Raw genomic sequence first — 57,671 nt, forward strand, 5'->3', positions numbered from 1 at the left:
TCAAGCTGCGTGAACAAGTGTTGAAAGTGGCGGCCACGTTCACAGTAAAAGCCCGCCAAATCCGCATGCGCTTGAGTGGTGCGGCCAACAAGTGGTGGCCTCGATTACTCCCAGGCATCCGACGACTACAACCACTTCCCGACTGACATCGGCGGCTTCAACGGCGTAAACATCATCATCGGCCAAGGGCTGAGAGCACACCGTGGGCAAATGGCGGCTACCTATGCAAAAACGCGATAGAAACGGGACACTAAAGGCCTATCTCGCATAACTATCGCGTCGGTAAGACGTTAAATAGCCTCAACGCATCCACCATGCAGACGTAAAGCGCTCAATAATGGCGCTACCACCGCCGCGATGAATGAGGCGGGTTCAGGGATTTTTTCCGCTGAGTCATACCATTTTTTATCTTGGCTTGGACAAAAATATGGTTGAGTGAATACTTCTTGGAAGCAAAGTAATTGAACACCCTGTTCTGCTGCCTCATCGATCATCGGCAAATGTGCTTCGATCATTTTGTCGCGGATCTCATCCGTGCTCATTGAGGTGTCACCCTTCAGCGACATCTGAATCAACCCACACTTCACTTTATTGTTCATTTCTTTCGACATATCGCGACCTCTTTATTGTGTTTTTGAATTTCCTGAAATATAGCGAAGATTTTCGCCTTTATTTAGGCACAAAGGTGCCTGTTTGCTTAACAATTATATTTGCCAAGCATCATTGCCTAATGAGGCATAAAAAATTTTGATCCTAGGGAAGGTCACTCATCTCAGACCGAATGCAGCGGTACCGATAGATAGACCAATCCCGTCAAGCCATTAAATATTTGAATTCCATGTGTTTTTTTCACCCCTAGGTTGTTCGATGTTGTAATTATTTTTTTTACCTTTTGGTAAAGGTAAAAGCAACTACGCGGATGGTCAAGGAGTTTTTTGCTATTTTTCAGGGGTATTACTACTGCCCTTTAATGGAACGCGACCTTTCTATATGCACCATCAAAGTGCGGTTATAAAATCGATAAAATGCTGTATTTATTACTGAAAGAGATGGGGGCGGAGGTATGAAAATTATTGCTATAGGGTTTTTTTAAGGGACTTAGTTAAGTCTTTGAAGGGTGTTAAATATTATTTTTGATTTTTCTTAATTAACTGATTAAGTTCTGCCAGATAGCTTTCTAGCACCAAGTTGGGTAGCCCACCCTTGCGTGTAATGGCACTATATCGTGTTAAATAGTGCCATTTTTGGGGGGCAACCGCTTTTATTTGGCCATTACGAACCCACCTCTCAGCGTAATGGGTAGGGAGGTAGCCGATATAACGGCCAGAGAGAATTAAAAAAGCGACTCCCTCACGATCAGTGGCTGAGGCGGAGGCTTTAAGTGGCTCGTGTACTGCTTTGATTTCCGGAGTTTGGGCATAGGCAGGAACAACCGCGTCATAGCTAGCTAGTATGACTCTGGTGATATTTTTTACTTCCAATAGCGGATGATTGGCTGCGCAATAGAGCTGCGATGCTTCCTCATAAAGCGCGAGGTAATCGAGTCCGGGCAGGGTTTTGAGATCGGGTGTCACTCCGGTGTGAAGGCGTCCATCGAGTACTGCCAGCTCAATATCACTGGGTGGAATCATGCGGATATTGATGCGTACATCAGGTCCGCGTTCTTTGAGCGCACTGAGAGCATGCGTAATGTGCATCTCGGGCATAGTTACTAGATTGTCAGTAATGCCAATATTGAGCTCACCTTTAAGTTGTGCGTGTAACCCATTGACTTGCGTACGGAAACCCTCCGTTGCAGCCAGCAACTGTAACGCCAATTCATATACCTCGGCACCCTCGCTGGTCAGTGCAAAACCACTTCGTCCTCGCTGACAGAGGCGAAGACCAAGGCGTGTTTCTAGATCGCTCATCGCCATGCTTATAGCTGCTCGGCTTATTCCTAATTCTACCTCGGCCGCTGAGAAGCCACCACACTCCACAACTTTACGATAGATTCTCAATAAACGGAGGTCGGAGTCGCCGGGCTGACCCATTGGTGTGGCTTTACGGTATGTCATGGGTATCTCCACTATTTTCCCTTTAGATTTCGTATTTCTGCCAGATTCTGTTTGCAGGTTAAAGTTAACCAAATGCTTACATGAAATTAAACAACTTTTTATTTAACTGATTGAAAGTCAGATCTAACCTTGAACTAGAAGCCTTTATCAATGGTAAGAACAATAAGGAGTAACCCAATGTCAGCTCAAGAATTTCCCTATGCTGCCGGGCTCAGTTCTGAGCAGCTTGATGCATACTGGATGCCTTACACCGGCAATCGCCAGTTTAAAAGAGATCCTCGGATTATCGTTGGGGCTAAGGGCAGCTATTTGACTGATTCTGAAGGTCGGCAAATTTTTGATGGTCTCTCAGGGCTTTGGACCTGTGGGGCAGGGCACTCCCGACCCGAGATAGCCGATGCAGTTAGCAGGCAGCTGCGCGAACTCGATTACGCACCTGCTTTTCAGTTCGGGCACCCCAAGGCATTCGAGCTTGCTCACCGCTTGCGTGAGCTTACACCGGAAGGCCTGGATTACACCTTCTTCACTGGTTCCGGTTCCGAAAGTGCCGATACCTCTTTGAAAATTGCTCGTGCCTACTGGCGAAAAAAGGGCAAGCCCTCCAAGACCAAGCTGATCGGTCGTGCCAAAGGCTATCACGGTGTTAATTTCGGTGGCTTCAGCGTAGGCGGTATCGGTGCCAACCGAGCTTTATATGGGCAAGGTGTCGACGCTGATCATCTTCCACATACGCTTATCCCAGAGAATGCCTTTACTAAGGGCATGCCGGAGAATGGCGCCGAACGTGCGAATGAGCTGCTAGAACTGATCGCCTTACATGACGCTTCTAATATCGCTGCTGTGATTGTTGAGCCACTGGCCGGTTCTGCAGGTGTTATTCCACCGCCCAAAGGCTATTTAAAGCGGCTGCGCGAGATCTGCGATCAACACGATATCCTATTGATCTTTGATGAGGTCATCACTGCTTTTGGGCGCATGGGATCCATGACCGGAGCCGAAGAATTTGGCGTTACCCCAGATATTATGAATTTCGCCAAGCAACTGACAAATGGTGCAGTACCTATGGGGGGAGTGATTGTTAAAAACGAGATCTATCACACCTTCATGGAGCAGGGGGGAGCGGACTACATGCTTGAGTTGCCTCATGGTTATACCTATTCAGGGCACCCGGTCGCTTGTGTTGCAGCTTTGGCCACCTTGGACATACTTGAGCAGGAGCGCCTCATCGATCGAGTGCGTGATATGAGCCCAATTTTCGAAGAAGCACTTCATAGCTTAAAAGGCACTCGCTATATCAACGATATACGCAACTATGGACTTGCCGGTGCCCTACAGATTGAACCCTATCCCGGTGAACCGGCCCGCAGGCCCTACGAGGTCGCCATGAAATGCTGGGAGAAAGGCTTCTACGTACGCTATGGCGGCGACACTATCCAGCTTGGTTTGCCTTTCATTGTTGAGCGCGAGGAAATTGATAGCGTCATCAATGTGATTGGCGATGCCATCAGTGAAATGAACTAAAAACAATTACCCCAAAAAATAAAACGAGAGGTAACTAATGAAAACACTTGGTCATCTTATTAACGGTATGCGTGTTGACCGCGCAGAGCGTACTCAAGAAATCTTTAACCCGTCTGTAGGCGAAGCTGCCGGTCAAGTGAGCTTGGCTAGTAAAGCCACCGTCGAGGAAGCCGTTGCCGCCGCTCAGGCCGCCTATCCGGCCTGGCGTGATACGCCGCCCGCCAAGCGCGCCCGGATCATGTTCCGCTTCAAACAGCTGCTGGAGGATCATGCCGACGAGATTGCCCGGTTGATCGGCCAGGAACACGGTAAGATCGTGCATGATGCACGGGGCGAGCTAGCCCGTGGTATCGAGAACGTGGAGTATGCCTGCTACGCCCCGGAACTGCTTAAGGGCGAGCACAGCAAGAATACTGGCCCCAGCATCGACTCCTGGAGCGAGTTCCAGTCCCTAGGCGTAGTGGCAGGCATCACGCCGTTCAATTTCCCCGCTATGGTGCCGCTGTGGATGTATCCCATGGCCATCGTCTGCGGCAACACTTTTGTTCTCAAACCCTCCGAGCGTGACCCCACCTCCGCCCTCTACATCGCTGAACTGGCCCAGGAAGCCGGTCTACCCGCCGGTGTGCTCAATGTGGTCAATGGTGACAAGGAAGCCGTTGACACTCTACTCGACGACCCGTGCGTGCAGGCCGTCAGCTTCGTCGGCTCTACCCCGATCGCCGAATACATTTATTCCCGGGCAAGTGCTAATGGCAAGCGCTGCCAGGCTCTGGGCGGCGCCAAGAATCACGCCATCGTCATGCCGGATGCCGATATGGACAATGTAGTCAACTCCCTGAATGGGGCGGCTTTCGGCTCGTCGGGTGAACGCTGTATGGCACTCTCCGTGGCAGTGGCCGTGGGTGACGAGGCCGCCGACACTTTGATCGCCAAAATGCAGGAACAGATGAAGTCGCTCAAGGTCGGTCCCTTCTCCGATAAGAATAATGACTTCGGCCCGGTGATCACCAAGGCACACCAGGAGAAGGTCTGCGGCTATATCGACAGTGCCGAACAGCAGGGCGCCCAGATCGTGGTCGATGGGCGCGGTATTCAAGTGCCCGGACATGATAATGGTTTCTATGTGGGCGGTACCCTGATCGACCAAGTAACCCCTGAGATGACCTGTTACCAAGAAGAGATCTTTGGCCCGGTGCTATTAGTCGTACGCGCAGGCTCCATGGATGAGGCTATGAAGTTGATCGACGATCACGAATACGGCAACGGCACCTGCATCTATACACGTGACGGGGAAGCGGCGCGTTATTTCAGCGACCGTATCCAAGTGGGGATGGTAGGCATTAACGTACCGCTTCCGGTGCCGGTTTCCTACCATAGTTTTGGTGGCTGGAAGCGCTCGCTGTTTGGCGATCTATCCGCTTATGGTCCTGATGCGGTGCGTTTTTATACGCGGCGCAAGACGATTACTCAGCGTTGGCCGTCTGCGGGGGTACGTGAAGGGGCACAATTCTCTTTCCCGTCCTAGACATCCCGAGACCATCAATAAAAGTGCATGACCTTTGTGTCATGCACTGAATACCCTAACAAGAGACAATGTCATGCAGATTGCTATTCCTAAGGAAATCAAGAACCACGAGTATCGTGTTGCCCTAACACCTACCGGTGCTCGCGAGCTGGTTAGCCGTGGTCATACGGTCAATGTGCAAGCTGGCGCTGGGGAGGGAGCTGGTTTTGTTGACGCCGCGTATGAAGCCTCCGGTGCTCGTATTGAGGCGGACGTGGCTAAATTATGGGATACGGCTGAATTAATCCTTAAAGTTAAAGAGCCGCAACCCGAAGAGGTTGATCGCCTTAAATCAGGCCAAACCATTTTTACTTACCTCCACTTAGCGGCTGAGGAGACTCTGACTCAAGGTCTTATAAATAGTGGTGCCACCTGTATTGCTTATGAAACGATCACCGATCGCCAGGGTGGTTTACCGCTTTTAGCACCAATGAGTACTGTTGCTGGGCGAATGGCCATTCAAGCAGGTGCACACAGCCTGGAGAAGGCTCAAGGCGGTTCCGGTGTACTGTTACCAGGAGTTCCAGGTGTTGCTCCAGCAAAAGTTGCTGTGATTGGCGGTGGTGTAGTGGGCGAAAATGCTGCTCGCATGGCGCTTGGTTTGGGCGCTGAGGTGACTGTACTAGATAGGTCTATTTCACGATTGGAAGTGCTTGATGACCGTTATCAGGGAAGGATGAAAACGGTTTACTCGACTGCTGATGCAATTGATGATGCAGTGCGTGAATCTGACCTCATCGTAGGTGCTGTTCTTATTCCTGGTGCTGCTGCACCTAAGCTTATCACTCGTCGGATGCTTGCTGACATGAAGCCGGGCAGCGTACTAGTCGATGTGGCTATTGACCAAGGTGGTTGTTTCGAGACTAGCAAGCCGACTACCCATGCTTCCCCAACTTACATAGTCGATGAAGTCGTTCACTACTGCGTGGCTAATATGCCTGGCGCAGTGGCACGCACTTCTACTCAAGCGCTGACTAACGCAACTCTTCCATACATTATTGCACTGGCCGACAAAGGATGGCAGAAAGCATTAGCCGATGACCATCACTTCTTGCCTGGACTCAACGTCCATGATGGTCAGATTGCCTATCAAGCTGTAGCTGATGCTTTTAGCCTGGAAAGCGTTAACCCGACTAGCTTATTAAAGTAATTCCCACCCTAAAGTAGGTGCCTTGCCCTACCGGTAACTAGTCTTACCTGGTAGGGCTACTCGTGCTATTAAACGGCGGCTTGCTGCGGTATTGCTGTCGAACCCTGCGTCTCGCAAGACATTCAGCCCTTACTGGCGCGCCTTCCGTTGACCCAGGCTTGCCGCGCCCTGGGTTATCAACCGTAGCACGGTATATGCCTGGCGACAGCGGCGCCATGAGCGCACAGCGAGCCCTATCGGGATCAGCCGGTTTATGAGATCTACCACGACCTGTTGCAGCAAGGGATCTATCTCGGTTCGCTCAGCACCTGGTATCGGCAGCTGCGAGACGCCAAGGAAAGCGGTGACCGTCGCCCTCAGCGTGCGCCTCAACACCATGCGGTGCCACGTACCACGGCAACGACCGCCGATGAAGCTTGGACATGGGGCATCAACACATTCATAGGCGGCCGCGGGTCAGTAATGACAACCCCTTCAGCGAAAGCCAGTTCAAGACCATCAAGTACCAGCCTGATTACCCTAAGCGCTTTGAGATCATTACCCATGCCTGGCAGTGGTACAACGCCTATGTTGACTGGTACAACCGGCAGCGCCATAAAAGCGGGCTGGCTGGCTTCACGCCGGAGCAGGGCTTTACCGGCCGTTATCGCGAGCTTGCGGAGCTCCGCCAATAAGCGCTTGATAACAGCTTCGAGGCGCACCCTGAGGGGGTCATGCGCGGCCGCCCCGTGGTGGCGATGCCACCGGGGACAGTGTCTCGATCAATCCGGTACAGCCTGATGACGACGACCCGGCCCCCGACAGCGTGGTGAATTTCCCAACGCTGTCGGGGGCAAGCGATACCGCCACTAAATCGACATTAATTTTTAAAGATCTATCCGAATCAGGTTGACAGGTTCCGCTAGCTTGAGGGTTTTGGTTAACTAATTACTTACGTAGGGTTAATATATTTTATATTTATTTATTAAGATTTTTAACATAAGTTGAAAAATTAAAGAAGTTGGACTGGGTGTTATTTTAATAATTAAAATAATTAATTATCCTTTTAAGTTTAAGAAGTACTCATCCATATAACATAAACAATAAGGAAAATTTATGAAAACTACAGACTATCCTCTTAGCGAAGTTCCTTGGGATTCGCGTAAAGGGTTACTGTCAACATCAGTTGTTCTCTTAGGTTTCACATTTTTTACGGCCACTATGTGGGCAGGTGGCAGCCTTGGTATTGCCTTTGAATTGCAAGATTTATTATGGATAATCTTGGTCGGCAATATTCTATTAGGTAGCTATGCTTCAGCCTTGGCTTATATTGCCTGTAAGAGTGGCCTTAACTCTGTGCTCATGGGTCGCTTTTGTTTTGGAGAGGTTGGCAGCAAACTTTCAGACATGTTGTTGGGCTTCACCCAGATTGGCTGGTACGCATGGGGTACTGCTACTATTGCAATTGTGCTTGTCAAGACAACTGGCCTGCCTGCTTGGTCAGAGACCCCTCTGATGGTGTTCTTTGGGATTGCTTTTTGTCTTACTGCCATGGTGGGGTATCGAGGTCTCGATTGGCTCTCACGTTTCGCTGTACCTGCTATGTTGTTATTTATCCTAATAAGTCTTTTTACTGGTCTATCTGATGTTGGTGGTTTGTCTGGTTTGATAGGCCAGTCTCCCACTGAGGAGATGACCTTTGCTGCAGCGGTCACCGTAATTATTGGTACCTTTGTAAGCGGTGGGACACAAGCCACCAATTGGAGTCGTTTCGCACACTCTCCTCGTGTCGCTGTTATCGCTACCATGCTAGCTTTCTTTGTAGGCAACGGTTTGATGGTAATTACTGGAGCCTTAGGGGCTCTAATATATCAACAGGCTGACATCGTAGATATCATGCTAGCCCAAGGGTTCGTGGTGTTGGCAGTGTTGATGCTATTTCTCAATATCTGGACCACTCAAGATAATACCATATATAACTTCGCGGTAGCCGGCTGCAACTTAGTCAGAACTCGTCGGCGGCGTTTGGTAACTCTTATCGGTGCTGCCATCGGTACTTTTCTAGCAGTCTTTGGTATGTATAACATGCTAATTCCCTTTTTAGTATTGCTTGGCACCTTCATTCCACCTTTCGGCGGCGTAATAATGGCAGACTTTTGGATTTTCCACCGAGGCAAATATCCAGCTATGGCTAATGTACGGTTGCCAAACTTTAACTGGTTGGGTTTGACAGCTTATTTTTTGGGTTCGGTCGCAGCTTATCTGTCGCCAGTCTTGCCCCCGTTAGTTGGCATCGGTGTCGCGGTGCTAAGCTACGCTCTCTTGATCGCATGTTTTCGCAGTACTGTCATTGAAGTGGCGGAAGTAAATAAAGCTGATTAAATCGCAAGCCACACGCTGGTGAGTTATTTTTCCACCTATGTACCAAGTAGTGAGAAGTCTTTATGAAAATTGTAAACGCTAGGCTGCGTAATCAGCCAGGCCTCCATTCAGTGCATATCAAAAATGAATTTTTTGTTGATATTAATATTCAGGCTGGTCGCGAGATGGTTGGAGATGATGAGATTGATGCGGAGGGTCACCTTCTGTGCACCCCCTTCATAGAACCGCATATCCATCTCGATGCCGCCATGACTGCAGGGGAGCCGCGCTGGAACGAGAGCGGTACTTTGTTCGAAGGGATTGAGTGCTGGGCTGAACGCAAGTCCATGCTTAACCAAGAAGATATTAAAGGTCGAGCATTAGCAACGTTGGAGTTACTTGTCAGCAACGGAGTGCAGCATGTACGTACCCATGCTGACGTCAGCGACCCCAGCTTAATTGGTCTTAAGACTCTGTGCGAGCTACGAGACGAGCTGAGCGACAAATTACAGATTCAGGTAGTAGCTTTCCCTCAGGAGGGCATTCTTTCATATCCCAATGGATTGGCGTTAATGGAAGAGGCAATTGAGGTAGGAGCAGATGTAATAGGAGCAATTCCTCACTTCGAGTATACCCGTGAAATGGGGGATTCCTCTCTCAAGAAAGTGATCCACCTAGCAAGAACACATGATCGCTTAGTGGATGTTCACTGCGATGAAATCGACGACCCTAATTCGCGCTTTCTGGAGGTGCTGGCTGCAGAAGCACTTTTCGCGGACATGGGAAGTCGAGTGACCGCCAGCCATACCACAGCAATGCACTCATACGACAACGCTTATTGCTCAAAACTATTTCGGCTTTTGAAAGCTTCTGATATCAATTTCATTTCCTGTCCTACGGAAAGTATCCACCTACAAGGGCGTTTCGATACCTACCCTAAGCGACGCGGTCTCACTCGAGTTAAAGAGTTGGACGCTGCGGGCATCAATGTTTGTTTCGCTGAAGACTCGGTCAACGATCCTTGGTACTCCTTGGGAAATGGAAGACTCTTGAGAACTTTAGATTTCGGCTTACATATATGTCAGATGATGGGGTATGCCGATTTTAGTCGATCCTTGGACTTTCTCACTGATCATTCTGCCCGCACCCTGGGTATTGAGAATGATTACGGCATAGCTGTTGGGAAACCAGCCAATTGTATTCTCCTGGATGGGGAGGATGACTATGAGGTACTACGCCGTCAGGGTGATGTACTACTTTCCATTCGCTATGGGCGAGTGATCTGCCGCCGTGAACCAGCACAAATTATCACCCCCTCCTATTTACGCTAACCAACAAAAAATACAGACCTGTTGGAAACCGGACTGTCGAGCTGGGCTAATTGATGCTAAGTCCAGAAGCACGCATCCAGTCAGTTTAGCTCGACCCTAGAAATGGAAGCAACGCTGAACGTCTTCTTTGACATCCTCTTCCACCTTCAACACTAACGTGCTTGTAGAGGGGGATTTCCAGGTTGTCGCCTCCCAGGTTCCTGCTTCGTTGTCCGTAGCCTCAATGCCTTGGCGTCGCCAGTCTTACACAAACATCCCAGGCATACATTTTGCTGTAAAGAAGAGCCCCTCAGTATTACCTCAACTCTCGGCACCGACCAACAGCGCGGTACCGGCTTGTAAAATGTTGCGAGCGGCGTTCACATCCCGGTCAATGCATCGGGTGCAGCAGTCCGGGCAATCTCAGGTGCGAACATCTAGTGGCAAGGGTTCGACCACAAAGCCGCAGCCATGACAGCGTTTCGAGCTGGGGTACCAGGTCGATCTGGACGAATTGCCGTCTTGCCCATTCGTTCTTGTAATCAAGTTGGCTCACCAACTCACTCTAGTCCAGGTCGTGAGCTTTCGACAGATGCCGACCATAGCCTCACATGGCCTTCAATGTCAGCCTTCACCAGCTTTACCCGAACAGGTTTCCACCCTGGTTCGGCCCTATATGGACCCAGCCTGGGTAACCCTGGAGATTACGGAAAGCGTTTTAATGACAGACCCGATCGAGATGGAAACACTGTTGAAAAGACTCCACGAGCAAAACTTCCAGATCGCTATTGATGACTTCGGTACGGGCTTCTCGTCCCTCAGTCGCTTTCAGTATCTGCCTCCCTAGTCGCTCAATATAGACCGTAGTTTTGTCAACGAGCTCAATCCTGGGGGCAAGGGAGCCTGGGCTGCCTGACCGTAACCTTGCCTTTAGTGCGTGGTGACCAGCATCACCACGCTGAGAGCCGCCGAGACCCACATGGCCGGCTTGATCTCCTGGATGTTGCCGGTGAAGAGCTTAATCAGCACGAAGCTGAGGAAACCAAAGGCGATACCCAGGGTGATCGAGTAGGTCAGCGGCATCAGGATGATGGCCAGAAAAGCCGGGAAGGCTTGGTCGAATTTCGTCCACTCGATCTTGCTGATCGGCGCCAGCATGAACAGTCCCACCAGCACCAGCGCCGGTGCGGTGGCGATACCCGGCACCAGCGAGAGCAGCGGCGACAGGAATAGGAAGGGTAGAAACAGCAGGGCGATGGTCACCGCCACCAAGCCGGTCCGCCCGCCCTGGGCAACGCCGGCGCCGGATTCGATAAAGGTCTGGGCCGCACTGGTACCCAATGGCGCCGCGATCATCGAGGCAAAGGCATCGACGGTCATTGAGCGCTTGAGGTTGCGGGGGTTGCCGTCCTTGTCCTTGAGGTCGGCCGACTCGGAGAGCGCCATGAAGCACGACAAGGCATCGAAGAAGTTGGTGAACAGCATCACGAAGATGAACGGCAGATAGGCGACCGTCAGCGCTCCCCAGATGTCTACCTGCATCACCGCGCTGAAGTCCGGCCAGGCCGCCAGGCCGCTCCATTCCACGACTACGTCACCACCCCATAGCCGCCCCATGGGCGTTGCCAGCAGGGTGGTCAGGGCGATACCCAGGATCAGTGCCCCGTTGAAGCGCAGGATGACCATGATTGCCGTTGCCATCATGCCGATGAAGAAGGTCACCATGCTGGCATCCATATTGCCCAGCGTGACCAGGGTGGCGTCGCTGCCGATGATGAAGCCGGCATTCTTGAAGCCGATGAAGGTGATGAACAGGCCAATGCCGCAGGTGATCGCATAGCGCAGCGAGGGGGGAATGGCCTCGATGATTGCCTTGCGGACGTTGAACATAGCCAGGATGGCGAACAGCACCCCGGACCAGAACACGCAGCCTAGCGCCACTTCCCAAGAGAGCCCCGCGCCCTGTACCAGGGTATAGGTGAACAGGGCGTTCATGCCCATGCCCGGGGCGACCAGGATCGGGTTACGGGCATAGAGCCCCATGGCCAGGCTGCTCATGAAACTGATCAGCACCGTGGCCGATAGGGCGGCGGAGAAGGGAATGCCAGCATCGCTGAGAATCGCCGGGTTGACCACGATGATGTACATGGAGGCCAGGAAGGTGGCGATCCCGGCGAGGATTTCAATGCGCAGCGACGAGCCGCGCCGCGTTACGCCGAAATAGTGGTCCAGCCAGTTGGCGGGCGGGGCGGCCTGTTCATCAGGCCGTGCGGTGCTCTTGTCGGCAAGGGAGGAGGAGTTCGGTTCCATATCGATGATCCTATTGTTGTTGGAGATCGTTGTTGGAGATCGTTGTAGAGAATCGTGGTTGGCCGCCTAGTTGGCCAAGTGGTCAGTCCCGGGTGTGCTGACGTCTGCCACCCGCCCAAGTTTCGAGGACGCTGCGGTCATCGCCGAGCATCATCAGCGCGAACAGACGCTCGCCAAGGGTGCGGCAGCGTGCATGACGTCGTGACAGCAGCGGTGTGGCATCAGGGTCGAGTACCACGAAGTCGGCCTCCATACCGGGCGCCAGGCGGCCGATCTCGCTATCCAGCGACAAGGCACGCGCATTGCCGAGTGTCAGGCCGTAAAACCCTTGCCAAGCCGTCAGCGGCTGACCACGCAGTTGCCCAACTTGGTAGGCGGCCTTGAGGGTCGCCAGCCCCGAAAGGTCGGTGCCACCGCCGATGTCGCTGGCATAGGTCACGTTGAGACCGACGTCGCGTGCGGCGTGGCGGTCGAACAGGCCGCTGCCGAGGAACAGGTTGGAGCTGGGACAGAAGGCCAGGTTGGCGCCCCGCTCAGCCAGTCGGCGGCGCATCCCCTGGTCAAGATGAATGCCGTGGGCAAAGGTGCTGCGTGGCCCCACTAGCCCGGACTGCTCGTAGACTTCCAGGTAGTCGCGGCTCTCGGGGAATAGCGCGGCCACCCAGTCCAGCTCGCCGGTGTTTTCAGACAGGTGGGTCTGCAGCCACAAACTCGGGTCATTGCGCAACAGTCCGCCCGTCGCGTCGAGCTGCTCTCGGGTCGAGGTGGGGGCGAAGCGCGGCGTCAGGCTGTAGCCGAGCCGGCGCGTGCCGTGCCAGTCGCTGATCAGCCGCTCGGCGTCGCGGATGCCGCCCTGGGTGTCATCGCAGAGCGCCTCGGGGGCGTGGCGATTCATGTGAACCTTTCCAGCCAGCATGCGTAAATCGCGCTTGCGGCTGGCGGTGAAGAAGGCATCCACGGAAGCGGGGTGGCTGGAGCAGAACACCTGGGCCGTGGTGGTGCCGACCCGCAGCATCTCATCGAGAAAAGCATCAGAGAGTGCCAGGGCATGCTCGTACTGGGCGAAACGACACTCTTCAGGAAAGGTGTAGTCGTTGAGCCAGTCGAGCAACTGGCGCCCGTAGGAGGCCATGATCTCGAGCTGGACGTAATGCACGTGGCTGTCGATGAAGCCGGGCATCAGCAGCTTGCCACGGTGGTCGATGACATTGATGCCCGTGGGCAGGCTGGGTTCGAGTCGCGCATAGTCATCGATGGCGCGGATGCGGCCATCTTCGATCCACAGGGCAGCGTCTTTAATATGGCGAACACTGCCCTCTGCTGGGCTATCGCCCTCGCCGGGGTCGGCATCGAAGCTCAGCAGTTCGGCGCGAATCACGCGCGAGTCGTTAGTCGTCATGATAGGGCTCTTCTTTTTCAGTAGTACGACGCATGTTTATAAAGGGCTACGGCGTATGCTTATGAAGGGTGCTGGCCAAATAGGGCACGGAGTTCGCCTGGATCGAGGCCGCGCCGGTCGGCGCGCTCGGCGCTTCCCATAAGCGGCAGCAGCTCGGCCATGGCGGCAAGCGCTATGGCATAGGGCGTCTTGTCGCCGCCTGTGCCTCCGCTGGCCATGCCGATGGGGCAGCGCACCCTGGTTAGCGCCGCTTCGTCATGCCCGGCATCGCTCAGTCGCGAACGAAAGCTGGCCCATTTGCTGTGTGATCCGATCAGGCCGATTGAGGCCATGTCGTTACGGTGCAGCAGGGCATCCACCAGTTCGCGGTCTTCGGCGTGGTCGTGAGTCAGCACCAGCGCGTGGCTATTCGCAGGCAGGGCGGCCACGGCGGCTCTAAGGCCAGCTGTGTGGCGACAGGTTAGGCGCGGCTGCGCCTCAGCCCAGTCGGGAAATACGCCTTGGCGGCTGTCGTGCCATAGCACCTGCCAGGGCAATGGGGCGGCCAGACGGACGATCTCGCTACCCACGTGGCCGGCGCCGAAGAGGGCTAACGTCGCCGCACTGCCGGGGAAGATCTCTAGCAATACGTTGACGAAGCCGCCGCAGCATTGCCCGCTGCGCCCGCCCAGGGCAAAGGCTTCGAGACTCATGCCAAGCTCTCCGCTCGCTAGTCGCTCCCGGGCCGCGTCGATGACCTGGAATTCGAAGGTGCCGCCGCCCAGGGTGTCGCAGACGGCGTCCGCCGTGATCACCATGCGAGCGCCTGGCTCTCGGGGCGTGGAGCCAGCACTGGTCACCACGGTCGCCAGCGCATGGGGCAAGCCGTCCCGCTGCAAGCGGTGCAGGGCTTCATGCCAGCTTTCGGGGCGCTGAGTTTTCATCACTCGCCACCTTTTTCCAGCGGACGCGTATCGTGCCAGGCATCGTGCTGGGAACCGTATTGGGCACGTAGGGCCTCAGCTGCCATTAGCACGCGTTCCGGGGTAGCCGGTGTATCGAGTCGCGGTGCCTCGGCGTAGTCGGCAAGACTCGCCAGGGCGTCGCGCAGCGCGGACCACACCGCCATGCCGAGCATGAAAGGAGGTTCGCCCACGGCCTTGGAGCGATAGATGCTGGCCATGGAGTTGGGGTGGCCCTCCAGCAGCTTGACGTTGAACACCGGTGGCAGGTCGCCGTAGGTGGGAATCTTGTAGGTAGCCGGGCCGTCGGAGATCAGCCGCCCGGCATCGTTCCACTTTAGCTCTTCGCTGGTTAGCCAGCCCATCCCCTGGATGAAGCCGCCCTCCACTTGGCCAATGTCGATGGCCGGATTCAGCGAGTCGCCGACATCGTGAAGTATGTCCACACGGTCGACCTGATACTCACCGCTGAGCGTGTCGACGCTGACTTCCGCCACGGCGGCGCCGTAGGCAAAGTAATAGAAGGGGCGGCCCTGACCGACGTTGCGATCGTAGTGGATCAGCGGCGTGGCGTAGAAGCCCTTCTCCGAAAGTGAGGTGCGATTCAGGTAGGCAGCCTGGATCAGCTCGCCCCAGGGGATGCGGCGCTCGCTCTCGCCGTACCCTGCCACCAGGTGCCCAGCCTCCAGGCGCATGTCTTCACGGTCGAGCCCTTGATCCTGATAGAGATGCTCATGGGCAAAATCGAACAGCCGCTGCTTAAGCTTCATGCAGGCGTCACGTGCTGCCTGGCCATTGAGGTCGGCGCCACTGGAAGCCGCGGTGGGCGAGGTGTTGGGCACCTTGTCGGTGCGCGTGGCGGTAATGCGGACTTCTTCGGTATCCAGGCCCAGCTCACGGGCGGCCACCTGACAGATCTTGGTGTGCAGGCCCTGGCCCATCTCGGTGCCGCCGTGGTTGATCATCACGCTGCCGTCGGTATAGACATGCAACAGCGCGCCGGCCTGATTGAGGTGCTTGGCGGTAAAGGAAATACCGAACTTCACCGGCGTCAGCGCCAGGCCTCTCTTGATGATGGGACTCTCGGCGTTGAATTCGGTGATCGCACGGCGCCGCTCCCAGTAATCGCTGCTGGTCTCAAGTTGTTCGACCAGATCATGCAACAGGCCGATCTGGTCCACCTGCTGGCCATAGTGAGTGATATCACGGCGGGTCGTTTGGTGGTCGGTGCGGTAGAAGTTGCGCTTGCGTACCGTCAGCGGGTCCTCGCCGATGCGCCGGGCGATGTCGTCCATGGCTGCCTCAATCACCATCATGCCCTGGGGGCCGCCGAAGCCGCGAAAGGCGGTGTTCGATGCGGTATGGGTGCGAGCCCGGTGGCCGGTCACCCGGGCATCGCCCAGCGAATAGGCGTTGTCGCTGTGGAACATGGCGCGGTCGACGATGGCGTCCGAGAGATCCGGCGAGTAGCCGCAGTCGCCGATCACGGTGATCTCGCCGCCCTGAATCACGCCCTGTTCGTCGACACCCAGCCGGTAGCGGTTATGGAAGGGGTGGCGCTTGCCGGTGGCACGCATGTCGTCGCCACGCGGCAGACGCACGCGGGTGGCGCGGCCGGTGCGCCGGGCGAAAAGTGCGGCGATGCAGGCCCAGGGCGAAGCCTGGGTTTCCTTGCCGCCGAAGCCGCCGCCCATGCGGCGCACTTCTACGGTCACCGCATGAAATGGGATGCCCAGTACCTCGGCTACCAGTTTCTGGGTTTCGCTGGGGTGCTGATTGGAGGTAAAGACCACCACGCCCTCGTCTTCCGTGGGCTGCACCAGGCAGGCCTGGCCTTCCAGGTAGAAATGCTCCTGGCCGCCGACGAACTGCTCGTCTTCCACGACAAACGAGGCGTCCTTCAGCGCTTGCTCCCAGTCACCGCTCTGCTGAACATGGCTGGGGCGCACGAACTCTTCCCGCTCGGCGGCGGCGACTGGATCAAGGCATGCAGGCTGCTCGTCGATCTCCACGACTGCCGCCTGTACGGCTTCCCGCGCGGCGCGATGATTCTCGGCAGCCACGGCGAAGATAACCTGACCGACGTAGCTGATCTCTTCTTCGACGAAGATGGGGTCGCCGGGAAAGACCGGGCCGATATCGGTATGGCCGGGCACATCGCCCACGGCGATGACATCCACGACTCCGGGCATGGTGCGGACTTTGTCCAGGTCGAGGCGAGTCAGGCGGCCATGGGCGACGGGAGAGAGGCCCAGGGCCACGTGCAGCGTGTTAGCCGGGGCGCTCAGGTCGTCGATGTAGGCGGCCCGGCCGGTGACATGCTTGACCGCGCTCTCATGAGCCTGGGAGTGCGGGTGAGTAGGAGTATAAGGAAGCGTGTCGCGCGCCAAGGGGCCGTCGCCCTTGATGCGACCATCGAGTTCGTGACGGGCCGTCGTCGACTCGGCGCTTACGTCGGCGGTGGCTTCTTGGTTGGATGCTGGCGCGGTTTCAGGCGTGGCATCGGGCGCCTTGGAAAGCGGCGCCTTAGAAAGCTTAGTGAGCGTACGCATGGAGCATCACCTCCCGAGGGCTGTCTGTGGCGTCCTGGGCCTGACTTTCAATCATCAGCACCAGGCGCAGGCGTTCGAGCAAGTTGGCGGCGGAAATCTGGCGATAATGGGCGCTGCCGCGCACATCCGACATCGGCTGGAAATCCTGAGACAACGCCAGCCGTGCGGTCTGGAAGGCAGCCGATGAGGGCGTTTTACCCTCAAGCGCCGCTTCGGCCTGGGCTGCACGCTTGGGAATGCCAGCCATGCCGCCAAAGGCCAGGCGCACGTCGCGTAGGATTCCATCCTCCAGGCGCCAGGCGAAGGCCCCGAGCACGGCGGAAATATCGTCCTCACGTCGTTTGGACAGCTTCCATACCTTGAGTGTTTCTCCCTCGACGGGGTGGGGCAGAAACACAGCGCGAATCGCTTCACCTTGTTGCAGGGCGGTACGTTTGTAGTCGAGGAAGAACTCGCTTAGCGGTAGTTCGCGTTCACCTTTAGGGCCAACCAAGCGCAAACGCGAACCCAGCGCCAGCAGTACCGGCGGGGTGTCGCCGATGGGCGAGGCATTGGCCACGTTGCCGCCCAGGGTGCCCCGGTTGCGAATCTGGGAGGAACCCAGCCGGTGCAGCAGATGCGCGAAGGCGTCAAAATGTTCTTCGAGCAGCGGCTCTATCTGGCTATACGTTACGGCCGCGCCGATCCACCAGCCGCTGCGGCCGTCTTCGAGAGTGGTTTCCTCGATGACGTTCAACTCGGCGACGCGCGTGACATCAATCAGTCGCTCGAAGCGCACCAGCCGCTGAGTGCTTTCCAGCCAAAGGTCGGTGGCCCCGGCAACCAGCCGCGCCTCGGGGTGGCGTTCCAGGCACTCGACCAATTCGGCGAGCGTAGTCGGCTGGGCAAAAAGGCTTTCACCCGCGGTCGGCCCGGTTCTCGGCACAGGAGCGGCGGCATCCATCCACAGCGGGCGATGCTCGGGGTGCTCGTTCATGCTCAGCGCAGCGTCGCGGATCGGGCGGTAGCCGGTACAGCGGCAGAGGTTTCCCCCCAAGGCGGCCTCAAGGTGCTGCGGCGTCAGCGGTACCAGGGTTTTGTCTTGCTCCTTACGTTGCTGTTCGTGAAGGGTGAACAGCGACATGACGATGCCCGGGGTGCAAAAGCCGCACTGGCTGCCATGGCATTCGACCATGGCAGCCTGGGCGGGGTGTAAATCGTTGCCATCGGCGAGGCCATCCACGGTCACTAAGTGGCGTCCATGCAACTGATGGGCTGGGGTAATACAGGCATTGGCACTATGGTAGTGAAGCTCGCCGTCGGGGGCCGTCTCGCCAATAGCCACGGTGCAAGCGCCACAGTCGCCGGAGGCGCAACCCTCCTTGGTACCTGTGTTGCCAAGGGTTTCGCGCAGTAGTTCGAGCACACTGGTTTCGGGATTCGCCTCGCAATGGCGGGGCTGCCCGTTGAGCAGGAAGTCGATCATCGCCGTGTCTCTTGTTGATCTTGTTAAAGGAGCATTGGCTGCAGTTGGCTGACCGATTGGTCAGGATATTTCCAGCATGTGCCAGGATGTTGCACTTTGCAAGACCTAAAGCAGACTTTGTGTGACCAAGTGGTGGCTTAAAAGGCGGGCTGTAGGTGTTGGGGAAACACGGGGCTAATACTGTCGTAGCTGCCTGGGCACCAGATCAAGAAGAAAGTTACCCGCCGGGAGCGGGGGCGGTCTTCTATTGGTCTGGCGCGTATGTCTAGAATTTTCAAAGCGATTTAGTGATGGCAATCGACGAAAGCAAACTGAAGGTGGTGAACAATAGAGGTCGCCACTTTTTTTTCTTGAAACATACCAAACCCAATAGGTTTTTTATCTATTATCAGAATTATTTGCAGAAAATCAGTCAGTTGTTAGTTTCTGGATGGGAACGAGTTAAACCGGCTCGCCGCGATAGTAGTGCCAAAGAAACAGCGAACCCACGCTGCGCCAGGGTGCCCAGTGTTCGACCAACTGACGGGCCTGCTTAGGCGTGGGTTTGTCGTCCATGCCTTTTAGGCGGCCCAGCGCAACCCGCAAGGCAAGGTCGTCGGCGGGAAAAATGTCCGCGCGTTGCAGCGAAAACATCAGGTAGATTTCGGCACTCCATCGGCCAAAGCCACGTAGCTGAGTAATCGCCGCGATGGCTTCGTTATCGCTTAGCTGTTCAAGTTCATTAGCACTAAAGGTGCCAGCGAGTTCTGCGTCGGCAAGCCCCTTGGCGTACTCGATCTTGCGCCAGGAAAGCCCTGCATCGCGCAGCGCTTGGCCTTCGATGTCTATCACTGCTTTGGCATGCAATTCGGGCAGCAATGCATTGACGCGGCCCATGATCGCGCGGGCGGCCTCGGTGGAAAGTTGCTGGCTGACGATGGTGGAGAAAAACGTCGCAAAGCCTTTATTCCGCTTGCGAGGCGAAGGCGCGCCCACTAGTGGGTAAGCGCGGGCGATATCCGGGTCAGCGTTGGTCAGTGCCTGCATGGCCTGTTCGATGGTATCGGACGTCATGGCGACCTCGTGGTGCTTAATTGAGCCGTATTGTGCGCAGACACGTCGTTAAAGCTCAAACAGTGTCCAGGTTTCTCACTATACGGCGCCTCGTTGTCTCCCGGTAAGGCGAAACGCTACAGTCGGGGCAGTGGGTGTGCGATACTGCGGCTTTTCCATACACTGTTTTGATCGCACCAGTTTACTTCGCCAACAAGGGAAGCGCGTATGTCCCAAGGTACACTTTTTGTTGTTTCTGCGCCGTCTGGGGCAGGTAAAACCAGCTTGGTTCGGGAGCTAATCGAGAGCCTGGATGGCATTCAGGTCTCGGTATCGCACACCACCCGTGCTAAGCGCGACGGTGAGGTCGATGGCGTCAACTACCACTTTACCGATGCGGCTGACTTTGAGGCGATGATCGCACGGGGTGAGTTTTTTGAGCATGCCAAGGTGTTCGATAACTATTATGGCACCTCGCGTAAGGCCGTGCAGACGCTACTCGACGTGGGGCAAGACGTGATCCTGGAAATCGACTGGCAGGGTGCCCGCCAGGTGCGCGAGCAGATGCCCGACGCGGTGTCGGTTTTTATCCTGCCACCCTCACGCAGTGAACTAGAACGTCGCTTAGCAAGTCGAGGCACCGATGAACACGCGGTCATTGCGCGGCGCATGCACGATGCGGTCAGTGAAATGTCGCACTATGACGAGTACGGCTATCTCGTGATCAACGACGATTTCACCACGGCCCTCGAAGAGCTTAAATCGCTGGTCATTAGCCGCCGTATTACGCTGGCTTCCATGCGTGAACACCACGCGCCGCTACTGGATGCGCTCTTGTCACAGGCGCCTAGCGTCGAGTAATCTATCAGGTTCTGGAAATTCTCTTTTTTGCCGGGTCGGCGCCGTTAGCGAATCTCGACGGCGTCGGCCCGATGCCGTCATTATAGGAAGGCCCCCATGGCTCGCGTTACCATCGAAGATTGCCTAGACCACGTTGAAAACCGTTTCAAGCTCGTGATGATATCCACTCACCGTTCGCGCCAGCTTGCGCGTGGTTCGCGTGATGCCCTGCTGCCTTGGGAAAACGATAAGCCCACCGTCATGGCGCTGCGCGAAATCGCCGCTGGCCTGGTCGACCACACCGTGCTGGATGAGCCAGTGGAAGCGCCGGTACGCGTGCGCCCGGTAGCCGCAAGCCTCCCGGTAGACGACTGATAAGCGAACCTTACAGCGATAGAGGCGCGTAAATGTTTACCATTGATGACCTAGCGGATCGACTTGGCGGCTATCTTCCTCCGGATGAGATTCAGCAGGTTAAACGCGCTTTCTATTACGCTGAGCAAGCCCACGATGGACAGCGCCGCCGTTCCGGTGAGCCCTATGTGACCCACCCGTTGGCGGTGGCCAATATCTTGGCCAATATGCACATGGACCATCAGAGCCTGATGGCAGCGATGCTGCACGATGTGATTGAAGATACCAGCGTGGCGAAACCCGCGCTGGAAACGCAGTTTGGCAAGCCTGTCGCCGAGCTTGTCGATGGCGTCTCTAAGCTCACCCAGATCACCTTCGAAGATAAAGCCGTCGCCCAAGCGGAAAACTTCCAGAAAATGGTGCTGGCGATGTCGCAGGATATCCGCGTGATTATCGTCAAACTGGCGGATCGCCTGCACAACATGCGCACGTTAGGCGCCCTTCGGCCGGATAAAAAACGCCGGATTGCCCGCGAAACCCTGGAAATTTATGCGCGTATTGCCGGGCGTTTAGGCATTAATACCATTCGCGTCGAGCTTGAAGACCTATCGTTTCAGGCCATTTACCCCATGCGCGCCGAGCGCATCAAGCGGGCGGTGACTAGTGCGCGCGGCAACCGGCGTAGCGCTATGCGCGAGATTCAAGCGTCGCTGCAGCAGAGCCTGGATGACGAAGGGCTCAACGGTACGGTGATGGGGCGCCAAAAGCACCTGTTGTCGATTTACCGCAAAATGCGCGATCAGCGTAAGCCCTTCGCCGAGATCATGGACGTTTTTGGCTTTCGTATCGTCACCGAAGACGTCGCCAGTTGTTACCGCATGTTAGGCGTGGTGCATAACCTTTATAAGCCCGTGCCTGGGCGTTTTAAGGACTATATCGCGATCCCTAAGGCCAACGGCTATCAAAGCTTGCACACAACGCTTTTTGGTTTTCGCGGGATGCCCATTGAAGTGCAGATACGCACCCGCGAAATGGAGGCGATGGCCAACAACGGCATTGCCGCCCACTGGCTGTATAAGGCGGGTCAAACCGAGCATCCCATTGCCGAGGGCAGTCGCGCCCGTGCCCGCGCTTGGGTGAAAGGCCTTTTGGAAATGCAGCGCCACGCTGGCGACTCGCTGGAATTTATCGAACACGTTAAAAACGATCTTTTTCCCGACGATATCTACGTGTTCACGCCTAAAGGCGACATCATGGAGCTTCCCCAGGGCGCAACCGTGATTGATTTTGCCTATACCGTGCACACCGATATTGGCAACAACTGCATCGCCTGCCGGATTGACCGTCAGCTGGCACCGCTCTCTACCCGGCTGGAAAGCGGGCAGACGCTGGAAATCATCACCGCACCGGCGGCGCGCCCCAATGTTGCTTGGCTCAATTTTGTCACCACAGCGAAAGCGCGTTCGGCGATTCGTCACGCGCTTAAACACCAACAGGAGGCCGAGGCAATTCAGCTGGGCCGTCGGCTTTTGAATAAATCACTGTCGGTTTTTGAAACCAGCCTGGAAGAGCTGGGTGCTGCGGTTATTGAGCGCGCGTTAAAAGAGCTTGATGTAAGAGACCAAGAGGCTCTATTGGAATCGATTGGCCTTGGCACGCGGGTCGCGCACGCAGTGGCAAGACGGATGGTCGACTTATCCGATGGTCATGCCGCGCCAGCGCAATCGGATAGCAGTCAGCCAATGGTTATCAGCGGTAGTGAAGGCATGGTGACAAGCTTTGCCCGCTGCTGCCATCCGCTGCCCGGCGATGCCGTGGTGGGGCATCTCTCAGTCGGTAAAGGGCTAGTGGTTCACCGCGCAGAGTGCAACAACGTGGTGGGTAAAACCGACGCGGAAAAGCTTTTCGCGTTGGAATGGTCAGACGATACCGACGCTGACTTCCCTGTTGCGCTGCGCATCGAAATTGAAAGTCGTCGTGGTCTGGTGGCAGAGCTTGCTGGTTTGGTGACCGATGCCGATGCCAATATTGAGCGTATTGGTATTGAGGAGCGCGACGCTCGTCTCTCGACGGTCAATGTCACCTTGGCGGTGAAAGGCCGCGTCCACCTCGCGCGCATTATCAAGCGACTTCGCAACCTCCCCAACGTGGGCAAAATCACCCGCTTGGGTAAGTGATCTCTTTTACACCCTCTTATCTTTTATCCATAAGGAGTGCTCACTATGAGTAACAAGGCTGTTATTAATACCGAGAAAGCCCCGGCTGCCATCGGCCCGTATTCCCAGGCGGTGAAAGCGGGTAATACCGTGTATATGTCAGGTCAGATTCCGCTCGACCCGGCCACCATGGAACTCGTTTCGGACGACTTTGAAACGCAGGCGCGCCAGGTGTTTACCAATCTGCAGGCGGTGTGCGAAGAAGCGGCGGGGTCGCTTGGTGATGTCGTTAAGCTTAACCTCTACCTGGTGGATCTGGATAACTTCGCCATCGTGAACCGCGTGATGGAGGCGTTCTTCGCCTCGCCTTATCCTGCCCGCGCCGCCGTCGGCGTGAAAGCGTTGCCCAAAGGCGCTCAGGTCGAAGCCGAAGCCGTCATGGTGCTGGGTGACTAAGCGTCCTGGTTACATTGGGATAATAAACACCCGTATTACGCCTTTTGTGCGGTTAAAAAGCCGCCGACTTTAAGCACCTGTGCATACCCTTCGCGGTAGCTGGGGTAGCGAAAGGTGTAACCGGTGCCCAGCAAGCGTGTGTTATCGCAGCGCTTGCTGGTGCGGCGGCGCAGCGGTGACTGCATGGTCTGAGTGGCCTCGACCTTGAGCTGTGAAGCAAGCCACATCATGACGTTATGCAACGCGGCCGGTTCGCAGTCGCTGGCAAGGTAAAGCGCCTCCAGCGGCTGGTTGTGCTCTTGGCAATTGATAAAGTAAGTCAAAATGCCCACACAGTCGTCGCGATGAATCCGGTTGGAGTAAACCGTCGGTGTAATGGCGGCTACCCGACCTTCCACCACTTGGTGGATCAACCGGTCGCGGCCCGGCCCGTAAATCCCTGAAAAGCGCACCACCGTACCGGGAATGGGGTGGTCAACCAGCGCTTGTTCCGCCTCGCGCATCAATACCCCGGAGAAACTGGTAGATTTCGTCGGGCTCTCTTCGTTGACGAGTTCGCCCTCTTGTTGGCCGTAAACGCTGGTAGACGAGACAAAAAACACGCGCTTAGGCGCGGTTTTGTGCTGTTCAAGCACCTTAAGGACGTTTTTGAGCCCGGCGGGGTAGGCGCTGCGGTAGGCGCTTTCTTCAAAGTGGTCGGCGCTAACGGTGTAAATCACGTAGTCCGCCTGGGGGAGTGTGTTGGCGTCAGCGCCATCAAGCGTGTCGAGATCCAACGCCAATGGCGCAATGCCGGTGCCTTCTAGCGCTTCAACGTGGCGGCGCACGCCAATCACGCGGTGGCCTTGGTCTAGCAGCTCGCGCCCTAAGGTAATGCCGATATCGCCACAGCCGATAATCAGTACGGTTAATGCCATGTTGCTCTCCTCGCAATAAATAATCCCTATTAGCGGCCGCCTCCCTCCTTTAAAATGCACAAAAAGGTTGAAGCGTCGGCAGGCGTTGGGCCAGCCAAACCCAGTCGTCTGGGTGACAACGATACACCGGTGACTAACAGAGGATGCTACGGCGCCGCTATGACTTTAACAGAACTGCGCTATATCGTAACCCTTGCTCAAGAGCGCCACTTTGGCCGCGCCGCAGAGCGATGCCATGTTTCTCAGCCTACGCTTTCGGTGGCGGTGAAAAAACTCGAAGAAGAGCTAGAAACCGCGCTGTTTGAGCGCTCAAAATCGACCGTCCAGGTCACGCCGCTGGGAGAGAAAATCGTCGCCCAGGCGCAGCGCGTGCTAGAGCAGAGCAGCCAGATTTATGCCACGGCAAGCGAAGGCAAAGACCAGCTCGCGAACCCACTGCGCATTGGCGCGATCTACACCATCGGGCCGTATCTGTTTCCGGATTTGATCCCGGCGCTTGCCAACGCGGCACCGCAAATGCCGCTATATATTGAAGAAGGAATGACCGCAAACCTGCGCGGCAAGCTACGTAGCGGTGAGCTGGATGTGGTTATCGTGGCGTTGCCATTCACCGAGACCGACGTGGTAACCAAGTCGATTTACGAGGAGCACTTTGAAGTGTTAATGCCCGCCAGCCATCGGTGGGTGGGGCGCGACGCCATTCATAAAGAAGATTTGCTCGAAGAGCGCTTGCTGCTGCTCGGGGAAGGCCACTGCTTCCGTGACCAGATTCTTGAAGCCTGCCCGGCGATCACGCAAAAGCTTAATAGCCCGCACAACACGCTGATTGCTGAAGGCGGCTCGTTAGAGACCATTCGCCATATGGTGGCCTCCAAACTGGGGATTACCGTGCTACCCCAGTCGGCGCTAGGTACCGATGCGTATGAAAACGCCATGCTGGTCAGCCGCCCCTTCGCGGGGCCGGCGCCATCACGCACCGTGGCGATTGCCTGGCGGGCGAGCTTTCCGCGGCCCAAAGCCATTGAGGCGCTGATTCAGGCGATTTCTCAATGCCGCCAGCCGGTGCATGGTCAGCCCATCGATGAGGAAAGCGACGTCTCATGAGCACGCTTAACGCCCCGATCACGGCGCTAAAAGGCGTCGGTGAAGCGCTGGCGTTAAAGCTTTCGCGCCTGGGGATTGAGCAGGTCAGCGACATTCTCTTTCACTTGCCGCTGCGCTACCAAGATCGCACCCATCTCACGCCGATGGGCACGCTGCGCGCCGGGCAAGAGGCGGTGGTCGAAGGCGAGGTCACCGCCTCTGAGGTGGTCAAAGGACGCCGCCGTAGCCTACTTGTGCGTCTGCGCGACGCCAGTGGCATTATCAGCCTGCGCTTTTTTTACTTCTCGCCCGCTCAGCAACAGCAGCTTCGCCCCGGCGTTACCGTGCGCGCCTTTGGCGAGGCCCGCGCGGGGGCGACGGGCTTGGAGCTTTACCACCCGGAATACCGCTTGACGACCCCAGGTGCCGCGCCGGTGGAGGAATATTTCACGCCGGTGTACCCGACCACCGAGGGCTTGAACCAAACGCGTCTGCGCGCGTTGGCAGAACAAGCGCTCGGCCTTCTTGATAGCGACCCCCAGGCGCTGCCGGATGTGATTCCCGAGGCGCTACTGGCGCGCTATCGCCTACCCGGTTTGCACGTAAGCCTGCATCTACTGCACCAGCCCCCGCCCGATGTCAATATTGCGCAGCTGACCCACGGCCAGCACCCAGTCACGCGGCGGCTGGCGCTGGAAGAGCTGTTGGCGCATCAGCTCAGCCTGCGCGAGGTGCGGCTGCGCATTCAATCCGACGGCGCCCCTGAGTTGCCTTCCGGACGTAGCCTGCAAGCGCGTTTTCTTGCCCAGCTGCCTTTCGCGCTGACCGGCGCCCAGCGCCGCGTGCTGGAGGAGATCGGCCTCGATCTTGCTCGCGCTGCCCCGATGCTGCGTTTAGTGCAGGGCGATGTGGGGTCGGGTAAAACCGTGGTTGCCGCCATGGCGGCGCTTTCGGCGCTGGCGGGCAACTGCCAAGCGGCGATCATGGCGCCCACCGAAATTCTCGCAGAACAACACTACCGCGCCTTTAAAGCGTGGTTCGAACCGCTAGGGGTCGAAGTCGCGTGGTTGGCGGGTAAGCTCAAAGGCAAAGCACGGCTGGACGCCAAAGCGGCGATTGCCGATGGCCGCGCGCGCATGGTGGTGGGCACTCACGCGCTGTTTCAGGATGATGTGCATTTCCAGTGCTTGGGGCTGGCGATCATCGACGAGCAGCATCGTTTTGGCGTACACCAGCGCTTGGCGCTACGTGAGAAAGGCGAAGCGGGCGGGCTAACGCCGCATCAGCTGATCATGACCGCGACGCCCATCCCGCGTACCTTGGCCATGAGCGCTTACGCTGACCTGGATGTCTCGGTGATTGACGAATTGCCGCCGGGGCGCACGCCAGTGAAAACCGTGGTGGTGACTGACGAGCGCCGTCCCGAAGTGGTCGAGCGTATTCGCCGCGCCTGCGGTGACGGTCGCCAAGCCTACTGGGTGTGCACGCTGATTGAGGAATCCGAGGCGTTGCAGTGCCAGGCGGCGGAGGTAACCCGCGACGAGCTAACCGAGGCGTTGCCCGAGGTGGCGATTGGTCTGGTCCACGGGCGCATGAAAGCCGCCGAAAAAGCCGAGGTAATGGACGCGTTCAAAGCCGGGGAGCTCGACTTGCTCGTCGCCACTACGGTGATCGAGGTAGGCGTGGACGTGCCCAATGCCAGCTTGATGATCATCGAAAACCCTGAGCGCTTGGGGCTTTCTCAGCTTCACCAGCTACGTGGCCGCGTGGGCCGGGGCAGCACGGAAAGCTTCTGTGTGCTGCTGTATCACCCACCGCTGTCGAAAAGCGCCCGCGAGCGCTTAAGTGTCATGCGCGAAACCACCGACGGTTTTCGCATCGCCGAAAAAGACCTGGAGCTGCGCGGCCCAGGTGAAGTGCTCGGCACTCGTCAGACGGGCCTGGCCCAGATGAAAATCGCCGATTTGGAGCGCGATGCCGACCTGCTAGAGCGAGTCACGGCGCTGGCGCAAACGCTACAAGGCAGCCCAGATGTGACGACCGTGTTGGTACGCCGCTGGCTCGGCGATGCCGCGGGGCGTTACGGGCAAGTGTAGGGTATTACCCTGGCGGTGAAGAAGGCCGTGATGACGTTGGAGACGAGCTTGGCGATGGCGTTTCGATCGCGATCAGCCGGTTGGCGGCGTTGGCCAGGGGCGTTAGCTGTTCGGCGATCAGGCGCAGCTGGCTCTGCATGGGGCGGTAGAGCGTCACCGCTTGTTCTTCCCGCGTTGTCGGCGTTTCCAGCTGGCGCATTAACGTTGCCACCTGCTCGGTAAGGTCATCCGTAGGTTGGCGCGTTCGCAGCCGCTCGGCAAGCTCACCGAGAAGCGCGCTGACGTGCTTGGCCACTGGCACCAGCGTGACGTCGTCTTCGTCGTCAGTCAGGCGGTGGCGGTGGGCGCCAAGGGCTGAAAGGTGGCTGAGGAGGGTGTTAGAGAGCACCAGAAAACGCAGGCCGTGTTCCGTCTCCTGTTTGCGGTAGTACGCAGGCTCGTGAAGCATATTGTTCATCTGGGTCGAGAAAGCGGCGTCGCTGTTGTGGGCATTGCGTCGCGCTAGCCGATAGGCGAGGTCGTCCTGCTTGCCGGTTTCATACTGGTGAATTACCTCGTCGAGGTAACGCCGCTGGCCATCGAGTACCTTCGCTGCCTCGCGGTAAAGCTTGCGGCTCTGCCAGTCGGGCAGAATAAAAAACACCGCGAGCCCCGCAATCAACGCACCGATCAAGGTATCAAATAGCCGCGGCCAGATCAGATCGAAGCCGTCACCCACCTGGTTGAAGCTGCACAGCACCAGCAGCGTAATCGAAGCGGTGGCGATCATGTAGTGCTTCTCTCGGGTGGCGAAAAATGTCACCCCGGCCGCGATAGCGATCAAACTCTGCACATTGGGTTGCGGGAAAAGGCTAATCGACGCCCAGCCCACAAAAAGCCCCAGCACGGTGCCAAGGACTCGCTTGACGAGAAAGCGGCGCGTGGTGGCATAGTTGGGGCGGCAGACGAACAGCGTGGTGAGCAAAATCCAAAAGCCCTGCTCAGGGTCGAGCCACTGCAGTAGCAAATACCCCGCCAGCAGCGCCACTGAAAGGCGCACTGCGTGGCGAAAGGTGGGCGAGCCTAGGGTTAAATTGATCCGCACGCGTCTCCACGCCTCGACAAGACTTCCCGGCGAGCGATCAAGCAGGGCGGTATCGCGGCGTGGCTCGCTGGCATCGGGGTTGTGGGCGCGGGTAATCTGCGCCTCGAGGGTGGTGAGGTTATCGGCGAGCGCATTGAGTGGTTGCATCAGTGGGCGCCACTCGGGCTTATCGCGGGCGCGCAGGTTAGCGATGGAGGCGCGCAAATCTGCCAGCGCCTGTTCGCTCTGTTCGTGGCTGAACGGGCGGTTGAGCAGCAGCGACTTGGCTAATTGACGGCAGGCACGACCCTGTTGATCGAGAAGCCGTTGGCAGCGAAACAGCACATCGTGATGAAAAAACGCCTCGGTCAGCGCGCTGTAGGGGTAGTGGGTAGAGCTGGCGCGTTCGTGAATGTCTTGGGCGATGAAGTAGATCTGCAAATAGCGATTAAGCTTGCGATTCCCGCGTTGACCTTCCATGCGGCGCAGAAGTATCTCTTTGGCGTGATTGAGCGCCGCCACGACTTGGCCGTTTTGGCGCGCGAGTGCCACGCGTCGGGCATGGATATCGACTCCGCGTACCGGTTCAAACAGCGCTGATTTCAACACCAAATATCGGCCGAGCGCTTTATACAGTCGCGCCATGCTCTGCTTGACCGGCTGGCGCGAAAACAGCGCGCACCACGCGACTGAAATAAGCCCGTACCAAGCCGCGCCAATCAGCAGCAACAGCTGGCGAAAGGCGACATCCTCGTCCACACCGCCGTGCTGTTCGATATTGATCATGACGTAGAGAGAAAGAATTAGCGTGCCAGAGGCAATGGTGGCGTAGCGCTGACCGATGGCGCCGAGCATAATCAGGCCAAAGGTGGCGCCCGCAAGCCACAGGGCAAGTAACCACGGCCAGGGAAAGAGCTGCTGCACAATGAGTGAGACAAGCGCAAAGCAGCCAAGCGTTACGATTAGCGCCTGTAGCCGCCCCTGCCAGCTATCGTCGGTCTCGGAGAGCGCGCTGGCGATAATGCCAAGAAATAGCGGAATGACAAAGCTAACGTTTCCCCACAGGGTGGCAAGGGCCAACGCACCGCTAAAGGCGAGAAAAACGCGCAGACTGTAGGCGAATTTATCCAGGGTCCAAAGGCGCCGCAGGGGCAAGGCGATAGGCATAAAAGCTCTTATCAATGAATTATTTTAGACTTTAGTATAAATCCTGATGAGGCAAGTGGCTATGGCGGTGGCTTATAAAAGAAACGCCCCGCCGCGGTTAGGCGGCGGGACGAGTGATAGGCTAAAAGCGGCGGAGAGGATAAGCCTTACAAATACTTCAGCAGTTTTTGCAGCTTGTTCATATCGGCTGAGTCGCCGACAAGGCGGACATCACCCGCCACCATGCCATCGAGAAACGCCTGCTGGGTTGGCTTCTTAAGTATGCGTAGCGCGCTATCTTGATCCTGAAAGCGTAGCTCAAGGTCTAGGTCCACCGGCAATCCTTTACCCGTTGTGACACCTTTTGGTGTCATCCGGTAGTAGCGGGCGACCTGTAAATCTTCGGTGGCAATCCCCCAATCCAGACCGTGCATGCGCTCAAGCTGCTCGCGAAAGCGAGGCTTGCGTCGCAGCGCACGCTTAAGCAAAAAGCCGAGTAGCCACAGCGTCAGCGAAAGCTTCATTAGGAAACCGCATCCTTCAGCGCTTTACCTGGTTTAAACGCCACGTTTTTGCTCGCAGGGATTTGCAAGGGCTCGCCCGTCTGCGGGTTTTTGCCGGTACGGGCGGCGCGTTCGCGCACGGTGAAGGTGCCAAAACCAATTAGGGAAACGTCGTCACCTTTGGCGACGCTATTGGTGATTTCATCAAGGATCACGTTCAGCACTTGGCCAGCTTTGTCTTTGGACAGATCGGCGCTTTCGGCAATGGCAGCGGCGAGTTCAGGTTTGCGCATTAGGTATCTCCGGTGTTTTTCGCTCAGGTGTTAAGGCGTTATTAAACGCTATTGTATACATTGCTCAATACAGCAGCAGTCAAAAATCGTCTGCAAGTCAGCGCCATATCGTAGCGCGTAAGGCAGTGAAAATCAGCCTAGCAGCGCAGGTGCGGCTCTGGAAAGCTCCACTTTCCTTCTCACGCAGCCGCCTGTCAACGCAAAACCGATCAAACGTCCGTCTATATCTTCGGCGAGCGCGGTCATATTCGCGCCGTCTGCCTCAATGCGCCAGCGCTCCGGCGTGACCAGGGGCGGGTAGGCCACCACCGGTAATAGCGGCGTTTTCACTATCACCGGCCAGGCCCCGAAGTGGACGGGGGTGGGCGTGCCAGCAAGCGTTTTGGAAAGGGCGTTGGCGCTGGCTTGCAGCGGCTGCACGTACATGGCGTTCACGCCGGCCACGCAAGCCGCGTCACCGAGGGCAAAAATACCCGGGTGAGAGGTTTGCAGGGTGCGATCAACTGTAATGCCGCTGGCGGAGACCTCAAGCCCAGCCGTGGCGGCAAGTGCGGTGCGTGGTGCAAGGCCGGTGGACAGCAGGACAAGATCCGCCTCGATGGTCTCATGATTATCTAACGTCAGCGCGACGTTCAAAGAGGCGCCAGAAGCGATACGCTCAAGCGTACGCCCCAGTGCTAACTGCATGCCAGCGTCGGCAAAGGCGTCCCCTAGCGCGCGGCCGAGCGGTTCAGGCAGTAGGCGTGGTAGTGGAGCGCTCTCGGGGGCAATAAGGCTGACGTGATGGCCGCCTGCGTGTAGGTCGTTGGCAAACTCGCAACCGACTAGCCCGGCGCCGACAATCGCCACGCGCGCGGGGCCTTGGCCGAGGGCTCGGTGAAAGCGGCGGTAGTCATCAAGGTCGTTAACGCTGAAGCAGTGCGCTTCGCACTCACTGGGAATGGCAAACGGCGCGCGCGGGGCAGCCCCTGTGGCGAGCACGAGCTGGGTATAGGCATAGGCGCTGCCGTCGTCTAGCGTTAGCTGCCGCGCCTCTGGGTCGATGGCGGTAACGGGTGTGTGGGGGAGCAGTGTGGCATTAAGCGCTTCGGCGAGGGCGCTAGCATCGCGCTGAGCGAGTTTATCCGGGGCCAGCTGTTTGGCAAACCCGGTGGAGAGCAGCGGCTTGCTGTAGTCGTCGCCGCTGTCGGCGCTGATCAGGGTGAGACGGCGTGTATCGCCCTCACGGCGCAGCGCGCGTGCTAGCCCGACGCCAGCCATGCCAGTGCCAATAATGACTAAATCGGCGTGGGGTATCGACATAAGTTACCTATCCAGCTAAAAAAAGGTAGAAAAAGCCAGTCATACCGGCATGGTACACTAGCGGACTTTTTCGTGATTGGGGGCAATCATCATGATTGGCTGCGTTTATTGTTGTCTAGGGAGACGCGGGTTTTGCAGCATATTAGCTTAACGCATACTCACTGGCTCGGCTGCCCCATTGCACGCTGGACGCCGGTGGCGGCGGCACGTCCGGCCATGTCGCTCCCTTGGTGGCGCTGGGTAGCGTCTACCGACTCGCTGACCGCTCGGCTGATAGCAGCTGGCAAAGGGCGTCAATTCCAGGTGTGCTTGCTACGCCAGAGCGTGGGCGATGTGTTTGCCGATGAAGCGATGGCGCTTGGGATTGGGCGCCGCCGCTATGCGTGGCGCCGCGAGGTGGCGCTGTGCCTGGACGGTACGCCCTGGGTGGTGGCGCGCTCGGTGGCACCATTGACTCAGCTACGTGGTCAGCGTTTGGACATGTTGGGCGAGCGTTCTCTGGGTAGCTGGCTGTTTCAACAGCCAGGTTTAGTGCGCGGCCCGCTGGAAGTGAGCACCCAGTCGCCGCGCTTTATCCCCGTCGAGAGTCTTTGGGGGCGGCGGTCGCGGTTTCAGCACGCTGGCTTGTCCCTGCTGGTGCAGGAGTATTTTTTACCTGCCATGGCGGATGCGTTGGCGCTGCCTTCGCGCTAGGCTAGCCGGATTAGCGTTTGTCTTTATATGGGGTAAGCATGGATCGTTCTCTACTGCGGCCAATAGGCTGGGCCCGCGTGCCGGATTTTCTTCACCTGACACGGTTAGACCGGCCGATTGGTACCTGTCTTTTGATGTGGCCGACATTCTGGGCGTTGTGGATCGCGGCCCAAGGTTTGCCGGGGCGCGATGTGCTGGTGATTTTCGTTGCCGGGGTTTACGCCATGCGCGCGGCGGGCTGCGTGGTCAATGATTACGCTGATCGTCACTTCGACGGGCATGTCAAACGCACGAAAGACCGCCCACTAGCCAATGGGCGCATTAGTGAGCGTGAAGCGCAACTGTTGTTTGTGGGACTGGTGGCTATCGCATTTGTGCTGGTGCTGTTCACCAACCTATTCACCATTATGCTCTCGCTGGGCGGCGTGATATTGGCGTTTATCTACCCGTTTATGAAGCGCTATACCCATTTCCCTCAGGTGTTTTTGGGGGCGGCGTTCTCCTGGGCGATCCCCATGGCGTGCGGCGCGGTGCTGGGGTACGTGCCGCTGGAAGGCTGGATGCTGTTTTTCGCCAACGTGCTATGGACGGTCGCTTACGACACGCAATACGCCATGGTGGACCGCGATGATGATCTTAAAATCGGGATCAAATCCACCGCCGTGCTGTTGGGTCGCGCAGATCGTTTGATCATCGGCTTGCTGCAACTCGCTACCCTTTTGTTGCTCGCCGCCGTGGGCTGGCACTTGGCGCTGGGGGGCTTTTTCTGGCTGGGGCTGGCTGCTATGGCGGCAACGTTTGTTCACCAACAAGCGCTGATTCGCCACCGCGAGCGGCAGCGTTGTTTCCAGGCCTTTTTGAATAATCACTGGTCAGGGTTGGTTGTCTTCGCCGGGATTGCCTTGAGTTTATGGCCCAGTGCAGGGTAAAACCCGGGGTGTCACGTAATTGTCATCAAGTCATGGTGTGATCGTCATAGAAATGTCTTGTTAAACTTTTTCGTCTTAAGCACCGTGAGGCTTTCAATGACCGCCAAGACCGTTTTGATCGTCGATGATGAGGCGCCGATTCGTGAAATGATCGCGGTAGCCCTGGAAATGGCTGACTATCGTGTACTCGAAGCGGATAACGCCCAGGATGCTCACGCGATGGTGGTAGATCACCAGCCCGACCTTTTGCTGCTTGATTGGATGATGCCGGGCACTAGCGGCATTGAGCTGGCCAGGCGCCTAAAGCGCGAAGAAACCACCGCTGAGCTGCCGATTATTATGCTCACCGCCAAAGGCGAAGAGGACAATAAAATCCAGGGCTTGGAAGCCGGCGCCGATGATTATATTACCAAGCCGTTTTCCCCTCGTGAGCTGGTCGCACGGCTTAAAGCGGTGCTGCGCCGAACCACACCCCGCGGTGTGGAAGACCCCATTGAAATTGAAGGGCTACTGCTTGATCCGGCTAGCCACCGTGTTAGTTCCTACGGTAAATCGGTCGATATGGGGCCGACCGAGTACCGGTTATTGCAGTTTTTTATGACCCACCAAGAACGCGCCTACACGCGTGGCCAGCTACTTGACCAAGTCTGGGGCGGCAATGTCTATGTCGAAGAACGTACCGTGGACGTGCATATTCGTCGGCTGCGTAAAGCGCTGGGTGAGCATAACCGGCTCATTCAAACGGTACGCGGCACAGGCTACCGCTTCTCCGCGCGAGGGTAACCGTGCGCCTGTGGAGTCGTGAAATTTGGCGTTTAGTGTGGCTCTCGGTCGTGGGAGCAGCGCTGGGGGCGATGTTAGGCGTGCCGGGTTTGGGGTTGGCCGTTGGCCTGGGTAGTTGCCTCGGGTATCACCTTTATCACCTGCGCGCGCTTTACCGTTGGCTGACGAGCTCCCCCCACGATGAGCCGCCGGCCGCTCCCGGAATTTGGGGCGAACTTTTTGACCGCCTCTACCGCTACCAAAAAAGCCAACGCCTCACACAAAACCGCCTGCGTGCGACGCTCGCCAGGATTCAAGAATCCTCAGAAGCCATGCGCGATAGCGTGGTGATGCTCGACCGGCATGGGGATTTGGAGTGGTGGAACAGCGCCGCGGCTAAGATGTTGGGGCTGAAAATCGAACTTGACCGCGGCCAGCACATTACCAATTTTCTACGCGACCCGCGCTTTATCCGCTACTTCAATTCCCGCGATTACAGCGAGCCGCTAACGCTCCCCTCACCTATCGATGAGCGGCGCATTCTGCAGTATCAAATTACCTTATACGGCGACGACGAGCGCTTGGTGATGGCCCGCGATATTACCCGTTTGCATCGCTTAGAGCAGATGCGCCGCGACTTCGTGGCCAATGTCTCGCATGAGCTGCGCACGCCGCTGACGGTACTTTCTGGCTACTTAGAAACCTATAGCGACGTAGCGGAACAGCTGCCACCGCGGTTGGGTCGCGGCATCGAGCAGATGCAGGCGCAGACCACGCGGATGCAGAATTTGGTCAACGACCTGTTGCTCCTCTCGCGCCTTGAGATCGATCAGGGCGGTGAGGATCACCAGCCAATCGACGTAGCAGCGTTATTGGAAGGCGTGCGTGAAGACGCTCTGGCGCTGTCAAAAGGCCAACAAACGATTGATATCGATATAGCAAGCGATGCCAAGCTTATTGGCAGTGAGCAAGAGCTGCGTAGCGCAGTCTCCAACCTTGTGTTCAACGCCGTGCGCTACACGCCTTCCGATAGTCATATTACGCTGTGGTGGCAAGCGGGCGAGCCCGGCGCCTGCATTGAAGTGGAAGATGATGGCGAAGGCATTGATCCGGTGCATCTTCCGCGCCTCACCGAGCGCTTTTACCGCGTGGATAAAGGGCGTAGTACCGCGACCGGCGGCACGGGGCTTGGGCTTGCGATCGTCAAGCACGTGCTGCTACGCCACGATGCGCAGCTCACGATTGACTCCCACCCCGGGGAAGGCGCCCGGTTTCGCTGTGTGTTTCCCAAAGAGCGGCTTGCCCGCTAATCCCTAAACGGCGGTTTATTGCCCACGGACAGCAACAACAACGCCCCAAGCCGGTTATTCGTAAACAGGGTAAAATTGGCAATTAACAAAGACATATGCTAAATCAAAACTAAAACTGTCAACGAAGGACCGTGGTGGTGTCTGTGTTAAGTGAGAAATTTTCCAGCATCTTACAATCTGCCGTCGAAAACACTGAGTACTCGATCGTTATCACGACCGGCGATCTGGCGCCGCCGGGACCGCTGATCGTGTATGTCAACGCCGCGTTCACGCGCAAGACGGGCTATGCAAGCGAGGAAGTCTTCCACTCCTCACCTCGCATTTTACAGGGCCCAGCGACTGAGCCTGATGTCCTGGCCCGAATGAAGGCGGCCTTACGCAAAGGCGACTCCTTTGAGGGCTGTACTTGGAACTACACAAAAGATGGAAAGCCGTACCAGGTTGAGTGGACGGTCACGCCATTGTGCGTGGAAGGCGAAGGGGTCGACTACTTCGTGTCAGTCCAGCGAGACGTGACGGCGCAGCACCAGAGTTACGAGAAGCTGAAGAGCGAAACCGGTCGATTGAACGCCCTCCTGCAATCGACTGGAGCCAACACCGATGCAATCACTGGCGCCCACAACCATCGCGGCATGCTATTGCGGCTTCAGGAACTCATTGATGATGCGGCAACCTCGCATCCCGCGGTCGGGGTTGTGGTCCTTAAACTTGCGGGGATAAACCGCGTGGATCAGGTATTCGGCATCGACGCGGTCAACCAGCTTTTGAGAGTGGTTGCCGAACGCCTGCGTTCTCAGCTCAAGGTAAAAGAAACCCTCGCGCGTTCCCATGAGCACTCCTTCACGGTCCTCATCCCGGTGGGTGTGGGTGCCATGGTCGAGGTGAACCGTTACCTGATGGCGAGGGCCCAGACGTTGATTGCCGCGATCGCGGACGAATCCATCGATATCAGCGGCGAAGTGCTCCATATCGATGTGGGCGCAGGGATCGCCCGCTCACCGGTTGATGGCCGCGATTGCCAGAAGCTAACGACCCTCGCCGATGAAGCGGCCCAACGCGCGACCAGAGCAGACGCGAATCTCGTCTGCTGGGCGGATCACGCCACGGCGGCAACACAGCTTGAACAGATCAGGTTGGAGGATAAGCTGCTGCGGGCCATTACCCAGCGAGAAATCGTGGTGTTTTATCAGCCGATTATGGATCTGGATCGTAACGAGGTCATTGGAGCAGAGGCATTGGCACGCTGGCCGCAGCCTGAGGGCCATTCTACTATCGGTCCCGATCGCTTTATCCCCTTGGCCGAAGCGCTCGGGCTAATCGATCAGCTCGGCATGCAGGTTTTTGAGGACGCCTGCCAGCAGCTGAAGTGTTGGCAAGAAGGTGCGGGCAATGCGGCATTCTGGGTGTCAGTTAATGTCGCCCCGGCTCAACTCCGTGATCCGCGCCTGGCCGAACGCTTTGCCGCGATCACGCAATCAATCGGCGTATCGCCGGAGAGCATGAAGCTCGAAATCACGGAAAGTGCGCTAGAACACGGCCTTGAGGAGGTGATCGAAGTGATTGATAAGCTCATAACTGCGGGCTTCCCACTGGCTCTGGACGACTTCGGCACAGGCCACTCATCGCTGCGGCGGCTGATTGAAATACCTTTCAGCATACTCAAAGCCGATAAGTGTTTCGTCTCGCAGCTGCCGGACGGGAGAGGCGCCGCCGTCGTGTCGAGCTTGTCGCAATTGAGTAGCCACCTCTCCATCGACGCGCTTGGCGAAGGTGTTGAGACGGCCGCCCACGAGGCTTTTTTGCGCGACTGCAACTATCGCTACGCGCAGGGTTTTTACTACGCCAAGCCCATGCCTGCCGCCGAGTTTGCCGCCTGGTCGGGATGGTTGGCGGCATCAATGTGACGGTCAGGTGAGCGTTGGCGCGGGTTCTGTGCGGTAGTGGGTGTCCCACATCAACACGGCGCCAGCCACCGCCCCAGGGAGTAGAAACAGGTTTGCCAGCGGTAGCCAGGTAATCAACGTGACCAGCCCACCATAGCTTAAGCTATGCCACCAGCGGCCAGAGAGGCGCCGACGCATATCGGCAAAGCTCACCTTGTTGTTATCCATGGGGTAGTCTAAGTAGGTAATAGCGACGACCCAGGCGGAAAAGAACGCCCATAAAAGCGGGGCAAAAAGGTTTAGGCCGGGAATCCAGCTGATGACAAAAAGCAAAATAGCCCGCGGCAATATATACCCGAGCTTCACCATTTCGCGACCCAAGGCATCTATCGTCGTTTTTGCTAGACCGCGGTCGTCGAGGGGCTCGCGCCCAGTGGCGGTGACTTCTACCTTAGCAGCAAGAAAGCCGTAAAACGGTGCGGCAATCAAGTGTGTGACGACGGTGAAGGTAAAAAACACCACGGCAACCAGGCTTAAGAAAAATAACGGCCAAATCAACCAGGCAAGCCAATCCAGCCAGTTGGGCACCAGGCCCATCCAGTAGCCAAGCCACCCTGCAAAGTGCTGCCAAACCACGCGCAATAGCGTCGCGTAGACCAAAAAGTTGATCACAATGGGTAAAAAAATATAGCGCCGCATGCCGGGCCGGTAGACCCAGCGGATGCCCTGAGCAATGGCAGTAAGGGCGTTCAGCATAGAGCGTGTGTTCCTAGCAAAAAAACAGGCCGCAAAGCGGCCCATAAGATACGGGATATGACGCTAATGGCAATAGCGTAACGCGTCCGCGATGTTTCTCTTCGCTTTTTCGGGTTATCTGCCCTGCTGCATTTGCTGCTCGAGCGTTTCCGGGTTGCTGTGACGAATATCAAGCCCTTTGACCAAATACACCACATGCTCAGCGAGGTTGTCGGCGTGATCGCCTACCCGCTCTAATGCCCGCAACACCCACATCACGCTGAGTACCGCCGAGATGGAGCGGGCATCTTCGGCCATGAACGTGATTAACGAGCGCATCGCGCTGCCGTACTCATCATCCACCAGTTCGTCCTCTCGCACGACTTCTAGCGCCAAGTCGGTATCAAAGCGCGCAAACGAGGTCAGCGCATCACGTAGCATCTTGCGCACGTGCTCGCTGATGTGGCGCACTTCCACCAAGCCGCGTACGGCCGCGCCACTCTCGCTTAGGGTAATGGCGTTGCGTGCGATTTTGCTCGCCTCATCGCCGATACGCTCAAGGTCAGACGAGGCGCGGATCACGGCCACCACTAGTCGCAAGTCGGAGGCGGCGGGCTGTCGGCGTGCCAGCACGCGGGTACATTCGTCGTCGATTTGCAGCTGCAGATCGTTAACCTCGCGATCGCTGTCGCGCACCCTGGTGGCAAGCTTGGTGTCGCCTTCAAGGAGGGAGGTAACGGCATCGTGCACCTGCTTTTCCACCAGGCCGCCCATGGCCATAAGGTGGGTTTTGAGCTCTTCCAGTTCTTGGTTGAACTGGCGAGAGATATGCTGGCTATGGCTGTCGCTAGTGATATCCATGGAGTGCTCCTTATCGTGGTGTTCGGGGGTATCGGGTTGTTGGCTGCAACGGCGTCATGTCATGCGACCGGTAATATAGTCTTCCGTCCGCTGTAAGTGCGGGTTGGTGAAAACTTGATCCGTCGGGCCGTACTCAATAAGCTCGCCGCCGTGTAAAAACGCGGTGTAATCCGATACGCGTGCGGCCTGCTGCATATTGTGGGTAACCAGTATTAAGGTTAGCTGAGATTTTAAGTTACGAATCAGCTCCTCGACTTTTAGCGTTGAAATAGGGTCAAGCGCCGATGCCGGTTCATCTAGCAGCAAGATATCGGGTTGGACGGCGAGCGTGCGGGCAATCACCAAGCGCTGCTGCTGACCGCCAGAAAGCTGCCACGCGGATTTATGTAAGCGATCTTTGACCTCATCCCAGAGCGCCGCCGAGGTAAGCGCCCACTCAATGATGTCGTCGCGTTTGCGCTTAGACATGCGTTTTTGCAAACGCAGCCCGAAAGCAACGTTTTCATAAATTGACATCGGAAACGGGTTCGGCGTTTGAAACACCATGCCAATACGTCGGCGCAGTTCCGATACCTGCATGTTATCGGCATAAATATCTTCACCCTCAATGGTGATTCGGCCGCTGTGTGTGGCGTTTTCGTTTAAATCGTGCAATCGGTTGATCGCGCGTAACAGTGTCGACTTACCACACCCTGATGGGCCGATAAACGCTGTGACTCGGTGGCGCGGCACGCTAAGCGTTAACTCACGCAACGCGATTTTCCCTGCGTAAGCGAGGCTAAAGCGTTCAATATTCAGGCAGCTTTGTTCAGCGCTAAAGTGCGTCAGATAAGCTGCATTCGAAACGTGTGGCGACGCTAACATGACTGCCCCCGTTGATGGCGTAAATAATGACGCAACAATATGGCAGTAAGATTAAGCACCAGCACAATGACCACCAACAGCAAGGCGGTAGCGTAGACCAGCGGCAAAGCGGCCTGCATATCTTCGCCGTGATAGGCGGTGTCAAAGAGGTGATAGCCCAGGTGCATAAACTTGCGTTCGACGTGCAAATAAGGGAACTCGCCATCCACCGGCATTTGTGGTGCCAGTTTTGCGACACCCACGAGCATCAGCGGTGCGACTTCGCCCGCCGCGCGGGCGACCGCCAGAATCATCGCGGTGAGCATCGCCGGGGCGGCCATGGGCAGCACAACACGCGTTAGCATTTCAAGACGGGTTGCGCCAAGGGCGACGGCGCCTTCGCGCTGGGCATCGGGGATACGCGCAAGCCCTTCTTCGGTAGCGACAATCACCACCGGCAGAGTCAAAAGCGCCAGCGTTAACGACGCCCATAAAAGGCCGCCGGTGCCGAAGGTGGGCGAAGGCAACGAATCGCTAAAAAACCACGCGTCCAGAGAGCTGCCGATGCCGTAGACAAAGACGCCTAAGCCGAACACGCCGTATACAATCGATGGCACACCCGCCAGGTTGCGCACACCTATGCGCACGAGCCGCGTAAGACGCCCCTGATGGGCAATTTCATTTAAGTAAATCGCCGCCAGCACGCCAAATGGCATGACGATCACCGACATCACCATCACCATCAGTACCGTGCCAAAAATCGCCGGCCAGACGCCGCCGCCGGTATTTGCGGCACGCGGCCCTTCACTCAAGAACTGCCATACGCCTTGGAACCAATAACGTATTTTTTCCCACCACGCCATGGCGTTAGGGCGATGGGCGCGATAAATCTCATTGAGTGGTTGGCGTAGCGTCTCTCCGGTGGCGCTTTGCAGCACAAGCGTCGCGTTTGAGCGCTCAAAGGTGGTATGGGCAAGTGCTGTCGTTAATGCGTGCCAAGCAGCATCGCCTTCTAGATGATCGCTCCCTGACTCAAAAGCCGAAAGGTAGCCGATAAAGTCACCCCAGGGGCTGCGCTCCAAACGCACGAGCGCGCGTGGCGTACTGCGCTCGGCGATACGATCAATCGCTACCCAGCGCCAACGGTGGCTATCCAAGTCGCGGTTGCCGGTGAAGTAGAGGCGCTCTTCGCCATCGCGATGCGGCAGCGGCGCTTCACGCACCGCCTCGCCGGCGATGATTTCGCCCGAATCCAGTGTGACGCTTTCCAGCGTCGCCGGCCAAAAGTGGCCCAGACCACGGGTCAGCAGCAGTGTCAGCAGCGCGGCGAGCATCAAAAGTGAAAGGGCAACGCTTGCGGCGCATAGCCAGGGCCATAGGCGGCTCATCCTCTACCTCCCATGTCGCTTAGGCGAGTTCGCAGCCGTAGCCGCACCACTTCGGCCAGGGTATTGACCAAAAAGGTAAACAAAAATAGCACCAGCGCGGCAAAAATCAGCACATGGTAGGTGCTACTGCCGGGGGCGGCTTCCGGGAGTTCAATGGCAATGGCGGCCGCGATGGAGCGCATGCCTTCAAACGGGCTGGCGCTGAAAAGGGCGGTATTGCCGCTGGCCATCAGCACAATCATGGTTTCACCGACGGCGCGGCCAGCGCCGATCATCACCGCCGAAAAAATCCCAGGCCCAGCTGCTGGCAGGGCGACTTTCCACAACGCCTGCCAGCGGGTTGCGCCGAGCGCCTGTGCGCCTTCAAGCAGCGAGGGGGGCACATCGGCAAGGGCGTCTTCCGCCAACGCATAAATGCTAGGAATCACGGCAAACCCCATGGCCATGCCGACAATCATGGCGTTGCGCGTGGCGTAATTAATCCCGAGCTGTTGATCCAGCCACTGGCGAAGGTCGCCGCCGATCAGCGCTTGCTCAACGCCAGGCGTTGCCCAGAGCGCGATGAACGTCATGGCGATGAGCCAGGGTATTAGCCATAGCCCGGCCCAGCTGAAGGGTAGGCGCTTGCGCAAAGACTGTCGTGCGCGATGCCATAACACCCCGGCCAGTAGCGTGCTGAGAGGCAACCACACCAGCAACACTAGCGTGATAGCTAAATGACGCTCGACCCATGGCGCTAAAACCAGCCCGGCGATAAAACCCACCACAACGCCGGGGATCGCTTCCATCATTTCTAGTGCGGGCTTTACACGGCTGCGCAGCCGCAGTGGCATGTAGAGCGCGGTATAAATCGCCGCGCCTAGGGCGATGGGTAAGGCCAATAACATCGCCGCCAGGGCAGCCTTTAAGGTGCCCCAGGCCAACGGTGAGAGCGTGTCCAAGGTAAACGTCCCCGCCATGGAGAGCAGAAGAAAGCTTTCCCAGAGTAAAAAAATGCCGATGGCCAAAATGGCGGCCAAAACGGCAAACGCACCCACCGTAATGGATGCCGTTGCGAGACGGTCGAGTCGTTGGCGCCTCGGGTCCGTAGAGCGCGTCAGCGCTGAATGTGTGGGCCGAGATGGCGGGGTCATGGCAGTGGAATACAGCTGTAGGGAGTGTGAACGTCGCGCATGGCGCTATCTCCTGAGAGTCGCTTAGCGTAAGACATGTTTGTGACATTTCCGTGACAACGACTACCGGCGGGCTTGCTGCTGGCGTACCGTCTCTGACAGTGGCACAAAGCCAGCGGTACGGGCAATTTTCTGCCCTTCGGGTGAAAATATCAGCGCCAGCAGGGCATGCTCAGCGGGCGGCAATGGTTCATCGGGCGGTGCGTTAACGTAGAGGTATAAATAGCGCGACAGCGGGTAGGCCCCGGTTTGAATGGCCTCTTCGCTGGGCGCGATGGCGTTGCCGTCACCGTCGTAAAGACCCACGGCTTTCACCAGTGCGTTTAAATGTGAATAGCCCACGTAGCCCATGGCACCGGGGGATTCGCCTACTGCAGCGACCACTGGCGAGGTGCCCGGGTGCTCGCTGACATTGTGGCGAAATTCACCGCCGCAAAGCGCGCGTTGTTGAAAGAGCTCGTGGGTGCCCGAGGCGGTGTTACGCCCATGCAGGGCAATATGACGAAACGGCCACTCGGACGGGCCCAGCAGTGTTTCCCAGCGGGTGATAGGGGCGCTTGCACCGCACTCACGCGAGGTCGAAAAAATGGCATCCACTTGGCGTTGTGATAGTGTGTTGAGCGGGTTATGGCGGTGAACAATCACCGCCAGCGCGTCGCGGGCGACTTTTAGCTCCAGCGGCGGGTAACCATAGCGCGTCGTAAACGCCTGCTTCTCGTCAGGTGTCATCTGGCGTGACATCGGGCCCAACCGGGTGGTGCCGGCGATTAGCGCTGGCGGCGCGTTGGCCGAGCCGGCGGCTTGGAATTGAATTCTCACTTCAGGATAGCGCTGCTTTAGCGCCTCACCCCAGCGCAACACTAAGCCCGCCATGGTGTCAGAGCCGACCGCCCCTAAAGTGCCGCCCACCGGCGACGCCTGCGTATCGGCGCGTGGAAACGCCAACCCCAGTAGCAGGGTAAGCCAAATGGGCGCGGCTCTACGGCATAAAGATAAAACGCGACTATTCAAACGCGCATCCTCTTATGGTTAACTGCAACCAATTATTGCGACGCAGCAATAAATGTTGCTGTGGATAAAGCGCTAAAACTCAGCTTTCCTATTTCACCACAATAAACACAATAAGCGACGCGATTATGACGTTTTCAAATAACGAGGCTCTTTTGCATAACGAAGTGGATGACATACCTGCCCCCGCGGGCCAGCTAACGCTTAAGCTATTGGCTTCACGCCAGGATACCAACCTTTATGGTGATATTTCCGGTGGCTGGCTGATCAATCAGATGGATCAAGCAGCGGAACTAGCGGCCGGGCGTGAAGCGGGCGGCCGTAACGCGACGGTGGCGGTTGAGGCAATGGATTTTCTCAGCCCGGTGCGTGTAGGGTCGATGGTGAGTGTTTACACGCATGTGCGTGAGATTGGTCATAGCTCAATTAAGATTGATGTCGAAGTCTGGGTACGTCCGCCTCATGGCCAGAGCCTACATGAACGACAAAAGGTCACCGAAGCGCACTTTGTGATGGTGGCGCTCGATGACAACGGGCGCATTCGCGCCGTGCATGGCAGCGATGGTTAATAGGCCTTGAGCCTAGCACGCCACCGGGGCGTTTAGCCGTACCCCGGTGGCGCGGCAATCGCGCCGTTAGGCGCCGACGTTTGCGCGGGCTTTCAGGTAGGTGAATAAGCCGCTGTCCGTTGAAGGACGTACCGTGTCCTGGAAAGCGCGATAGGAATCGTACACTTTCTTGGAGTCGGCATCGTTTTCGGTTTGCTCGCGGATCACCTCGTTTGAGGCCTCATAAAGTGCTTGCATCACGTCTTCCGGGAAGGCGCGAAGCTTGACGTCGTGCTCGTTAACCAGCGTCTCCAGCGCCTGTGCGTTGCGGAAGGTGAACTCGCTGATCATGGAAAGATTCGAGGCGCGAGCGGCTTCGGTGACCACGGCTTTCAAGTCGTCGGGCAGGGCATTCCAGGCGTCTAGGTTGACGGTGCCTTCGAGGATGGCACTTGGTTCGTTCCACGCCGAGGTATAGTAGTAATCCGCCACTTGGTGCAGACCGAAAGCCAAATCGTTATAAGGGCTTACCCAGTCGGCCGCGTCCAGTGAGCCGGTTTGCATGGCGGTGAAAATTTCGCTGCCGGGCATGTTAACGGTGGTTACCCCGATGCGGTTCATCGCCTCGCCCGCCAGCCCCGGCAGGCGCAGTTTTACGCCCTGTAGGTCATCCAGCGAGTTAATCTCTTTTTTAAACCAACCACCGGGTTGCGTCGTGGTGTTGCCCACCGGGAAAGGTTTGAGGTTATGCTTGGCGTACACTTCATCCCAGAGTTCTTGACCGCCGCCGTAATACAGCCAGGCGTTGGTTTCTTGGGCCGTCATACCGAAAGGCACGGCAGTAAAAAACTGCGACGCCGCGACCTTGCCGCGCCAATAATAAGAGGCCGAATGGCCCATTTCCGCCGTGCCTGCGGAGACGGCATCGAAAACTTCGAGCGCCGGGACCAGCTCGCCCGCGCCATGAACGCGCACGCGCATGCGCCCGCCGGAAAGGCTTTCAATGCGCTGAGCAAATTCGTTGGCGCCAGTCCCCAGCGCAGGAAAGTTTTTCGGCCACGAGGTGACCATGTTCCAGGTGACGGTCTCTTGCGCCTTGGCGGTGGAAATAAACGGCGCGGCAGCGACACCGGCGGCACCCAGGCCGGCGGTTGTTAGGGTGTTTTTGAGAAAGTGACGGCGTTGCATAATGAGCAAGACTCCGAACAGGTATGGTTTTTATGTAAGCGCGCAAGGCGCAGTGTCCGCAAGCCAGTATGCGTTAAAGCGATTTTTGCCCGCAAGCTTTCTGATTACTCATCGGAGGCGTCTTTCATGCGATTGGCATGACGCACCAGCCAATAGCAGCCTCCCAAAGCCAACACCGCCCCGGCGAGTGCGCCAATTTGCCAAGGGTCAATGACTTCCATATCCAGCACCATGAACTTGCGCACCAATGCCATAATAGCAATCAGAACCACGATTTCGACGTGAATAAAGCCTTTTCCGCTGGTCATCGTGCGGATAATGGAGTTGTTGAATTCCATCGCAATAAGCACGGTGAGAATCATATCGAACAGGGCTTGGAACACGCGGTAGTCGAACGGGTCGCGGCTTTCAATGAACAAAAGCTGCACCACATGAATCACCAGATAGTACATAGCGACCAGCACGGCACCGGCAATGGCAACGGTCAGTACCAGCGAGACCAAGCGTTCAAAACGGTGGTAGCCGCTCAGTTCGGACCAGCCGTTGCACACTTCAGGGAATAGGCGTTTTAAGCGTTGTTTCATAAGGCCCTCTTTACGGCGTATAGATGCTGTAAGCCCTGAAGCACACAGGCGTCATGTCTACAGTGGCGTCAGCTTGGCAAACCCTAACACCAGCCATTTAACCCCTTCGCCTTCAAAGCTTACCTGCACGCGGGCACGGGCGCCTTCGCCCTCAGCGTTGAGAATGATCCCCTCACCGAACACCGGGTGTTCCACCATTTGGCCGACGTGCAGGCTGGGTAAATCGCCGTCGCCTTCCACGCTTTGCTGGGCGAAGCTTGAGCGCTGCGCGGTGACCGGGCGCGAGACTTGGCCGCGTAGGCGTACTTCTTCTAACAGGTGCGGTGGTAACTCGCGCAAAAAGCGCGAGGGGCGGGGGAAAATTTCCTTGCCGTGCAGGCGCCGGGTTTCGGCGTGGGTGAGGTAGAGTTTTTGCATCGCGCGGGTGACGCCGACGTAGCAAAGGCGACGCTCTTCCTCCAAGCGCCCGGGCTCTTCAAGCGACATCTTGTGCGGGAACAGCCCTTCTTCGACGCCGGCGATAAACACCACCGGGAATTCTAGCCCTTTGGCCGAGTGCAGCGTCATCAGCTGTACGCTGTCCTCGAACGCTTCGGCTTCGTGGTCGCCCGCGTTGAGGGCAGCCTCGGATAAAAACGCCTCCAGCGCGGCCATGCCCTCGCCAGCCTCCGGGGCGTCAAATACATCGCCCTGGGTAAAGGCGCGAGCGGCGTTGACCAGTTCTTCTAAGTTTTCCACCCGAGCCTGGCCTTTCTCGCCCTTTTCGCTTTGGTGGTGCTCAATCAAGCCGGTGCGGGTGATGGCGCGATTGATGATCTCGTGTAGCGAAAGTCCGGCGGCGTCGTTATCGAGCTGCTCGATCCGGTTGGCAAACGCTTGTACGGCATTGGCCGCTCGGCCTTTGAGCGTGCTGTCTTGTGCAGTGTCGTGAAGCGCCTGCCATAGTGAGACGCTGTGCTCGCGGGCGTGCCGACGGATAATTTCCACCGTGCGCGTGCCGATGCCGCGAGTGGGCACGTTAATCACCCGCTCCAGTGAGGCGTCGTCGTCGCGGTTGAGCAAAAGGCGCAGGTAGGCCAGGGCGTTTTTGATCTCCAAGCGCTCATAGAAGCGGTGACCGCCATAGATGCGGTAAGGCATGCCTTGGCGAATCAGCGACTCTTCGAGTAGCCGCGATTGGGCGTTGGAGCGGTAGAGAATCGCCATATCGTGACGGTTCAAGCCTTCGTCGACTTTCTCCTTGATGGTATCGACGATAAAGCGTGCTTCTTCGAGATCGTTAAACCCGGCGTAAACCGAAATCGGCGCGCCCTCAGCGCCTTCGGTCCACAGGTTTTTTCCCATCCGTTCGCTATTGTGGCTGATCAGCGTGTTGGCGGCTTCCAAAATCGCGCTAGTGGAGCGGTAGTTCTGCTCCAGGCGTACGGTTTTGACCTGGGGAAACTCCTGCTCGAAGCGGCGGATATTTTCCACTTTGGCGCCGCGCCAGCCGTAGATCGATTGGTCATCGTCGCCGACTACGGTCATGGGAATTTCCATGCCGGTGATCAGCTTCAGCCAGGCGTACTGCAAAGTGTTGGTGTCCTGAAACTCGTCCACCAGCACGTGGCCAAAGCGCGCACGGTAGTGGGCGAGCAGTGCCGGGTTATCGCGCAGCAGCTCCAGGCTTCTGAGTAGCAGCTCGCCGAAATCCACCAACCCGCCACGATCGCAGGTTAGCTGATAACGCTCATAAAGCTCGACCATCTGCCCTATGTAGGCATCGCCGGCAACGTCGACCTGATGTGGGCGCAGGCCTTCTTCTTTGCAGCCGGAAATGAATCCCTGCACCTGGCGTGGCGGGAAGCGTTCATCGTCGATGGAGAAGTCTTTCAGCAGGCGCTTGACCAGGCGTAGCTGGTCATCACTATCGATGATCTGAAAGTGCTGCGGCAGCCGGGCGTCCTGCCAGTGGGTGCGCAGAAGCCGGTGGGCGATCGAGTGAAAGGTGCCGACCCAGACGTGGCGCAGCGAAATACCCAGTAGCGTCTCTAAACGGGTGCGCATTTCGCGCGCGGCCTTGTTGGTAAACGTCACCGCTAATAGCGCATAAGGCGAAAGCCCTTCCGCCTGCATCAGCCAAGCGATGCGGTGGACCAGTACGCGGGTCTTGCCGGAGCCGGCGCCCGCCAGCACCAGTAGGTTGCCTTGCGGGGCGCTTACCGCCTCACGCTGATCGCCGTTGAGCTGATCGAGAATCGCCGTGACGTCATCCATAAAAGCCGCTGCCGGGGTCGAAAAATGATCGCTCAGTCTACCACAGAGAGGTTAACCATAGACGTCGCCTGTTCTCCTACTGGCCCTCTTCGGGAAAGCGCAGCGGGTTGAGGCTCTTTTTCACCGCTTTGAGTTGCTCGGCAAGCTTGGGACCGCGGGTTTTGGCAACGCCCACCGCGAGCACGTCTACCAACACTAGATGGGCAATCCGCGAGCTCATCGGGGTGTAGATTTCGGTGTCTTCGTGGACATCAATATAAAGCGGCAAGCTCACCTCTTTCGACAGCGGTGAGTCGCTGGGGCATAGGCCGATGACGGTGGCCCCGGCTTCGCGGGCAAGTCGAACGCTGGCGATCAGCGCCTTGGTGCGCCCGGTTTGCGAGATCGCCACCACGACGTCGCCTTCTTTGAGCGTCACCGCCGACATATTCTGCATGTGCGGATCGGCGTAGGCCGAGGTGGAAATCTGTAGGCGGAAAAACTTGTGCTGGGCATCAAACGCCACCGCGCCGGAGGCGCCGAACCCATAAAACTCTACCCGGTTGGCCATCGCCAGCGCATTGACCGCGCGGCCTAGGGCGTTGTTGTCTAGGCGGTCGCGCACCGAGAGAAGCGTGCCCACGGTGGAATCGAAAATGCTGTGGGAGAACTCGGCGACCGAGTCGCTATCGTTCATCGAGAACTGTGCAAACTGGGTGCCGGTCGCGAGCATTTGCGCCAGCTGGAGCTTGAAATCCTGAAAACCGTTGCAGCCTAGCGCACGACAAAACCGCACCACGGTAGGCTCGCTTACCTTGGCTTCAGTGGCCAAGTCCACGATTCGCATGTGGATCACTTCTTCCGGGTTTCGCAGCACAAAGCGCGCCACTTTTTGCTCGGAGCGGCGAAAGTGCTCCATGCGGCGTCTCATTTCATCGAACAGGGCGCGGCTCACGGTCAGCTCCTTCGTTATTGATGTGTGCGGTGCAAGTAGCGTTTAAGCCAACAGTATGCCTGAGTCATGAGCAAAATGGGCAGCATCGCGGTTGTGTCGGACGGCGCGTTTAAAAGGCGTGGACGTTTTTTTGCTGTGGCCTTCATCATTTTGTCAACTGCGTTATAGTAAAACGAGCAGTGCCGCACTGCATCATCACGGAAAAACGGGATGTAGGCAGGCGGGAAACGTCACTGTGGATAAGGTCAGCTGTTGAAAACAGCCCCCGAAGGAGCGTCGATTATGCGTAATGTCGAACGAGTCACCTCGGTTAAAAGCGAACTGCTCGATATTTTTATGAGCATGGAAGTCGATAAACACACCCAGCGTAAGCGCGCGTGCGCGCAACGCAACTTACGCGCCCGCCGTGGCATTGAGCTGCACCGCGAGTTCCAGAAGCTCTCGCAAGAGATTGCGGATTTGCCCGAGCACGACGAAGAACCCATCGAGCACGAACTGCACTAAACCTAGCGCTAAGCCTGTGCGGGTCGCCAAATCGAGTAGGAAGGGGAGTCGCCTCCCCTGTCCTCTCACACCACCGGGCGTACGGTTCCGTACCACGGCGGTTCATGAACAACGGTTAAGCCATCTTACCGTATCGAGTATTGAGATCAGCCCTTGGTTGTTGAACCATCTCCTCGGCAGGGCATGATTCATGTGCGAGGCTCCTGCATTCCACCAGGGCCCTCGCCCATTGCCCGCCGATTTCCAAGCCCGGTATGCGTCCAGACCCAGCCCTCGCAGCTTACGCCGCCGAGTTGCTGGGCGTTTCCATTGCCGCCAGATCAGACCGCGTAAGCGGCGGCGTATCCATTGATCCAGCGCTTCCAGCGGGCGCTTTACATCAACGAGGTCAAAGTAGTTGGCCCAACCCCGCAGGGTGGGTGCCAACTCCTTGATCACTCGCTGGATGTGACGCCCCCTGCCACGCTTCAGGATCTCACGGACACGCTGCATCATACGCTTCAGACTGGTCTTGGCGAGCGTCAGTTTCGACTGCTTGTGCCGAGTAAGACTGTAGCCCAGGTAGCCGCGTTTCCATGGCCGATCCACCGCACTTTTCGTACGGTTGACCGTCAGCCGAAGTGAGCTCTCGAGATACTCACTCAAGCTCTCCATGACACGCTCGCCTGCTCGCTGACTTTTGACATACACCTGCACGTCATCAGCGTAGCGGCAGAAGCGGTGGCCTCGGCGTTCCAGCTCCTTGTCCATGTCGTCCAGCAGGATGTTCGCCAGCAGCGGGCTGAGTGGCCCGCCTTGGGGCGCGCCCTGCCGCCTTGGCGTGGGCAAGCCGTGCTGGAACATGCCCGCCTCCAGGTAGCGGCGGATCAGACGCAGCACGCGCTTGTCGTCAACGCGCCGCGCCACCCGGGCCATCAGCAGGTCGTGATTCACGCGGTCGAAGAAGGCTTCCAGGTCAAGATCGACCACCCAGCGGTGACCGGCGGTGACGTGGGCCTTCATGGCCAAGGCGGCCTGCTTGGCACTCCGCTTGGGGCGGTAGCCGTAACTCGACGCGGAGAACGCTGGGTCGAAGATCGGCATGAGCACCTGGGATAGCGCTTGCTGGATTAAGCGGTCGGTAACCGTAGGAATACCAAGCTGCCGCGTCCCACCCTTGGGTTTGGGGATCGTGGCGGCTCGGATCGGGCTGGGGTGATACTCATCGGCCAATAGCCGCTCGCGCAGCGTTGGCCAGTACTGCTTTAGGTGATCACCCAGTTGGTGCACCGTCATGCCATCGACACCCGGGGCGCCTTTGTTGGTGACCACCCGACGGTAAGCTCGCTCCATGTTTTCCGGGTCAACGACCCGTTCCATGAGCGAGGTTGACTCCGCTTTCGTCCACGATAATGACGCCGGGCTCGTCTCGACGCTCACCGGCTGGGGCGCGGCGTACTGCGCCTGCCCTTCTGGGTGAGTGACGGTATTAGCGTCGGTTTCTGTCTTCATGATCGATCCTCGAGACGTTATCGCCTACTCGCGGTTCTTCATGTTCGGCCCTTGGTGCCGGGGTGAACCGGCACTTACTATGGCTTCGGCTGACGTCTGGTGGTCCATCCCGTCGCCTCTCGACGCCGGTAGCACCGTGGCAGACCACCAGACCTCCCAGGGTAAGACGCGCGACCTTCCTCCTACCTACCCGCCGCATTTACTATCGCCCCTTCCGGATAGCGATGGGGCTTTGAGGATCATTGCACTCTCGCCCAGGTGCGATAGCCTCGTATGCGATTTCTGTTCGTCGGGCCGGGAGTTTGCCTTCAGCTTCCTTCAGATTCTGCCTTGCGGCAGACACCCTTGCTGTTCAGCTAACGGTTCCCGCTATCAGGGTCCGTAGGGGACTTTCACCCCCAAGTCATCCTGAGGCACCACCCCCAGGAACAGCACCTGTCAAGGCGCTACGCGCCATGCCTGGCGCACAATAAAAACGCCCTGCCGTGGCGGCAGGGCGTTGGGGTTATCGTGGTAGCGCCGGTTTTTTACATAAAGCCGGTGACAAATACCGCAATAACCCCAATGGGCGCGATGACACGTGCCACGATATTCCACACGCTAAGGCCGGTAGCAGAGAGTTCAAGCTCTGTTTCCACACTCTTACGATCCAAGCGCCACGCAACAAAGACAACGGCGCCCAAGCCAGTCAATGGCAGCAGGATCTTCGCGGTGAAGGTATCCAAAAGATCGAAGATATTGAGTCCGAAGATCAAAAACTCAGACCAAACGTTAAACGACAGCAGCGCCGCGATACCCAGTAGCCACACGGCAATACCGCTGACGATCGTGGCCGTAACACGCGGTAATGACGTGCGTTCTTCTAGCATCTCGACCGTTGGTTCCAGCAACGAAATGGCCGAGGTGAGCGCGGCAAAGGTCAACAACAAGAAGAACATCAGGCCGAGAATGACACCGGCGGCCATGTTGCCAAAGGCGTTGGGTAGCGTGATAAAGATCAGCCCTGGGCCTTCTCCGGCATCTAAGCCGTTGGCAAATACGATAGGGAAAATCGCAAGACCGGCGAGTAACGCAATCACCGTATCAAGAATAATCACCGTACGCGCTGTGCTGAGTAGCTTGACGTCTTCGCCCAGGTAAGAGCCGTAGGCCATCATGATGCCCATGCCCAGCGAGAGCGTGAAGAACGCCTGTCCCATCGCCGCTAATACCACGCCGCCATCTAGCGCGCCCCAGTCAGGGCTGAACATGAAGGCAAGTGCTTCGCCGAAGTGGCCGGTGGTCATGCCGTAGCCGACCAAAATCAGCATCAGGACCACAAGTGCTGGCATCAAGGCGCGCACCGCGCTTTCAAGGCCCTTGGTAACGCCGCGGGCAACAATGCCAATGACCAGCAGCATAAAGGCCGAATGCCATAAGAGCAGCGTACCGGGGCTTGCCAGCATACCGGTGAAGATCGCCCCGATACTGTCCGCATCCTGGCCGTTAAAGGTACCCATCACTGCGCTTAAGGTGTAGTTAAGCGACCAGCCGCCAATGACACTGTAAAACGACAGGATTAAGAACCCAGCCAGCATGCCGCTGAAACCCACCAGGGCCCAAGCTCTGGTTTTGCCGCTCTTTTCGGCGAGTTCCGCCATGCTATCGATGGGGTTTTTCTGCCCGCGTCGGCCAATCATCCACTCGGATATCAAAATCGGCACGCCCACTAATGCCACGCAGGCGAGATAAACGAGTACGAACGCTGCACCGCCGCTCTCACCGACAAGGTAAGAAAAGCGCCAAATATTCCCTAAGCCGACCGCGGAACCCGCAGCGGCGAGCACAAATGCCATTTTCGATGACCATTGCGCATGTGCAAGTTTTGCCATACATCACCTGTTATTGGATTGCGTTGTAGTACTTTGTTTTGTTGATGCATTAACGCACCGTTTCGGAATGTGACGTGCGAAAACAGCTAAAGATAGCTGCAATCGTATGTCGAATTGCCAGCGTTTTCCGAAAGTAAGGGCAATTTATCTGATCAAGCGCGTGCATGCCAGTCGGGTTAGCTGAAAAGGCGTTAAAACAGCGGGGCTTGCTTTGCCGCCGCAAATGCAGGGAGCTTGGGTAAGGGGGTATGCTCAGCCAGCTGTTGATATAGGTGGTGAGCTAGCGCCGGTGAGTGTCGATTATCCGCAGTATGCACAAATAAGAAAGGGGTTTTCCCCTGATTTATCCACAGACTGAGCTGCTTTTTCCACGGCTCGAAATAGTCACTGTTAATGCGTTTGTCAAGATGGCCAATGTAACGAATCACCGGATTTTCTGCCGTGGAAAGCACGTGTAACGGGAGTTTCGGCTTTTCTTGCTGGGCATGTGCAAGGCCTGGGTAGCCTTGGGATGGCGTGGAAAAGAGCGGGCGTACATCCAGCATCACACGGTTAGCATGAAAAGTTATCAACAATTGGTTAAGGTCGCGCTCGGCACTTCCTTTGTGGAAAAATTCTGGGTGGCGGACTTCCACCGCGCAGGGCAAATGGGCGGGCCAGGCAGCGAGCAACGTTTCTAATTTGGGTAGCTCGCGAGGGCCAAAATCGCGTGGCAGTTGCACCATGGTCGGGCCGAGTCGGGAATGTAACGGGGTGAGCGCGTCTAAAAAAGCCCATGCCGCGTCTAAGCGGTTTAAGCGTTGCTCGTGAGTCACATAGGCCGGCAGTTTAAAGCAGAAACGAAACGCTTCGGGCGTTTGACGTGCCCAAGCGCTGACCGTCGCGGCGTTCGGGGTACCGCTGTAAAACGTGGTGTTGCCTTCCACGCTAGTAAAAACGGCGGCATAGTCACGAAGCAACTCGGTTCTGGCATGGGGCGGGTAGAGGCTACCTTGCCAATCAAGGTTTGCCCACATCGGCAGGCCTAAGTAGAGCGGTGGTGTCATGGCGTAGAATCTAATGTTGGAGAAATGGCATGTTAACAGTGACAGGCCTGATGGGCGTGATGTTCGGCGGTGCATTAGGCGCCTTGCTGCGCCTGTGGTTAGGTAACGCGGTTTCGCGCCGCTTGGGTGAGCGCTTTCCTTGGGGCACGCTGACGGTGAATTTGTCGGCGGCGCTCTTGCTCGGCGCTGTATTTGGCGCTTGGCAAGTGCTTGAGGTGTCGCTCGATGGTTTAGGCTGGGGGATCGCCGCCGTGGGGCTTTTAGGCGGCTACTCCACGGTGTCGTCGCTGAGCCTGCAAACGCTCACGCTGTGGCAGCAAACGCGCCGACAAGCGGCAGCGAACTATCTGCTAACCAGTGTGGCGGGCGGCATTGCCTTGGCCGCTGTGGGCTATGTTACGGGCTCTGCGACGGGCGATGTGTTTATGCAGGTGTTGGGGTAACACTATGACAGCCCGTCATCCAGGTGATAACAATTCACTCAAAACCTATGCCGCCGTTGGCTTTGGCGGAGCGCTCGGCGCCGGGTTGCGCTATGTGATCGCGATAGGTGCCCTGCAAACGCTGGGGCCTTTATTTCCCTGGGGAACGCTCGCCGTCAATATGATTGGCTCGGGGCTCATTGCCTGGCTGGCAGCCCATGCGCTGATGCACCCGCAGGGCCACGTTTCCCGCTGGCATCGCTTTTGGTTTGCCGGTTTCTGCGGCGGTTTTACCACCTTCTCTCTTTTCAGCTTAGAAGCGCTACTGCTTTGGCAGCGTGGGCAAGCGTCGTTGGCGGTGCTTTATGTACTGATGAGTGTCAGTGGCTGGATTATCGCCGCTCAAGTCGGGCATAAATTGGCACGCTAAAAAGCGTAAGTCGTAAACTCGCGAAAATAATGGGGTTGACATAAATTAACTATTAAGTGGAAGTTAATGTTTATCATACATAATGAAACCATGGGAATGATGTTTAGCTGACCATTGATAATAAAAGTGGAGTTTTCTAAGGCCGGTGGATCTTTCACATGGGTAGCCATAAAAAGCCGCAGGCCAAGGCCACCATGCCCTTTGCTTCGACCTGTTAACGAATATGTTCGCTGTTATAGCCCTTGTCAGCCGCCAGCAGATCCCGGGACGGTTTAAACGCTAGCGAAACGTCGGCTCTGGCTCTGTTACCCTAAACCTCTTCATAGACAGGCAGTGATCGATAGCATGGTAAAAAAAGCATCACCACGGCGTCCCTACCAAGTGGCCGAAACCATTAAATGTTGGATTGTGGATCGCCATCTGAAACCTGGAGATCGACTTCCCAGCGAAGCAGAACTCATTGAAATACTAAACGTATCGAAAGGGACGGTGCGCGAAAGTACGCGGGTATTGGAAGCCCAGGGGCTAGTAGAGACGCGCACCGGTCCAGGTGGTGGTGCTTTTGTGAAAGCAGTGAGCGATGAAAAAGCGGTGTCTTTATTAAGTAATTATTTGTTCTTTAAAGATATTTCCGTCCAGGATATTTATCAGATTCGCTTGGCACTGGAGCCTGAATTAGCCGCTTCGTTAGCCGGTAAGGTCAGCCAGCAAGACATGGCGCGCTTGCGTGAGAGTCTGCACAGCTATGACACGCCGTGTGAAGATATCGAAACCGAGCGGCGGCAGCATTTCGACTCGCTGAACTTTCATTTGATGCTCGCGGAACTGGCAGGTGGGAATCAACTGCTCACTTTTATTATTCGCTTTACGATTCAAATACTTTCAGACTTGACGATGTATCACCGCCTCTATGAGCCCGTTACCCATGATCTGGGTCAGACGGGCTGTCGGTATCACGCCGAAATTTTGGATGCCATTGAGCTTGGGGACGCTGACACTGCCTTTCAAATAATGCGCGAGCACATGCTGGACGCCCAGCGTGTCATGAACCACCAGGAAGCCCAAGTCAGGCGTGCTTTCTTGCCTGAACTTTTGGCCTAGCGGCATCTAAAGGCATCAAGTTGCTGCAAAAATGCCATGATAACTCGTACCGCCGCTTCGCCATCTTCGGCTGAAATGCTTTCGTCGGGATGGTGGCTCAAGCCCTCTTTACAACGCACGAAAAGCATGCCGATATCAGTGACATCCTGCATGGCCAAGCCATCATGCCCTGCGCCGCTAAACATCCGGTCGGTGGGTTGTTCCACGGTCGCGCAGGCTTGCTCTAGGCCATGCATGATCCATTCGGCGCAGTGAGCGCCATCGGCTCGATAGGTGTTGTCCATTGAAAGAGTCAGTTCCCGGCGTTCAGCCACTTCGTCCAGGGCGGCCTGAATCGTCTCATGACCTCGTTGCCTTGTTTCTGACTGCGGGGAACGAAGTTCGACCGTAAAGGTGACCGAGGCGGGAATCACATTCACCGCATTGGGGTGGACATCCAACTGCCCGACGACGCCGACCAGGCCCTCCGTGGTTTGCAGTACCCTGTCCACGGCCAGCACCATTTCGGATGCCCCGACCAGGGCGTCGTGGCGGCCCGGCATTGGGGTCGTTCCCGCATGCCCCGCCTTGCCGCTCACCGTCACTTGATGACGTTCAATACCGGTGAGAGACGTAACAACACCGACGGCATGATCATGCTGTTCCAATCGAGGTCCTTGTTCGATATGCACTTCCACAAAACCCAGCGTATTGGCAGGGTCACGGGCCAGGGCAGGAATGCCATCTGGTTCTACGCCGAAGCTGCGCAGCGCCTCTTTTAAAGAAATCCCTTGTTTATCGCGTGCCTTGAGTTGCTGTGGGTCAGTGGTGCCGGCGAGCGCACGGCTGCCAACAAGTGTCGTCGGAAAACGCACGCCTTCCTCATCACCAAAGGCGACGACTTCTACTCCGTAAGGTAGCGTAATGCCTTCACGGCGCAGGGCTTCTAACGCGATCAGTGGGACGGCTATACCGAGCATGCCGTCGTACTTGCCGCCTTCAACGACCGAGTCCTGGTGTGATCCCAATGTCAGTGTAGGCTTGCCAGCTTGAGCATTGGGGCAGCGACCGACCAGACTGCCTGCAGCATCTAGTTCGGGGGTCAGGCCTGCGAGTTCCATCCACTGTTCAATCAGGGGGAGCACTTGGCGGTGTTCGGGCGAGCAGAACAGTCGTGTTACCCCAGGGCCGGGCTGAGAGTAACGCGCTGCTTCGTCTAGACGGGTTAATAAATCGTGCCCTATCTGACCTTCAGCGAACGGAGCGTGCGGGGTGTGTTGAGGCATAAAAAACTCCATCAGAACGTCATCAGCGCAGCGGTAGCTGTTGCCAAAATGCTTTAAAATCGGCCGCTCTAAAGCGTGTTTCAAGCTTTCGCAGCGCTTCAATAACGTCTTCTGCCCAATCGACCCGGAGGTCAATGGGCGGTTGAGAAAAAGATTCGATGCGTAGCGCGGCCGAGCGTGTACCTCGGACATCACCACCCGCGACAAGAGCGGCCTCCAGCGCGGAGAGTAAATGGTTGAGCAGTTGCGGGTCGTGATTGGGAGCAAACTCGGGGAGTGCGCTATCTTGCAGGACGGCTGCACTGTTGAGCGAGCTGAGTTGGATAAAACGCTCGGCCAAAGACGCCACTACCTCGGGGCTACCTAGCATATTGCCCGCCGTTGCAACGCTTGGGTATAGGCTGGTGGCGACACTGGGTAGGTTAGCGTATCCGTTATGCGCACTGGCTTGCCCATGACTATCCATGACGAGGCATTGGCGATGCTCGGGATGGTCATCGCGAGAGACTGCTACTTGCAGTGCCTCAGTCGCGGATGCGCCTTGGCTCAGTGCGTCGTAGATCAGTACGGGATACCAGGGGTTGGTGTAGCGGC

General features: G+C 57.1%; 50 protein-coding genes and 2 pseudogenes (1 of these 52 running past the window's edge). 23 read left to right on the forward strand and 29 right to left on the reverse strand.

The window, feature by feature from the left end:
* Window positions 1-371: 371 nt before the first annotated feature.
* Together M8006_RS11925 and M8006_RS11930 are read right to left on the reverse strand one after the other, a co-directional pair.
* Window positions 372-599 (reverse strand): annotated as a pseudogene (locus M8006_RS11925) (nitrilase-related carbon-nitrogen hydrolase); the annotation flags it as partial.
* Window positions 600-1,127: 528 nt separating this feature from the next.
* On the reverse strand, window positions 1,128-2,057 hold the full coding sequence (locus M8006_RS11930) for a LysR family transcriptional regulator (protein WP_250082473.1): 930 nt from the start codon (window positions 2,055-2,057) through the stop codon (window positions 1,128-1,130).
* A 177-nt stretch (window positions 2,058-2,234) separates the two neighbouring features.
* Between M8006_RS11930 and aptA the strand changes: the two genes are divergently transcribed.
* From aptA to codA, 6 genes are all read left to right on the forward strand, one after another.
* Window positions 2,235-3,578, forward strand: a complete 1,344-nt coding sequence (aptA, locus tag M8006_RS11935; RefSeq protein ID WP_250082474.1) for an omega-aminotransferase AptA — start codon at window positions 2,235-2,237, stop codon at window positions 3,576-3,578.
* Window positions 3,579-3,615: 37 nt separating this feature from the next.
* Entirely contained in the window at window positions 3,616-5,106 is a 1,491-nt protein-coding gene (locus M8006_RS11940; protein ID WP_250082478.1) for a CoA-acylating methylmalonate-semialdehyde dehydrogenase, read from the forward strand.
* A gap of 73 nt (window positions 5,107-5,179) precedes the next feature.
* On the forward strand, window positions 5,180-6,295 hold the full coding sequence (ald, locus tag M8006_RS11945) for an alanine dehydrogenase (protein ID WP_250082480.1): 1,116 nt from the start codon (window positions 5,180-5,182) through the stop codon (window positions 6,293-6,295).
* A gap of 422 nt (window positions 6,296-6,717) precedes the next feature.
* Window positions 6,718-6,969, forward strand: a complete 252-nt coding sequence (locus M8006_RS11950) for an integrase core domain-containing protein (RefSeq protein ID WP_430886825.1) — start codon at window positions 6,718-6,720, stop codon at window positions 6,967-6,969.
* 421 nt (window positions 6,970-7,390) lie between these two features.
* A complete protein-coding gene (gene codB, locus M8006_RS11955; RefSeq protein ID WP_250082482.1) occupies window positions 7,391-8,656 on the forward strand; it encodes a cytosine permease in 1,266 nt (421 codons plus the stop codon).
* A gap of 62 nt (window positions 8,657-8,718) precedes the next feature.
* Complete coding sequence (gene codA, locus M8006_RS11960; RefSeq protein WP_250082484.1) at window positions 8,719-9,966, forward strand: cytosine deaminase; 1,248 nt, start codon at window positions 8,719-8,721, stop codon at window positions 9,964-9,966.
* A gap of 300 nt (window positions 9,967-10,266) precedes the next feature.
* Here codA and M8006_RS18400 read toward each other — a convergent pair.
* A pseudogene (locus tag M8006_RS18400) lies at window positions 10,267-10,507 on the reverse strand (zinc ribbon domain-containing protein); the annotation flags it as partial.
* 30 nt (window positions 10,508-10,537) lie between these two features.
* On the opposite strand from M8006_RS18400, the gene M8006_RS18405 reads away from it, so the two are divergent.
* Window positions 10,538-10,792, forward strand: a complete 255-nt coding sequence (locus tag M8006_RS18405; protein ID WP_430886826.1) for an EAL domain-containing protein — start codon at window positions 10,538-10,540, stop codon at window positions 10,790-10,792.
* A gap of 83 nt (window positions 10,793-10,875) precedes the next feature.
* Here the strand turns inward: M8006_RS18405 and M8006_RS11970 are convergent, their stop codons facing one another.
* The 6 genes from M8006_RS11970 to M8006_RS11995 all read right to left on the reverse strand — a co-directional run bounded on the left by M8006_RS11970 (window position 10,876) and on the right by M8006_RS11995 (window position 19,665).
* Window positions 10,876-12,255 (reverse strand): NCS2 family permease, encoded by a 1,380-nt coding sequence (locus M8006_RS11970; RefSeq protein ID WP_250082486.1) that lies wholly within the window; start codon window positions 12,253-12,255, stop codon window positions 10,876-10,878.
* An 82-nt stretch (window positions 12,256-12,337) separates the two neighbouring features.
* Complete coding sequence (guaD, locus tag M8006_RS11975; protein WP_250082487.1) at window positions 12,338-13,654, reverse strand: guanine deaminase; 1,317 nt, start codon at window positions 13,652-13,654, stop codon at window positions 12,338-12,340.
* Between the two features lie 59 nt (window positions 13,655-13,713).
* On the reverse strand, window positions 13,714-14,577 hold the full coding sequence (gene xdhC / locus M8006_RS11980) for a xanthine dehydrogenase accessory protein XdhC (RefSeq protein WP_250082489.1): 864 nt from the start codon (window positions 14,575-14,577) through the stop codon (window positions 13,714-13,716).
* Window positions 14,577-17,147: a xanthine dehydrogenase molybdopterin binding subunit gene (gene xdhB / locus M8006_RS11985; protein ID WP_250082491.1), complete on the reverse strand. Its 2,571-nt coding sequence runs from the start codon at window positions 17,145-17,147 to the stop codon at window positions 14,577-14,579. The genes xdhC and xdhB overlap by 1 nt, the downstream gene beginning before the upstream one ends.
* Complete coding sequence (xdhA, locus tag M8006_RS11990) at window positions 17,131-18,612, reverse strand: xanthine dehydrogenase small subunit (protein WP_250082493.1); 1,482 nt, start codon at window positions 18,610-18,612, stop codon at window positions 17,131-17,133. The genes xdhB and xdhA overlap by 17 nt, the downstream gene beginning before the upstream one ends.
* A 441-nt stretch (window positions 18,613-19,053) precedes the next feature.
* The gene (locus tag M8006_RS11995; protein WP_250082495.1) at window positions 19,054-19,665 is read right to left on the reverse strand and encodes a DNA-3-methyladenine glycosylase family protein; all 612 of its coding nucleotides are present in this window, start codon (window positions 19,663-19,665) and stop codon (window positions 19,054-19,056) included.
* A 207-nt stretch (window positions 19,666-19,872) separates the two neighbouring features.
* Between M8006_RS11995 and gmk the strand changes: the two genes are divergently transcribed.
* The 4 genes from gmk (at window position 19,873) to M8006_RS12015 (ending at window position 23,450) form a co-directional block, all read left to right on the forward strand.
* Entirely contained in the window at window positions 19,873-20,505 is a 633-nt protein-coding gene (gene gmk, locus M8006_RS12000; RefSeq protein WP_250082497.1) for a guanylate kinase, read from the forward strand.
* Between the two features lie 96 nt (window positions 20,506-20,601).
* Window positions 20,602-20,859 carry a DNA-directed RNA polymerase subunit omega gene (gene rpoZ, locus M8006_RS12005; RefSeq protein WP_250082499.1) on the forward strand — a complete coding sequence of 86 codons (258 nt, stop codon included), beginning with the start codon at window positions 20,602-20,604 and terminating at the stop codon, window positions 20,857-20,859.
* A gap of 32 nt (window positions 20,860-20,891) precedes the next feature.
* Window positions 20,892-23,015 (forward strand): RelA/SpoT family protein, encoded by a 2,124-nt coding sequence (locus M8006_RS12010; protein WP_250082501.1) that lies wholly within the window; start codon window positions 20,892-20,894, stop codon window positions 23,013-23,015.
* A gap of 45 nt (window positions 23,016-23,060) precedes the next feature.
* Entirely contained in the window at window positions 23,061-23,450 is a 390-nt protein-coding gene (locus M8006_RS12015; protein WP_250082503.1) for a RidA family protein, read from the forward strand.
* A gap of 35 nt (window positions 23,451-23,485) precedes the next feature.
* Here M8006_RS12015 and M8006_RS12020 read toward each other — a convergent pair whose 3' ends face one another.
* Window positions 23,486-24,367 (reverse strand): SDR family oxidoreductase, encoded by an 882-nt coding sequence (locus M8006_RS12020; RefSeq protein ID WP_250082505.1) that lies wholly within the window; start codon window positions 24,365-24,367, stop codon window positions 23,486-23,488.
* A 159-nt stretch (window positions 24,368-24,526) separates the two neighbouring features.
* On the opposite strand from M8006_RS12020, the gene M8006_RS12025 reads away from it, so the two are divergent.
* On the forward strand, window positions 24,527-25,471 hold the full coding sequence (locus M8006_RS12025; protein WP_250082508.1) for a hydrogen peroxide-inducible genes activator: 945 nt from the start codon (window positions 24,527-24,529) through the stop codon (window positions 25,469-25,471).
* Complete coding sequence (recG, locus tag M8006_RS12030; protein ID WP_250082510.1) at window positions 25,468-27,546, forward strand: ATP-dependent DNA helicase RecG; 2,079 nt, start codon at window positions 25,468-25,470, stop codon at window positions 27,544-27,546. Before M8006_RS12025 ends, recG begins: the two co-directional genes overlap by 4 nt.
* A 4-nt stretch (window positions 27,547-27,550) precedes the next feature.
* Here recG and yccS read toward each other — a convergent pair whose 3' ends face one another.
* From yccS to M8006_RS12050, 4 genes are all read right to left on the reverse strand, one after another.
* The gene (gene yccS / locus M8006_RS12035) at window positions 27,551-29,776 is read right to left on the reverse strand and encodes a YccS family putative transporter (protein ID WP_250082513.1); all 2,226 of its coding nucleotides are present in this window, start codon (window positions 29,774-29,776) and stop codon (window positions 27,551-27,553) included.
* Window positions 29,777-29,922: 146 nt separating this feature from the next.
* Complete coding sequence (locus M8006_RS12040) at window positions 29,923-30,279, reverse strand: hypothetical protein (protein ID WP_250082515.1); 357 nt, start codon at window positions 30,277-30,279, stop codon at window positions 29,923-29,925.
* The gene (locus M8006_RS12045; protein WP_179930433.1) at window positions 30,279-30,551 is read right to left on the reverse strand and encodes an HU family DNA-binding protein; all 273 of its coding nucleotides are present in this window, start codon (window positions 30,549-30,551) and stop codon (window positions 30,279-30,281) included. The genes M8006_RS12040 and M8006_RS12045 overlap by 1 nt, the downstream gene beginning before the upstream one ends.
* A 132-nt stretch (window positions 30,552-30,683) precedes the next feature.
* Complete coding sequence (locus tag M8006_RS12050; RefSeq protein ID WP_250082517.1) at window positions 30,684-31,853, reverse strand: NAD(P)/FAD-dependent oxidoreductase; 1,170 nt, start codon at window positions 31,851-31,853, stop codon at window positions 30,684-30,686.
* 132 nt (window positions 31,854-31,985) lie between these two features.
* On the opposite strand from M8006_RS12050, the gene M8006_RS12055 reads away from it, so the two are divergent.
* The 5 genes from M8006_RS12055 to M8006_RS12075 all read left to right on the forward strand — a co-directional run bounded on the left by M8006_RS12055 (window position 31,986) and on the right by M8006_RS12075 (window position 37,451).
* Window positions 31,986-32,546 (forward strand): chorismate--pyruvate lyase family protein, encoded by a 561-nt coding sequence (locus M8006_RS12055; RefSeq protein ID WP_250082519.1) that lies wholly within the window; start codon window positions 31,986-31,988, stop codon window positions 32,544-32,546.
* Between the two features lie 38 nt (window positions 32,547-32,584).
* Window positions 32,585-33,475, forward strand: a complete 891-nt coding sequence (gene ubiA / locus M8006_RS12060; protein WP_250082520.1) for a 4-hydroxybenzoate octaprenyltransferase — start codon at window positions 32,585-32,587, stop codon at window positions 33,473-33,475.
* Window positions 33,476-33,571: 96 nt separating this feature from the next.
* Window positions 33,572-34,258, forward strand: coding sequence for a phosphate regulon transcriptional regulator PhoB (phoB, locus tag M8006_RS12065; protein ID WP_250082522.1), 687 nt, complete (start codon window positions 33,572-33,574; stop codon window positions 34,256-34,258).
* 2 nt (window positions 34,259-34,260) lie between these two features.
* Window positions 34,261-35,547: a phosphate regulon sensor histidine kinase PhoR gene (phoR, locus tag M8006_RS12070; protein ID WP_250082523.1), complete on the forward strand. Its 1,287-nt coding sequence runs from the start codon at window positions 34,261-34,263 to the stop codon at window positions 35,545-35,547.
* A gap of 131 nt (window positions 35,548-35,678) precedes the next feature.
* Window positions 35,679-37,451, forward strand: a complete 1,773-nt coding sequence (locus tag M8006_RS12075; RefSeq protein WP_250082525.1) for a putative bifunctional diguanylate cyclase/phosphodiesterase — start codon at window positions 35,679-35,681, stop codon at window positions 37,449-37,451.
* 3 nt (window positions 37,452-37,454) lie between these two features.
* On the opposite strand, the gene cysZ is transcribed toward M8006_RS12075, so the two are convergent.
* The 6 genes from cysZ to M8006_RS12105 form a co-directional block, all read right to left on the reverse strand.
* The gene (gene cysZ / locus M8006_RS12080; RefSeq protein WP_250082527.1) at window positions 37,455-38,186 is read right to left on the reverse strand and encodes a sulfate transporter CysZ; all 732 of its coding nucleotides are present in this window, start codon (window positions 38,184-38,186) and stop codon (window positions 37,455-37,457) included.
* Window positions 38,187-38,300: 114 nt separating this feature from the next.
* Window positions 38,301-39,026, reverse strand: a complete 726-nt coding sequence (gene phoU / locus M8006_RS12085; RefSeq protein ID WP_250082529.1) for a phosphate signaling complex protein PhoU — start codon at window positions 39,024-39,026, stop codon at window positions 38,301-38,303.
* A 54-nt stretch (window positions 39,027-39,080) separates the two neighbouring features.
* Window positions 39,081-39,890 (reverse strand): phosphate ABC transporter ATP-binding protein PstB, encoded by an 810-nt coding sequence (gene pstB / locus M8006_RS12090; RefSeq protein ID WP_250082531.1) that lies wholly within the window; start codon window positions 39,888-39,890, stop codon window positions 39,081-39,083.
* The gene (gene pstA / locus M8006_RS12095; RefSeq protein ID WP_250082532.1) at window positions 39,884-41,257 is read right to left on the reverse strand and encodes a phosphate ABC transporter permease PstA; all 1,374 of its coding nucleotides are present in this window, start codon (window positions 41,255-41,257) and stop codon (window positions 39,884-39,886) included. Before pstA ends, pstB begins: the two co-directional genes overlap by 7 nt.
* Window positions 41,254-42,390, reverse strand: a complete 1,137-nt coding sequence (locus M8006_RS12100; RefSeq protein ID WP_250082534.1) for an ABC transporter permease subunit — start codon at window positions 42,388-42,390, stop codon at window positions 41,254-41,256. The genes pstA and M8006_RS12100 overlap by 4 nt, the downstream gene beginning before the upstream one ends.
* A gap of 102 nt (window positions 42,391-42,492) precedes the next feature.
* Window positions 42,493-43,440: a PstS family phosphate ABC transporter substrate-binding protein gene (locus M8006_RS12105; protein ID WP_250082536.1), complete on the reverse strand. Its 948-nt coding sequence runs from the start codon at window positions 43,438-43,440 to the stop codon at window positions 42,493-42,495.
* 125 nt (window positions 43,441-43,565) lie between these two features.
* Between M8006_RS12105 and M8006_RS12110 the strand changes: the two genes are divergently transcribed.
* Window positions 43,566-44,006, forward strand: coding sequence for an acyl-CoA thioesterase (locus M8006_RS12110; RefSeq protein ID WP_250082537.1), 441 nt, complete (start codon window positions 43,566-43,568; stop codon window positions 44,004-44,006).
* A gap of 66 nt (window positions 44,007-44,072) precedes the next feature.
* Here M8006_RS12110 and M8006_RS12115 read toward each other — a convergent pair whose 3' ends face one another.
* The 4 genes from M8006_RS12115 to hexR all read right to left on the reverse strand — a co-directional run bounded on the left by M8006_RS12115 (window position 44,073) and on the right by hexR (window position 48,947).
* Window positions 44,073-45,173, reverse strand: coding sequence for a TRAP transporter substrate-binding protein (locus M8006_RS12115; RefSeq protein ID WP_250082539.1), 1,101 nt, complete (start codon window positions 45,171-45,173; stop codon window positions 44,073-44,075).
* Window positions 45,174-45,277: 104 nt separating this feature from the next.
* Window positions 45,278-45,757, reverse strand: coding sequence for a phosphate-starvation-inducible PsiE family protein (locus M8006_RS12120; RefSeq protein WP_250082541.1), 480 nt, complete (start codon window positions 45,755-45,757; stop codon window positions 45,278-45,280).
* Window positions 45,758-45,814: 57 nt separating this feature from the next.
* On the reverse strand, window positions 45,815-48,013 hold the full coding sequence (gene uvrD, locus M8006_RS12125; RefSeq protein ID WP_250082543.1) for a DNA helicase II: 2,199 nt from the start codon (window positions 48,011-48,013) through the stop codon (window positions 45,815-45,817).
* A gap of 76 nt (window positions 48,014-48,089) precedes the next feature.
* Window positions 48,090-48,947, reverse strand: a complete 858-nt coding sequence (hexR, locus tag M8006_RS12130) for a transcriptional regulator HexR (RefSeq protein WP_250082544.1) — start codon at window positions 48,945-48,947, stop codon at window positions 48,090-48,092.
* A gap of 282 nt (window positions 48,948-49,229) precedes the next feature.
* Here hexR and M8006_RS12135 point away from each other — a divergent pair, with 282 nt between their 5' ends.
* Window positions 49,230-49,451 carry a PA3496 family putative envelope integrity protein gene (locus M8006_RS12135; protein WP_250082546.1) on the forward strand — a complete coding sequence of 74 codons (222 nt, stop codon included), beginning with the start codon at window positions 49,230-49,232 and terminating at the stop codon, window positions 49,449-49,451.
* A gap of 102 nt (window positions 49,452-49,553) precedes the next feature.
* Here M8006_RS12135 and ltrA read toward each other — a convergent pair whose 3' ends face one another.
* From ltrA to M8006_RS12150, 3 genes are all read right to left on the reverse strand, one after another.
* On the reverse strand, window positions 49,554-50,942 hold the full coding sequence (gene ltrA / locus M8006_RS12140) for a group II intron reverse transcriptase/maturase (RefSeq protein ID WP_250082548.1): 1,389 nt from the start codon (window positions 50,940-50,942) through the stop codon (window positions 49,554-49,556).
* Window positions 50,943-51,469: 527 nt separating this feature from the next.
* Window positions 51,470-52,813 (reverse strand): sodium-dependent transporter, encoded by a 1,344-nt coding sequence (locus M8006_RS12145; protein WP_250082550.1) that lies wholly within the window; start codon window positions 52,811-52,813, stop codon window positions 51,470-51,472.
* 191 nt (window positions 52,814-53,004) lie between these two features.
* The gene (locus M8006_RS12150) at window positions 53,005-53,859 is read right to left on the reverse strand and encodes a DUF72 domain-containing protein (RefSeq protein WP_250082552.1); all 855 of its coding nucleotides are present in this window, start codon (window positions 53,857-53,859) and stop codon (window positions 53,005-53,007) included.
* Window positions 53,860-53,888: 29 nt separating this feature from the next.
* Here M8006_RS12150 and M8006_RS12155 point away from each other — a divergent pair, with 29 nt between their 5' ends.
* From M8006_RS12155 to M8006_RS12165, 3 genes are all read left to right on the forward strand, one after another.
* Complete coding sequence (locus M8006_RS12155; RefSeq protein WP_250082553.1) at window positions 53,889-54,302, forward strand: fluoride efflux transporter FluC; 414 nt, start codon at window positions 53,889-53,891, stop codon at window positions 54,300-54,302.
* 4 nt (window positions 54,303-54,306) lie between these two features.
* Window positions 54,307-54,711, forward strand: a complete 405-nt coding sequence (locus M8006_RS12160) for a fluoride efflux transporter FluC (RefSeq protein ID WP_250082554.1) — start codon at window positions 54,307-54,309, stop codon at window positions 54,709-54,711.
* A gap of 333 nt (window positions 54,712-55,044) precedes the next feature.
* Window positions 55,045-55,812, forward strand: coding sequence for a FadR/GntR family transcriptional regulator (locus tag M8006_RS12165; RefSeq protein WP_250082556.1), 768 nt, complete (start codon window positions 55,045-55,047; stop codon window positions 55,810-55,812).
* Here the strand turns inward: M8006_RS12165 and M8006_RS12170 are convergent.
* Together M8006_RS12170 and M8006_RS12175 are read right to left on the reverse strand one after the other, a co-directional pair.
* Window positions 55,809-57,077, reverse strand: a complete 1,269-nt coding sequence (locus M8006_RS12170) for a M20 family metallo-hydrolase (protein ID WP_250082558.1) — start codon at window positions 57,075-57,077, stop codon at window positions 55,809-55,811. The genes M8006_RS12165 and M8006_RS12170 overlap by 4 nt on opposite strands.
* A gap of 22 nt (window positions 57,078-57,099) precedes the next feature.
* A protein-coding gene (locus tag M8006_RS12175) for a DUF1028 domain-containing protein (RefSeq protein ID WP_250082559.1) crosses the window boundary here: on the reverse strand, window positions 57,100-57,671 show its 3' portion. Its footprint extends 130 nt past the window's final position; only the last 572 of its 702 coding nucleotides appear in the window; the start codon falls outside the window, past its right edge — the gene reads right to left on this strand; its stop codon occupies window positions 57,100-57,102.

The organism is Halomonas llamarensis, assembly GCF_023555005.1.
Taxonomy (GTDB): domain Bacteria; phylum Pseudomonadota; class Gammaproteobacteria; order Pseudomonadales; family Halomonadaceae; genus Vreelandella; species Vreelandella llamarensis.

Bases quoted from the DNA above. Each gene is read 5' to 3' on its own strand.
- phoU (WP_250082529.1), bottom strand. From the start codon at position 39,026: ATGGATATCACTAGCGACAGCCATAGCCAGCATATCTCTCGCCAGTTC.
- uvrD (WP_250082543.1), bottom strand. From the start codon at position 48,013: ATGGATGACGTCACGGCGATTCTCGATCAGCTCAACGGCGATCAGCGT.
- M8006_RS11940 (WP_250082478.1), top strand. From the start codon at position 3,616: ATGAAAACACTTGGTCATCTTATTAACGGTATGCGTGTTGACCGCGCA.
- ald (WP_250082480.1), top strand. From the start codon at position 5,180: ATGCAGATTGCTATTCCTAAGGAAATCAAGAACCACGAGTATCGTGTT.
- M8006_RS12040 (WP_250082515.1), bottom strand. From the start codon at position 30,279: ATGAAGCTTTCGCTGACGCTGTGGCTACTCGGCTTTTTGCTTAAGCGT.
- phoB (WP_250082522.1), top strand. From the start codon at position 33,572: ATGACCGCCAAGACCGTTTTGATCGTCGATGATGAGGCGCCGATTCGT.
- aptA (WP_250082474.1), top strand. From the start codon at position 2,235: ATGTCAGCTCAAGAATTTCCCTATGCTGCCGGGCTCAGTTCTGAGCAG.
- xdhA (WP_250082493.1), bottom strand. From the start codon at position 18,612: ATGATCGACTTCCTGCTCAACGGGCAGCCCCGCCATTGCGAGGCGAAT.
- M8006_RS11995 (WP_250082495.1), bottom strand. From the start codon at position 19,665: ATGACGTCCGATACCATCGAACAGGCCATGCAGGCACTGACCAACGCT.
- cysZ (WP_250082527.1), bottom strand. From the start codon at position 38,186: ATGCTGAACGCCCTTACTGCCATTGCTCAGGGCATCCGCTGGGTCTAC.
- guaD (WP_250082487.1), bottom strand. From the start codon at position 13,654: ATGACGACTAACGACTCGCGCGTGATTCGCGCCGAACTGCTGAGCTTC.
- M8006_RS11950 (WP_430886825.1), top strand. From the start codon at position 6,718: ATGGGGCATCAACACATTCATAGGCGGCCGCGGGTCAGTAATGACAAC.
- M8006_RS12115 (WP_250082539.1), bottom strand. From the start codon at position 45,173: ATGCAACGCCGTCACTTTCTCAAAAACACCCTAACAACCGCCGGCCTG.
- M8006_RS12110 (WP_250082537.1), top strand. From the start codon at position 43,566: ATGACGTTTTCAAATAACGAGGCTCTTTTGCATAACGAAGTGGATGAC.
- M8006_RS12045 (WP_179930433.1), bottom strand. From the start codon at position 30,551: ATGCGCAAACCTGAACTCGCCGCTGCCATTGCCGAAAGCGCCGATCTG.
- xdhB (WP_250082491.1), bottom strand. From the start codon at position 17,147: ATGCGTACGCTCACTAAGCTTTCTAAGGCGCCGCTTTCCAAGGCGCCC.
- M8006_RS11970 (WP_250082486.1), bottom strand. From the start codon at position 12,255: ATGGAACCGAACTCCTCCTCCCTTGCCGACAAGAGCACCGCACGGCCT.
- ltrA (WP_250082548.1), bottom strand. From the start codon at position 50,942: ATGAAGACAGAAACCGACGCTAATACCGTCACTCACCCAGAAGGGCAG.
- codA (WP_250082484.1), top strand. From the start codon at position 8,719: ATGAAAATTGTAAACGCTAGGCTGCGTAATCAGCCAGGCCTCCATTCA.
- M8006_RS12120 (WP_250082541.1), bottom strand. From the start codon at position 45,757: ATGAAACAACGCTTAAAACGCCTATTCCCTGAAGTGTGCAACGGCTGG.
- M8006_RS12025 (WP_250082508.1), top strand. From the start codon at position 24,527: ATGACTTTAACAGAACTGCGCTATATCGTAACCCTTGCTCAAGAGCGC.
- M8006_RS12135 (WP_250082546.1), top strand. From the start codon at position 49,230: ATGCGTAATGTCGAACGAGTCACCTCGGTTAAAAGCGAACTGCTCGAT.
- M8006_RS12010 (WP_250082501.1), top strand. From the start codon at position 20,892: ATGTTTACCATTGATGACCTAGCGGATCGACTTGGCGGCTATCTTCCT.
- codB (WP_250082482.1), top strand. From the start codon at position 7,391: ATGAAAACTACAGACTATCCTCTTAGCGAAGTTCCTTGGGATTCGCGT.
- pstB (WP_250082531.1), bottom strand. From the start codon at position 39,890: ATGTTAGCGTCGCCACACGTTTCGAATGCAGCTTATCTGACGCACTTT.
- yccS (WP_250082513.1), bottom strand. From the start codon at position 29,776: ATGCCTATCGCCTTGCCCCTGCGGCGCCTTTGGACCCTGGATAAATTC.
- M8006_RS12155 (WP_250082553.1), top strand. From the start codon at position 53,889: ATGTTAACAGTGACAGGCCTGATGGGCGTGATGTTCGGCGGTGCATTA.
- xdhC (WP_250082489.1), bottom strand. From the start codon at position 14,577: ATGAAAACTCAGCGCCCCGAAAGCTGGCATGAAGCCCTGCACCGCTTG.
- M8006_RS12150 (WP_250082552.1), bottom strand. From the start codon at position 53,859: ATGACACCACCGCTCTACTTAGGCCTGCCGATGTGGGCAAACCTTGAT.
- rpoZ (WP_250082499.1), top strand. From the start codon at position 20,602: ATGGCTCGCGTTACCATCGAAGATTGCCTAGACCACGTTGAAAACCGT.
- pstA (WP_250082532.1), bottom strand. From the start codon at position 41,257: ATGAGCCGCCTATGGCCCTGGCTATGCGCCGCAAGCGTTGCCCTTTCA.
- M8006_RS12050 (WP_250082517.1), bottom strand. From the start codon at position 31,853: ATGTCGATACCCCACGCCGATTTAGTCATTATTGGCACTGGCATGGCT.
- M8006_RS18405 (WP_430886826.1), top strand. From the start codon at position 10,538: ATGCCGACCATAGCCTCACATGGCCTTCAATGTCAGCCTTCACCAGCT.
- M8006_RS12100 (WP_250082534.1), bottom strand. From the start codon at position 42,390: ATGACCCCGCCATCTCGGCCCACACATTCAGCGCTGACGCGCTCTACG.
- M8006_RS12170 (WP_250082558.1), bottom strand. From the start codon at position 57,077: ATGCCTCAACACACCCCGCACGCTCCGTTCGCTGAAGGTCAGATAGGG.
- ubiA (WP_250082520.1), top strand. From the start codon at position 32,585: ATGGATCGTTCTCTACTGCGGCCAATAGGCTGGGCCCGCGTGCCGGAT.
- recG (WP_250082510.1), top strand. From the start codon at position 25,468: ATGAGCACGCTTAACGCCCCGATCACGGCGCTAAAAGGCGTCGGTGAA.
- M8006_RS12020 (WP_250082505.1), bottom strand. From the start codon at position 24,367: ATGGCATTAACCGTACTGATTATCGGCTGTGGCGATATCGGCATTACC.
- M8006_RS11930 (WP_250082473.1), bottom strand. From the start codon at position 2,057: ATGACATACCGTAAAGCCACACCAATGGGTCAGCCCGGCGACTCCGAC.
- M8006_RS12160 (WP_250082554.1), top strand. From the start codon at position 54,307: ATGACAGCCCGTCATCCAGGTGATAACAATTCACTCAAAACCTATGCC.
- M8006_RS12015 (WP_250082503.1), top strand. From the start codon at position 23,061: ATGAGTAACAAGGCTGTTATTAATACCGAGAAAGCCCCGGCTGCCATC.
- gmk (WP_250082497.1), top strand. From the start codon at position 19,873: ATGTCCCAAGGTACACTTTTTGTTGTTTCTGCGCCGTCTGGGGCAGGT.
- M8006_RS12145 (WP_250082550.1), bottom strand. From the start codon at position 52,813: ATGGCAAAACTTGCACATGCGCAATGGTCATCGAAAATGGCATTTGTG.